The organism is Lysinibacillus sp. FW301-JW8 (assembly GCF_058788755.1).
The window spans coordinates 1-57,671 of record NZ_JBYTBB010000003.1 but is presented as its reverse complement, the minus strand read 5'-3'; the positions used below and the strand labels follow the sequence as shown (position 1 = coordinate 57,671).

Below are 57,671 nucleotides of genomic sequence, written 5' to 3'. Positions count from 1 at the left end.
ATTGAATCCATTACAGTTGGTCATACAGAGCAGCCTAACTTCTCAAAAATGACATTTGTTGTACATGTAGAAGATGAGAGTAAGATTGAACAGTTGGTGAAGCAGTTATCAAAACAAATTGATGTATTAAAGGTCAATGATATAACAGATAAATCAATCGTGTTACGTGAGTTAGCGCTTGTCAAAGTTATTTCACCACCAAATTTACGACTGGAAATGAATTCAATTGTTGAACCATTCCGTCCACAAATTATTGATACAGCGAAAAACGTTGTCACATATCAAGTTGTAGGACATCCAGAAAAGATTGATGCCTTTATAGAGCTCATTCGACCATATGGTATTAAAGAATTAACACGCACAGGAGCAACTGCCTCTGTTCGAGAAACACAAAAAATTTCAAATCCACAGCTCTCTATTTTAAAATAGTTTGCATATAAAATTGATCGCTTTAGATGCATAGAACAATCCAGTACTGTGCATTTAAAGTCAAAATTTAAACCCACAATTTAGGAGGAAACAAACAATGACTACTATGTACTATGAACAAAACATCAACGAGGAAGTATTAAAAGGAAAAAAAATCGCAATTATCGGATACGGCTCACAAGGACATGCACACGCTCTTAACCTAAAAGAATCAGGTTTTGATGTAGTAGTAGGTGTTCGTCCAGGTGGATCTTTCGATGCAGCTAAGGCTGATGGATTAGACGTTAAAACTGTTGCAGAGGCAGCACAAGAAGCAGATGTTATCCAAATCTTACTTCCAGATGAGCGCCAAAAAGCTGTCTATGAGGCTGAAATTGCTCCACATCTTGAAGCGGGTAAAGCACTTATGTTTGCACACGGCTTCAATATTCATTTCGGCCAAATTACACCACCAGCAGATGTCGATGTATTCTTAGTGGCACCAAAAGGTCCAGGACACTTAGTACGTCGTCAATACCAAGCAGGTGCAGGTGTACCAGGCTTATTCGCAATCCATCAAGATGCAACAGGTCAAGCAAAAGACTTAGCTCTAGCATACGGAAAAGGAATTGGCTCAGCTCGCGGTGGTCTGCTTGAAACTACATTCAAAGAGGAAACAGAAACAGACCTATTCGGTGAACAAGCAGTACTTTGTGGTGGTGCTACACAATTAGTAAGAGCAGGTTTTGAAACATTAGTTGAAGCTGGTTACCAACCAGAACTAGCATACTTTGAAACACTTCACGAATTAAAATTAATTGTTGACCTTATGTTTGAAGGCGGTATGGCAACAATGCGTTACTCAGTATCAGATACAGCTGAGTGGGGTGACTATGTTGCAGGACCACGTATTATTGACGAATCTGTAAAAGGTCGTATGAAAGAAGTATTAACAGATATCCAAGATGGTACGTTTGCTCGCCGTTGGATTCAAGAAAACGAAAACGGTCGTCCTGAATATACAAAATTCAAAGAAGCAGGTGCAAACCACCAAATCGAAGAAGTTGGTGCTAAATTACGTGCTATGATGCCATTCATCAACGAAGGGAAAGAAAAAGTTGTGAGAGAAGTGGCTACAAGTGCGAAAAATTGATATTTTCGATACAACTCTTCGCGACGGCGAACAATCTGCTGGTATTAATTTAAATACAGCAGAAAAGATTGAAATCGCCAAGCAACTAGAGCGTCTAGGGGTGACAATAATTGAAGCAGGTTTTCCTGCTTCGTCACCTGGTGACTTTGATGCGGTAAATCGCATTGCAGGCACCGTGAAAAACTCCATCGTTACAGGCTTAGCTCGCTGTGTCCAAAAGGATATCGACACAACATGGGATGCGATTAAAGTAGCCGAGCAGCCACATATCCATATTTTCCTTGCAACCTCACCAATTCATATGGAATATAAGCTAAAAAAATCACCAGATCAAGTGGTGGAACAAGCGGTTGAAGCTGTAAAATACGCAAAAAAATTCTTTCCGCTCGTACAGTGGTCTGCAGAAGATGCATTCCGCTCAGATCGTGAGTTTCTAGTCCGCATTATCAATGAGGTGGTTGCAGCGGGAGCGACAACAATTAACGTGCCTGACACAGTGGGGTATGCATCTCCACAAGAATATGGTGCATTATTTAAATTTCTCCTTGAAAATGTGAAAGGTGCTGAAACAGTAAAATTCTCTGCACATTGTCACGATGATTTAGGTATGGCGACTGCTAATACGATCGCTGCTATTGAAAATGGGGCCTCTCAGGTTGAGGGTACAATTAACGGTATAGGAGAGCGTGCTGGAAATGTCGCACTTGAAGAAATTGCAGTTGCTCTTCATATCCGTAAAGATATCTATCCCGTAGAAACAGGCATTCAATTACAAGAAATTAAACGCACATCTCAATTAGTCAGTAAATTGACGAATGTGGTTATTCAACCGAATAAAGCGATTGTAGGTAAAAATGCATTTGCACACGAATCTGGTATCCATCAAGATGGTGTGTTAAAGAATCCAGAAACGTATGAAATTATTTCACCTGCTCTTATTGGTGAAGGTGAGGTACCTCTTGTTTTAGGAAAGCACTCAGGTCGCGCGGCATTCCGTGATCGCGCAGAAACAATGGGCTTCAATCTTTCGGATGATAAATTAAACAAAGCGTTTACTGAATTTAAGAAACTTGCTGATCGTAAAAAAGAAATTACGGAAGAGGACTTATTAACTCTTTTAACAGAACAACAAGTTCAATTAGAAAATGTACCGCTCTTTGAATTAAAGATGGTACAGGTACAATATGGTACAGAAAATATTCCAACTGCAACAGCGATCGTGCACACACCTGAAGGGGTTGAAAAGACGGTTGTTGCAACAGGTTCAGGCTCGGTGGAAGCAATCTTCAATACGCTTGAGCAACTTGTACAGGGACATATTCATGTTATTGATTACCGTGTAAAATCTGTTGGCAAGGGGCGCGATGCACTAGGTGAAGCCGTCATTAATATTCGTTATGATGATGTGTCGACAACTGGCAGAAATTCCTCACAGGATGTATTAGAAGCTTCCGCAAAAGCTTATCTAAATGCTATTAATCGTCATTTAATTCAGGCAAGTTTACGTGCACAACCTGTTAGTTAAGCATTAAGCCTCTGGTGAATGTCACAGATCAGTAATAGTGAATGGACTTCGTAACATTCACAAACAAAAGGCAATTATGCCATGGTGTAATTTGATGGCTCTCATCTATACATGTAGGTGAGAGTCTTTACTAAAATAGTGTATCTACGCTATACAAAGAAAGGTGTTTTGACGATGGAGAAAAAGATTACAGTACTTCCTGGTGACGGAATTGGGCCAGAGGTTGTTGCTTCTGCTGTACGTGTATTGCAAGTAATTGGAAAACGTTTCAACCATAAATTCCATTTAGGTTATGCAACAATCGGAGGCGCTGCCATCGACCAACACAATAATCCACTACCAGATGAGACAATTGAAATGTGTGAAAACAGTGATGCTATTTTACTTGGGGCTGTAGGTGGTCCAAAATGGGATAATAATCCACCTGAATTACGTCCAGAAAAAGGTTTATTGCGTATTCGCAAGCATTTTGATTTATTTGCAAATCTACGTCCAGTAAAGGCGTTCCCGAGTTTACTTGATGCTTCACCATTAAAGCGTGAAGTTGCCGAAAACGTCGATTTAATGATTGTACGTGAATTAACAGGTGGCGTATACTTCGGGGAACCACGTATGCGTACTGAAAATGGCGCAATTGATACAACTGTTTATTCAACTGCTGAGGTTGAACGAATTGTTGAAAATGCCTTTGAATTAGCACGCTTACGTGGAGGCAAATTATGTTCTGTCGATAAAGCAAATGTGCTTGAAACTAGTCGACTGTGGCGAGAAGTAGTCGAAGCGAAGAAAAAAGAGTATCCAGACGTACAGGTTGAGCACAATTTAGTCGATTCGGTGGCGATGAAATTAATTACAAATCCAGGCCACTATGATGTGGTCGTTACTGAAAATATGTTTGGTGATATTTTAAGTGATGAAGCATCTGTTATTACAGGTTCTTTAGGAGTATTACCATCGGCATCCATTCGTGGCGATAATTTCGGTCTATATGAACCAGTACATGGCTCAGCACCAGAAATTGCCGGCCAAGGTGTAGCAAATCCAGCAGCAACTATTCTTTCTGTTGCGATGATGTTGCAATATTCATTTGGCTTAAAAGAAGAAGCTGCAGAAATTGAACGTGCAGTCAGTGCAGTATTTGATGATGGTTATTTCACAGCAGATCTTGCTCGTGATGGTGACCGTATTCTATCTACAAATGAATGGACAGATAAAGTAATTAACGAGATTGATACTAGCTTTGTTTCAGAAAGCATTATGACAACATACATTTAAGAAATAGGTGAAGACAATGGGCAAAAATATAATTGAAAAGATTTGGGATAAACATGTTGTTTATCAGGAAGAGGGCAAACCTGACCTGTTATATATTGATCTTCATTTAATTCATGAAGTTACTTCTCCGCAGGCTTTTGAAGGTCTACGTATGAACGGACGTAAGGTGCGTCGTCCAGATTTAAGCTTTGCAACAATGGATCATAACGTGCCAACTAAAAATCTACCGACAATCAATGACCCGATTGCGCGTAATCAAATAGAAACTTTGGCTAAAAATGCTGAAGAATTCGGTGTGGAGCTAGCTGGAATGGGGCATCCTGATCAGGGAATTGTTCATGTTATTGGACCAGAACTAGGCTTAACACAGCCTGGTAAAACAATAGTTTGTGGTGATTCCCATACGTCCACACATGGTGCCTTTGGAGCTATTGCCTTTGGTATTGGTACGTCTGAGGTAGAGCATGTACTTTCAACACAAACACTTTGGCAAAACAAACCAAGAACAATGGAAATTCGTGTAGAAGGCGAGTTGCCTGTAGGTGTAGCTGCAAAAGATATTATTCTAGCAATTATTGCTAAATTCGGTATCGGGGTTGGTACTGGACATATTGTGGAATTCACTGGAGAGGCTATCCACAAACTATCAATGGAAGAACGTATGACGATTTGTAACATGTCAATTGAAGCAGGTGCAAAGGCTGGTCTTATTTCACCTGACCAAATTACTGTGGACTATATTCGTGATCGTAAATATGCACCACAAGGCGAAAAATTTGATGAAGCAGCAGCCTATTGGGTAAGCCTTGCTTCTGATGAGGATGCAACATATGATACAGTTCGTATCATTAAAGCAGAGGAGATTGAGCCAATCATTACTTGGGGAACAAATCCTTCGATGGGTACAGGTGTCTCAGGAACTGTTCCAACACAAGCGGATTACGAGGATGAATCAGATAAAGCTGCACTTAGTAAAGCCCTTACCTACATGGGCTTAGAAGAAGGTCAACCATTAACATCCATCGATATCCAACATGTATTTATCGGCTCTTGTACAAACTCACGTATCAGTGATTTACGTGCAGCAGCAAGTGTCATCCAAGGACAAATGGTGCATGAAAATGTCACAGCAATCGTTGTGCCAGGCTCCCATTCTACGAAAAAACAAGCTGAGGCAGAGGGGTTAGATAAAATCTTTACAGAAGCAGGCTTTGAATGGCGTGAATCAGGTTGCTCCATGTGCTTAGCTATGAATGATGATGTCGTTCCTGCTGGTGAACGCTGTGCATCTACATCCAACCGTAACTTTGAAGGGCGCCAGGGAGCGGGTTCTCGTACACATCTTGTATCACCACCAATGGCAGCAGCCGCAGCTATAGCTGGACATTTTGTGGATGTACGTGAATTTGTAAAGGAAACGGTGTAAGTTTGTTTTACACGGAAGGGATGATTGAACATGGAACCAATTAATATCGTGAAGAGTGTCATAACACCACTAGATCGTAAAAACGTAGATACAGATCAAATTATTTCCAAAGAGTTTTTAAAACGAATTGAACGCACAGGCTTTGGAGAATTTTTATTTTACCATTGGCGTTTTGACGCACAGGGTAATGAAATTTCAGATTTTGTGTTAAATAAACCTGAATTTAAAAACTCTAAAATTTTAGTAGCACAAGATAACTTTGGATGTGGTTCTTCTCGTGAACATGCTCCATGGGCTATCCTAGATTATGGCTTCAATGTTGTTATCGCACCATCATTTGCAGATATTTTCCATAATAATTGCTTTAAAAATGGCATTTTACCAATTAAGCTAACAGAAGCAGAATGTGATGAAATTTTAGCAAAGGGCCTTAATAAACCTTACACGATGGAAGTCAATCTGGAAGCTCAAACAGTAACGGGTGAAGATGGAAACGTTTATAAGTTTAACATCGATTCTTATTATAAAGAAACTTTACTTAATGGCTGGGATGAAATTGCTCTAACGATTAAATACGAGGAACAAATCGCTGCTTACGAAGCAAAACGTATTGCATTTTAATAGATAAATACTTTTTCTAAGACTGAAGGCAAGGTTATAATTGTCTTCAGTTTTTTGTTGTACTTAAAAAAATTGTAAGCTCTCTTTAAATGGCGGATGCTGAATACTCGGGTAGGGGAGAAAATAGCTCAGGTAGCAGGAGGAACTGCTCGGGTAGTAGAAGAACTGCTCGGGTAGTAAAGAAAACCGCTCAGGTACCAAGAAGAACTGCTCGGGTAGTAGAGAAACCCGCTCAGATAACAGGAGAACTGCTCAGGTAGTAGAGGAACCCGCTCAGGTACCAGAAAGAACCGCTCAGGTTACGTTTATGTCAAATGATTAATTTATCCTTGTTCCAGTCATATTTTCTTCGATAGAATATAAGCAATGAAAGGTAGTGAAAAAGATGATTACAGTTATAGGAAGTTTAAATATGGATTTGATTGTACAAATGGATACTTTTCCAAAGCAAGGTGAAACAATTTTAGGTTCAGTGTTTCAAACTGCACCAGGAGGTAAGGGAGCCAACCAGGCAATTGCTGCTGCACGACTTGGAAGTGAGGTCACAATGATCGGCTGTGTGGGCGCAGATAGCTTTGGTGATACCTTACAAAAGGTTTTACAGCAAGAGTCTATTCAAACAGAGGCTATTATTAGCACAGCAGTGCCTACTGGAATTGCAAATATATTAATCTATAATCACGATAACCGCATTATTGTAGTGCCTGGTGCTAATTATGAATTAAAGCCTGCACAGATAGAAGCGTCAAAGGAAATCATTCAGCAAAGTCAAATGGTCATTATACAGCTCGAAATCCCCAAAGAAACGGTGGACTATGCTATAAGATTATGCAAGGAATTCCATATACCTGTACTATTAAATCCCGCACCAGCAACTAATTTTGATGTCCAATGGATGGAAGATATTACGTATATTACACCGAATGAAACAGAATGTGCAGAAATTTTTGGCGATGATTTTGACGCTATTTTAGAAAAATATCCAAATAAATTGATTGTTACCTTAGGAAGTGATGGAGCTCGTTATTTTGATGGGGAATACCCGATTCATGTGCCAGGTTATATGACGAAAGCGGTAGATACAACAGGTGCAGGTGATACGTTTAACGGAGCACTTTCCCATGCATTAGTTGAAGGACAATCATTAGATCAGGCTCTCTATTTTGCTAATATTGCAGCCTCTTTATCCGTAGAGAAATTTGGTGCTCAAGGAGGCATGCCGACACTTGGAGAGGTATATGCACGTATGGCTGGATTAGAAGAATAATAGATATGAAATTTATATTTTCAATAAAATTGGTAATAATATATGTAATTATTACTTGGATATGCATGAAATAATTACTAATTATGACGACTATTGGTGAGTATTTTGTCCTTTTTTGTCAATATTTCTTAGTACTATGTATTAGAAAGGGATTCGTATCATTTATAATGGATTTATAGATACATACGAAAAGAGGTTTTGAGGATGACAAACATTGACAAACTGCCAATCGAAAATACAGCCTCAGCGAATAATATTTTACCACAGCTTGTTGATCGTTTACGACAATTGCATGGCATCATCGTACAGAATACATATGTAAAGGACACAGCTAAGCATCTTAATCGAATTATACAGGATGCTAATAATCAAACGATGATTCTAATTGTGGGGAAAGAGCGTGTTGGCAAAACAACACTTGTGAACGGGCTTTTAGGGCGTCACGTTTTACCTGTGAGTGAACAGCATCCAACTGGTGTAAATACATTTTTGCGATATGGCGAACATGAAGAAATAAGAGCCTATTTTTTAGATGGTGTTGTGGCAATATTTGATATGAGTAAGCTTGAATTACTGACAACTGGTGATACTTTCGCGTCGGAAATATTACGAGAACATTTAGATTACTTGGAGGTATTTCTAAAAAATGATTTATTAAAGTCAGTAACAATTATTGATTCAGTGTCATTGGAAGCTGGCGGCGGGGAAAGAGCCTATTTCTCTGAATCATTGATTAACCGAGTAGATGAAATTTTTTGGATATTACGCTCAGGTTCTATGGCTATTGATGCAGAAATATTATTAATGGAAACATTAAAAAATAAAGGTGTTGAACCACTTTGTGTGATTAATGGTATTGATTCAAATGACGAAACGGAGGAATTTATTCTTTCGGAAAAGGAACGAATTGGTCATTTAGTCAGTGATTTTATTCCTATCTCGGCAACAAATGCATTGATGGCTAAACAAACTAATAATGATGAGTTATGGCAAAAGAGCCGATATGAGCATTTAATTACACAGATTCATCGAGTTGCACAAAATAGTGATAAAAAAACGTATGCAATTTTAATTCGCTTTTTGCAATGGTTAGAACGATTCCGCTTTGAATTAACTGTGATTCCTCAACGTGATCCATTCCAATCTGCTGTTGAGAACATTGAAAAATACGCAGGTGATACTCAATATGAGTTTTCTCGCTATCAACGTGATTTAACGATTGTCACTGAATATGAACAAGAATATGAAGATGTTGCCAATGTATTTAAAAACGTTCAGACATTATACCAGCTTTTACAAACCATTTCTCAACATGATTATTTGCAGGACAATATTGTAGAAGGCTTTACAGAAAAGGCTATACACTATCAGCAAGTGTTACGAGAATATCGCAATATGTATAGCGAATATAAACGTGAATATGATCGATTGGATGCACAGCATAAAAAAATTCATGGGAAAGGGCTGATGAAAGCAATTTTTGGTCAGCATACACAAAATGAATTTTTCAAGGAACGGGTTAATAAGCTAAATGAGCAGCAGGCTGTTTGTATTGAACAGTTTGAGAAAGTACAGGAAGCAGAGGCAATAATGCTTCAAGCTATTCAGCCTATCCAAGGTTATCTCATGAATTTAACAAAAAAGCGTTTGCTACGTATTGAGAAAAAGGTGCAAGAGCTCAATCAACAACGTTCAAAAGAAAAACGCCAATTAAAATTATATGCCAATAAATTAAATGAATTTTCTTGTTTAATCGAAGCACAGGGCTATATCAAAGATAACATTCAGCCATTTTTATTAAACGGACAAATGCCACTTAAAGCAAAAGACCTTGAAATGCTAAAAGAAACGATCCACAATATTATGAGCATTGATTTATCCTATAATGGTATTCTTGCACGTAGCCAGATGAATAATAAAATGGAAAGTATCGCAATTCCCTTTGATGTTCAAGACAAATATCCAATTTATACATTAAGCTTAATAGAAACAGATGTAAAATCAAATGATATTCCAGCTATACCGAAAAAATTAGATATTCATTATGAAGAGTAAGATGCTACAAAAAAGTTCTAAAAGTTGACAATACTTTTAGAACTTTTATTCATTTGAAACAAATGATGGTATTTTTACGTATAGTTAGGGAGGAGGGATTTTTATGATTACTGTTAACGGACGTTTTACAGAAGCAAAAATTTATGCTAAAACGGCACTGCCATCAGCCATTGATCAAATTCAAGAATTAACAGATCAGGCATTTATGGCAGGCACAAAAATACGGATTATGCCTGATTATCATGCAGGTAAGGGGTGTGTGATTGGCACAACGATTCAGCTTCAAGATCGTGTAGTCCCAAATCTTGTCGGTGTTGATGTCGGCTGTGGTGTTTTTGTAGCGGAATTGAATAAGTCGGCAATTGATTTTGCCAAGCTAGATGCAATTATCCGAGATTTTGTACCTAGTGGGCAGGACGTTCATTCTGAGGTTTCACCTAAACGCCAATTTGTGGAATTTGAAGGAAATCAATTTAGGGCGAGCGGTATAAAGGATGAGTATACCAATCTATCCTTAGGCACACTTGGAGGGGGAAATCATTTTATAGAATTGGAGAAAGATGGAAATGATGTACATTATTTACTAATTCATACTGGCTCCCGATATGTTGGCGCCAAAGTTGCTAGCTGGCACCAAAAGAGAGCCTACGAAACGTTGCGTCGAGAAGATTTAACAGTAAAGATTGAGGAGCTGAAATCACAGGGGCGTCAAAAAGAAATTCAAGCAATGATAAAGACCTTTAAAGAACAAAACCCTTTAGTTCCCAAAGACTTAGCTTATTTAGAAGGCGAGTATTTCCATGATTATATGCATGATATGAAAATCGCGCAGCAATATGCTCGAATGAATCGATGGATCATTGCTGAAACAATTGCTCAGCATATGGGCTGGGATTTTAACGAAACCTTCGATACTATTCACAACTATATTGATACCGATACTATGACGTTGCGAAAAGGAGCAGTTCGTGCCAATAAAGGAGAAAAATTGGTCATTCCTATGAATATGAGAGACGGCTCGTTGATTTGTGTGGGAAAAGGCAATGAAGATTGGAATTTCTCAGCGCCACATGGGGCAGGGCGAATGTACTCTAGAAGAGCTGCCAAGGCGGCATTAAATATGGATGATTTTAAAGAAACAATGCAAGGTATATGGACAACATCTGTAAATGAGGAAACATTAGATGAGGCTCCTGTGGCCTATAAACCAATGATAGAGATTACATCTGCCATTGAAGAAACGGTAGATATCATCAAAATTATTAAACCTGTTTATAATTTTAAAGCGAGTGAGGCAGCAATGCCTTATGACCGAAAAAAATAAATACCTTCCAAGATGTTAAATCACTCATTATACATCTATGACTGTCTATTAACATTATCCCTGTAATGGTATAAAATAGGCTTACAAAGATGAAATGGGTGGTTTTTTGGTATCTTCAAAAGATGTGGCAAAGTATGCAGGTGTTTCTCAAACAACTGTGTCTAGAGTATTAAATACGCCTGAGTTAGTTAAGCCTAAAACAATTGAAAAGGTAATGAAGGCGATCGAGGAATTAAATTACATTCCAAATGATATAGCAAGATCACTTGTTCAGCAAAAAACAGGGACAATCACATTGATTTCAGGACCTTTACACAATCCTTTTTTTGTAGATACAACAACAGCAATTGTTAACTATGTTAATGCTCAAGGCTATAAAGTTCATGTTTATTTTGGAACAGAGGATAACTTAGACACGATTTATAATTCCGTTTTAGAAACGAAGGCTGATGCGATTATTTTATCATCAATGCTGTATACAGATACTTTATTTTTTAAGCTAGAAAAATTGGGCATACCGTTTATCATGTTTAATCGCAAGCATCATGAAAATAGGCATTTTGTAGAGATCGATAATGTAAAAGCAGGATATATCGCAACAAATCATATTTTATCTTTAGATCATCGTGATATTTGCTGGATTGGTGGTCCCCATGAAATGAGTACTTTTTATGGAAGGTACAAGGGCTTTGAAAAGGCCTTAGAGGATCACGGAATTGATGCAAAAACAGTGCCGTCTTTTTTTACAAATACCAATAAAATTGATATTGAACGAGTATTTGAAGAGATTGTACAGCTTCCGAAGCGACCAACTGCTATTTGTGCAGCGACAGATGCTATAGCGATTGAAATATTAAATTTATGCTTAGCGCAGGGCTTTAGGGTGCCAGAGGAATTTAACGTAATAGGTATAGATAATGTTGAGCTTAGTAAACATCATTCTATTGCCTTAACAACGGTAGGCTTAGAGTCAGAAAAAAACCTTGGATTTATGGCAATTGAAAAATTATTTGAGGTTATGGAGAAAAAAAATACTTGCATCCAGCAAACCGAATCTGTTAAACTTTTCCCAAGAAATACAACGTGTAAGAAAATAAACTGATATACGTCAGTTTGTTTTTTTACACCGAAATGGTTACGTATTCATTTCTTTATATTCTGAAATGAATACGTAACCATTAAAAGAAAGGAGTGATTAAGTCTTGAAAAGGGGCTTATGGATGAATGGACAATGGCAAATGACAGATGAATTTATGGAGGTTCAAGCCCCCTATTCAAAAGAGGTAATTGCACAGTTTGCGATGGCAACTGAACAGGATGTACAGGATGCCATTGAAAGCGCACAAGCTGCAGCCACTGACATGGCAGCCTTAACTGCGTTCCAACGAGCAGAAATATTGGAGCATCTATCCAGATTGTTTTTGGAAAATCGTGAGGAAGCAGCTAGTATTATTTCACTAGAATCAGCAAAACCATTAAAGTATGCCTATGCTGAAATTGATCGGACGATTGAAACCTATAAATTTGCAGCAGAGGAAGCAAAACGCTTATCTGGCGAAATGATTCCGATGGACGCTTCTAAAAATGGGGAAGGGCGCTTTGCCTATACGATTCGGGAACCAATAGGCGTTATTGCAGCTATTACACCATTTAATTTTCCACAAAATTTAGTAGCTCATAAAGTAGGACCAGCTTTAGCTGCGGGCAATACGATTGTGTTAAAGCCAGCTACTCAAACAGCTTTATCAGCTCATTTTCTAGCAAAATTATTGGCACAAACTAATTTACCAGCAGGAGCTTTTAATCTAGTGACTGGGCAAGGGAAATTAGTAGGGGATGTATTTTTAGCACATCCTAATGTAAAAATGATAACGTTTACGGGAAGCCCTGCTGTAGGTATTTCACTACGAAATCGTGCTGGTTTAAAAAAGGTCACATTAGAATTAGGCTCAAATGCAGGGGTGATTGTTGACGAAGGGGTTCAACTTGATCAGATTATGGACCGAATTGTTATGGGGGCATTTTCAAATCAAGGTCAGGTATGTATCTCACTGCAGCGAATATATGTAATGGATAGTATGTTGAATGAGTTTTTAGAAAAGCTAAGTGCTAAAGTTGCACAGCTTATCATTGGCGATCCACTTGAGCAAACAACGGATATAGCCATGATGATTTCAGAATCAGAGCAACAGCGGGCCCTCCAATGGATTGAAGAAGCGGTTGCTGAGGGGGCAAAAATAATAACTGGTGGTCATATTGATAATAATGTTTTACTGCCAACTGTGTTATCCAACGTATCCTCACATAGCAGAGTGTCATGTGAAGAAATTTTTGCACCAGTTGTGATCGTGAATTCAGTGTCTACTATAGAGGAGGCAATAGAAGCTGTTAATGATTCTCATTATGGCTTACAGGCAGGTATTTTTACACCATCGATAGAGACTGCTTTTAAGGCTTCAAGGGCATTACAGGTAGGGGGTGTCCTTATCAATGATGTGCCAACTTATCGTGTAGATCATATGCCATATGGTGGCGTAAAAGAAAGTGGCACAGGTCGTGAGGGCATAAAATATGCAATAGAGGAAATGACAGAAATGAAGCTCGTTATTTGGAATAACCAATAATCACGAATGGAGATGGAAGAAATGAAGATTATCAAACAACACCCAAAATTGTATGTAATGGATAATGGTACGATGCGAATGGATAAAAACTATATGATTGCCATGCATAACCCAGCAACGATTGATCATCCAAACCAGCCAAATGAATTTGTAGAATTTCCCGTTTATACAGTTTTAATCGATCATCCAGAAGGGAAAATATTATTTGATACAGCATGTAATCCAAACTCTATGGGACCTGAGGGGCGTTGGGGAGAATTTACACAGAAAGCATTTCCTATTAACATGCCAGAAGAATGCTATTTACATCATCGATTAGAAGAGTTGAATGTGCGTCCTGAGGATATTAAATATGTTGTTGCCTCCCATTTACATTTAGATCATGCAGGCTGCTTAGAGCTGTTTACAAATGCTACGATTATCGTACAGGAAGATGAGTTCAATGGTACACTTCAAACCTATGCGAGAAATGTAAAAGAAGGTGCCTATATTTGGGGTGACATTGATATGTGGATTAAAAATAATTTACAATGGCGCCTCATTAAACGTGGTGAGGATAACGTGAAGCTTGCAGAAGGGATTCAAGTATTGAATTTTGGCAGTGGTCATGCCTGGGGTATGCTTGGTCTGCATATTAATATGCCAGAAACGGGTGGTATTATTTTAGCTTCAGATGCCATTTACACAGCCGAAAGCTATGGTCCACCTGTCAAGCCACCAGGCATTATTTATGATTCGGTTGGCTATAATTCTACAGTTGAACGAATTCGCCGACTTGCCAATGAAACGAACTCACAGGTTTGGTTTGGTCATGATCCTGTCCAATTTAAATCATTTAGAAAATCGACGGAAGGTCACTATGAATAGTTAGGAGTAGATCATTTATGCATAAATTAACCTTTACTCCTGTAAGTTATACAGGCTGGGGATGCTTAAATCAACTTCTACCTGAAGTAGAAAGATTTAAAGCTACCAATATATTAATTGTCACAGACCCATTTTTAAAAGAATTAGGGTTAACAGATAAAATCCAACAACCCTTGCTTTCAAAGGGATACGCGACTACAATTTATACAGATATTGCCCCAGAGCCACCACTTGCTATTGGAGAAAAGCTAGTTGACTTTACTAGAAAGCATCACTTTGATTTAGTCATCGGTTTAGGTGGCGGAAGTGCTCTAGATTTAGCCAAGCTTGCTGCCGTATTAGCAGTACATGATGGAAAAGTAGCGGATTACTTAAATTTAACAGGCACAAAAACACTAGAACAAAAAGGATTACCCAAAATTTTAATACCCACTACATCTGGAACTGGCTCAGAAGTGACAAATATTTCTGTGCTATCGCTCGAAACAACAAAAGACGTTGTGGCACATGACTACTTATTGGCGGATATTGCTATCGTAGACCCAGAGTTAACGATTTCATTACCACCAAAAATAACAGCTGCAACAGGCGTAGATGCCTTAACACATGCAATTGAGGCATATGTTTCAATCAATGCAAATGAAGTAACTGATGCCCTTGCATTACAGGCAATTCGCTTAATCAGTGGCTCGATTCGCACGGCTGTGCAGGACGGACAAAATAAGCAGGCTCGTTCAGATATGAGCTATGGTAGTTATTTAGCTGGCTTGGCCTTTTTCAATGCTGGAGTAGCAGGTGTCCATGCTCTAGCCTATCCATTGGGCGGTCAATTTCATATAGCTCATGGCGATTCCAACGCAGTGCTTTTACCATATGTCATGGGGTATATTCGTCAAAGCTGTGAAAAACGTATGAAAGATATTTTAGATGCAATAGGTATCTCATCTGCCTATTTATCACAAGAAGAAGCTTCCTATAAATGTGTAGATGCATTACAACAACTCGTTCAAGATGTTAATATTCCTTCAACATTAAAGGGATTTAATATACCAGAAGAAGCCTTGGAACAATTAACGTCTGATGCAACAAAGCAAACAAGAATTTTAGCCCGAAGTCCAATGCTACTAGAACGAGAAGATATTTATGCTATTTATAGAGCTGCATTTGATGGAGAAGTTCGAGAGCCTCATAGATCATAATGAAGATAAGAGAAACGTTGATTTAACGTTTCTCTTTTTTATGAAGAAATATAACATTAAAATGAACGATACTGTTATTTCAACGGTCTAATAAATAGAAAGGAGAGAGAAAGATGGATGAACAGGATTTTTTATATTTACTTAAACAATATGAACAGACCATGTATCGAATGGCTTTTGCCTATTTTAAAAATGAGCATGATGCTATTGAAGCTGTACAAGAAGCTACTTATCGAAGCTTAAAAAAGAAACATACTTTAAAAGAACCAGCTTATTTTGGTACTTGGCTTGTTCGAATTTTACTGAATGTTTGTCATGATATGCGTAATAAAAGTATGCGACTTCATTTACAGGAAGATATAGAAATTGGAGAAAACGTACATACCCACGACCGCTTTGAAATGACGGATATCATTATCAAACTACCTAAGGAGCAACAGGAGCTAATTTTTCTAAAATATTTTCATGACTATAGAAATCAAGATATTGCTGTCCTTCAAAATATACCAGAAGGTACTGTGAAATCTAGATTGCATTCGGCATTGAAAAAGCTAAAACTTTATTTTCAGGAGAAAGGGGAGTTGTAGGTGAAGAAGGAAGAAAAGTATGACTATGATACATTTATCCAAGAATTAGCACAAATTCATGTTCCACATGATCAATTAGCTGAAGCACATATGGAAAGTGTCCGTCGCTATCAAAAAGAAAAACGGAAACGACTGCAAATATGGAAAGGCATGGCTCTAACTTGTGCACTTCTAATAATTTTTGTGGGATCTATCTGTTTATCACCAGCTTTTGCTAGTGTCGTTAGTAATATTCCAGGGCTTTCACCACTTGTTCAGATGATTACGTATGATAAAGGTGTTGCTGATATCCTTGATAATCACTATTATGAGGAATTAGGGCAAACTCAAACCAAAAATGACTTATCGTTTACACTACAGGGGGTAATTGCCGATGAAACAGGAATGATTTTACCCTATAAATTTTCTGCACCAATGGATCTTCGAGGTTTAGATACTGAGAAAATAGAGCTTCGTTTAAACGGTGAAGTATTAAATGCTGAAGTAGATTTTTTCAGGTATCGTGAAGTAGAATTTTTTCAAATTGAAGATAATTTGATTGTTACATTCTTTGAACCAATAAATTATGAAAATGCCCAATTTGAATTATATATTCAATTTGCAGATGAGAAACAAACTGAATTTTCGTTTCCATTTACACTTAAAAGGGAAATTGCGCAAACAAAAACCTATGAATTGAATGAGAAAATGAGCTTCGAAGGACAAAATATTACGGTTAAGTCAGTCTCGATTTCACCAATTCGCACCGGTGTGACAATCGCACTCGACCCCAATAATGATAAAAGTATTTATGATTTTGATGATATACGTCTTTTGGATGAAAAAGGGGAGGAATGGTCTTCAATTCGTAGAGGTTTAGTAGCTACAGGATTAGCTACTGGAGAAACAACATACTTTATGCAAAGTAATTACTTTAGAGAGCCGGAGAAGCTAACTTTATCTATTGGTAAAGTACTAGTACTACGAAAAGAACAGGATTATATTGAAGTAGATTTTAATCAGAATAAAGTGTTATCTAAGCCATCTATTCCAGGTTTACAAGTAAAAGTAGAGAAACCAATGGTGACATTAAATATACCAACCTCAAGTTATATACAAGGATTTAATGGTAATGCAGCAGATGCAAATGATTATGGTGTAGACGCAGAAAGTGAAGTTATAAATAGTAATAATGACTATCTGTCTGAACAAATTGAAATATTAGACCTAAATGGAGTTACTAATCCAGTTCGCCTGTATTTTATAACAGATGAACTCTATTTAGAGGGAACGCAACAAGTAGATATTCCCTTGAAATAGAGTGGTATTTCCATATTTTAGAAAGAGAGAAACGTTCATTTTGAGCGTTTCTTTTTTATATCAAAATCAATCAAGGTTCCTGAAATATATAGTAAATAATGGGTAATTAGTATATAATATAATTTATTTTTCAATATGTGGAGGATGTGCTAATGAAACTGGTACTACAGATAACAAGTATGATTTTATTTGTTACAGCTTTAATCTTTAGTTTATCTCAAATATCAAGTTTAAAGGAAGAAAGAGAGAATATGAAGTACTGGGAAAAAGCAGCGAATGAACATTATGATAACAATCTTATAGAAGAAAGATATTTTATCTTTAAAGATAGTTATACCACTCATCTTACAACAACTTTGGTATCAACAATATCAATTGTGTTAACAGGAATATTCTTTCTAGCAATAGCTAAAATTATTTCATTACTTCAAGAAATAAGTTCAAAAGTTACTAATAAGCCTCAAGAAGAAGAATTCGAATTGTTGAATTAATAGGAGGAATAGAATGTTAGTTGATATAAATTGTCCAGTTGAATTGCTTGAGTATCAGCTATATAGAAGTAAAAAAACAGGCAAAATTTATTGTTCATTTAGATTTAATAATATATCAGAAGAAAGTATAAAAGGTTTTAATGCTACCGTCTATTGTTATGATCAATTTGGTGAGCCAGTAGGAATGGAATCAAATAGCTTTGAATATACACAGCAGTTTACTGAATCTATAAAGCCCAACAAGTTATTTGATAATGGTGAAAAAATTTCATTAGATAATTTTCGCAATACAAGGAAAATTGATATCGTTATTCATAAAGTACTATTTAGTGATGAAACTACATGGACTAAAAAGGAAACTGAACTAGAGTATGTAGAACTAAAAGAAATTAATCACCCCAAGCAATTATCTTATGTAAAAACACATGAAGGAAATGATGCAAAATACTATTCACAAATTGTAAATGATAAATGGTTATGTGTATGTGGACGTCTTAACTTGGAGGATACGAAAACATGTAAACGATGTAAAAGAGAAAAAGAGCGTGTTCTTTCAATGTATAGGAATGATGAAGCAATAAATGAAAATATTACATTATATGAAAAACAGATAGAGGATAATAAAAAGGAAGAACTAGCAGAAAAAGAACGTCAACATAAAATATATAAGAAAAAGGTAAAGAGAGTTGCTAAATATTGCTCAATCTTTATAAGCCTTTTATTGCTTATCAGTATAGCAGTTTATGGCTTTATCACCAAGTTTACATTTTCATGGGATAATTATCTTTTATTAAAAGATAAGAATAACTCTTTAATTGAGGCAGTTAAAATGGAGGATATAAAGAATATAGAATTTTTACTTAAAAATGGTGCAGATGTTACTTTTACAAATAAAGACGGTGAAAATTCGGTAAGTGAAGCTATAAAATTACCAAATAAAAAAATAGCTTTGTCATTAATGAATAAAGAAATAGGAAGTATAAAGGTTGGTAAAGAAAAAGATACTCTTGCACATATTGCGGCCATAAATAAACAATATGAAATACTAAAAGAGCTTCATCAATTTGGGGTTGATATGAACGTAAAAAATGAGCAAGGGCACACGGTGCTATATTATGCGATAAGAATAGGGAACAAAGATATGATTGACTATCTTGTTCATGAAATTAAAGTAAATCTTCAGGAAGTGGACAATGAGGGAAATAATATAGTGCAAGTAGCCCTATTACATCAGTTCAACAATATAGATTTAATAAAGGAATTATTGAACCTAGACCTTGATTTTAATAGAAAGAATGCAGCGGGTCAAAATACATATGAAACGGCTATTCTTACTCAAAATAAGGATATTGTTCAAATATTTATAGATAAAGGACTGAACCTCAATGGGGTTGATGATAATGGAAATAATGCTATCCATATCTTACTTACTCATAAAATAGATAATCTGACTTTCTTGTCTGAGCTAATAAAAAAAGGAACAGATTTAAATGGACTTAATAAGCAAGGTCAAACACCATTATATTTAGCAATATTAAATGGAGATAAAAATACTGTTGAGGTGCTACTTAAAAATAAGGTAAATCTAAATAGTGTAAATAGTAATGGGGAGTCAGCAGCGGAGATTGCTGAAAAGCATAACCAATCATTGGTGGAATTATTTGAACGGGGTAAATTTATCATTAAGATCGATAAACAAAAAAATGAATTTTTAGTAAATGGGATTGCTTTAGGTTCCTCGAGAAAAGATGTAGTAAATCGATTAGGTGCTCCAGATAAAAAGGATTTTAAATATTTTGATAATACTATAGCCTGTAATTATTATTACTTAAACGATAGTACGGGGAAAGGAAAGATAGAGACAGAATATTGCTTTTATGATGACGATACAATTGAATCTATTTCGTTTGATTTTTATTCTAAACATCTGAATGAAAAATGGTATAAAAATTTAGGAAAACCATTTGTTAATGAAGAAGCCCCTATCTTCTATTTAAAGGGTACTGAACAAACATTACTATTAAAACCGAATGAAGAGATAGGGTTTCTTTCATATGCGGATGGGAATTTTTATTATTATTACGATAAAAATTGAGCTGTTATTTAATTAGCAAAAATAAGCGACTAAGTTTCCGAGAAAAATTTCTTCAAAAACTTAGTCGCTTTTGCATTTTCCAAATTAAATTTTCATTTAAAATAGGCTAAATGAAATTCTATGCCTCAGCATCAGGCGTAAATGTACGTGTAGCTAATTCTGCATCTAGCATAAAGATAGCATTGGAGTCATTTTCAATACGTTCAATTTTACGGATTAGAGTATCGAATGTTGATTCTTCCTCTACCTGTTCATCAATAAACCATTTTAAGAATGCCATTGTCGCATGCTCACGTTCATCTAAAGCGATGTCTGACAAATTGTAAATACGACGTGTCACTTCTTTTTCATGAGAAAGCGCAGTTTTGAAGGCAGCTAAAATCGATTCGAAATGGTTACCTGGACTATCAAAGCCTTGGATGGTTGCACGGTAGCCCATATCACTTAGGAAATTATAAAATTTCATAGCATGGAAGCGTTCTTCCTCCGCCTGTACTAAAAAGAAATTAGCAAAGCCATCATAATCTTGATCTGTACAGTAGGCAGCCATCGCCATATAGGCATGTGCTGAGTAAAATTCAAAATTCATTTGATCATTTAGTGCTGTGTGTAGTTTTTCAGATAACATAAAAGTTCCTCCCTTTGCAGTAAATACCTTCTGCTCACTTCTAGTATACAGCGAAGAGAGGCAGACATACAAAAATTTAATTTTTCGCAGTAAATCCTACAAAACTTAATTGATATTAGTTCTCAATTAGAATTTTTAATCAAAATCATTTTGAAATACTGATGCTTTAGATAATGGATATAAAAAATCGCCTAGAATATTTCGAGGGCACTGAAAAACTAAAAAAATTCACTTTTTTATATTAGAAATTTGTCTTTTGTTAGATTTGAAAACTTAAAAAAGTCGATTTGCATCACAATTTTTGTGGCAAATCGACTTTTTCAGTGCCCTCGAATATTTCTAGGCAATTTTTTCAAAGTATATTATTTTGGATTTTTCGTTTGATTTTTGACACCCACTAAATAACCACCAAGGGCGATACCTACTAACACAATCCAGAAAGTCACTTTCCATAAAGTGGAGTGAGGGAATTCATGTGGAATTACACCTAGTTTTTCGTGTGCTAATGTTAATACCGCTAACTTTACACCAACCCATCCAACAATTAGGAAGGCAGCTGTTTCAAGAGATGGGAATTTATCGAGCACACGTACAAACCAACGTGCTGCAAATCGCATCATAATAACACCGATAATTCCACCTAGGAACATAACTGCAAATTGCCCTGCATTAATACCGCCAATATCAAAATCACCGATATGTGGTAATGTTACTGCAATAGCAACTGCTGCTAAAATTGAATCTACTGCAAAGGCGATGTCAGCTAGCTCTACTTTCACTACTGTCATCCAGAAGCCAGATTTCTTTTTAGGCTCTTCAATTTCTTCTGGATTTTGCGAGGCTTTCCGAGAATCATAAATATGCTTGATAGACATGAATAATAAATAGGCAGCACCTATAGCTTGAATTTGCCAGAAATTAACGAGTGTTGTGATAAGGAATAGCGCGGCGAAGCGGAAAATAAATGCACCCACTAAACCATATAATAATGCTTTTTGTTGCTGAGCCTTTGGTAAATGTTTAACCATTACAGCCATCACGACAGCGTTATCAGCAGCTAATAAACCCTCTAGTACAATTAATACAACGAGTACCCATGCGTATTCAAATAAAATTGCCTCCAAATTTGTTTCCTCCTTTAATTTTAAATAGAAGTGAATGACTGCTTTTAACTTAGTCTTTCCCTATTTTAGGCAAAAGAAAAAGACCTATGCCTAAAAAATAGGCAAAGGTCTTGCTAAGCGATTAACTGTATGTATACAGAAAAAATATCTTATCATTTAAGATATGCCTTCACACCCGATGGTCAAAAACCATGTAATGACGAATGTGAAATCAGATGGATTACTCGCATCTGCTAGCTACTCCCCTTTGACAATAATGTCAAAAGCTATTCAATTCTTTATATACGAATTATAACACTTTAAAAATTAAATGCAAATAGAAATATGTAAATATGGCGAAAAAATACTAGATTGGATGAATGAAAACAATCAGCATTATTAATTTAAAAGGCTGGGTAGCTAAAACAATTTCGGCTATCAATATCGCTTTCACACTGGTAGTGGTGCATGGGAAACGTGTATTGCTCATTGATAACGACAAACAAGGTAACACATCTAATTTTTTCAGGCTGTACGACCCCAATAGTAATGGATTATCAGAGTTATTAACAAGTCATTAGAAAAACAGGTTATGAAGAGCTAGACATTATCACTGCCATATGAATTTGTTAAGAGCCAATAAAGAAATCTTGGTGAATGTGTCACGCCCTTAGCAAACGAAAAACGATTGGATTTTTAAGAGATTAGAAGCTGTAGAAATAGAGCACAGATTACATGTTGGAGAATTACAAATAAGAACTAAACGTTTTTTGTTGTAGAAAAAGAAGCAGAATTCGAAGAGATCTTTCCAAATATCGAACGTTGCTACGAATTTATAACACAAAATTATCACATTAAGGGGTGAATCGCGGTGGAAACTTGTTGGAGTTCTAAACACGGTGGTTATATAAAGTGCCCTGTAAAGGATTGCAACTTACTAAAGCTCACTGTCGATTAGAGCATAGTATGAGTCGTGAAGAAGTAAGAGAAAAATATGGTTTACCCAAAAATGTTTTAAAACTTAATAATAAGCAAATTCAAACCTGCTTAAGAACAGGAAATAAAAGGGGCTAAATCACAATGATCGATATTAGAAATTAACGACTGGAAAAGAGCATACATCTTTTGGGTGCACTGAAACAATAGATAAGGGTAAAAAGGCGGTATCTTGTAGGTAAGTAAGACGAGAAATCTATGAGCTTTCACTTACATAAGGAATGTAACAAGGTTATTGCAAAGGATAAATGGTTTTCTGGAAGCAGTCTTGATTCCTTTTCAGTGGGTGTCAAAACACCTACTGAAATAGAGGAACTCAGGCTAAGAACTTCACATCCTGTGAAAACGCCTGAGTGACCAACATCATGTTGCTGCCGCTGCGTTAGCACTACGCTTTCGCGCAAAAAACATCTGTTGGCCCAAAGTCTCCAGTGGATGTCACGGATTTTCAAAGGAATGAGCCTAAAACCTTCGCATCCTGCAAAAACGGCTAACCGACCTGCATCGGTAAAAACGCCACGTCCTGTGGCATTACAGAAATGATCGACATCGTATCGACCCTCGTGCAGGCCTGGGCACAATTTAAAATTGTTTATCTGTGCAAAGCGAAGCGTCAGCAACAAATGTTTTTTGTAGCGAAAACAAAGCGGCTGCTACAATTACGCCAAGGCGAAATTGATTAATTAATGAAATCTTGAGGAACACATTCACGAACACCAGAATTTCTTAATGAGTTAAATAAAGCTGCACTGATTCTTAATAAAACATTGTTATCAGTGCCATTTTCTAAATCATAGATTACAAAGTATGAATTATTGACTGTAAAAATACATTTCCGTTCTAATTTAAATCCAGGTGGTACAGGAGGAAGGTTAAAACGTGGTACAACTACAGGTGTATCTCCTTCATCTCTGATAAAATTGAAAGTTTGTTGGTCAATCTCATAGATATTAACTGGATCAATCTCCACACCTTTAGCTGGAATTGTAATTTCATCTTCAACTAATAGGAAAAAGCGTTCGTTTCGAAAATTGAAAAGACTTCTCGCTCCAATTTCAAATGATGCCATTTTATATTCACCTCCTTTTCATATAATATTTTATTCATATCGAATACAGTTGTTTGGACAATAAGGAAGGCGAAGTGAAGAATAATAAAAATAACCATTTATAGTAATTGTTCTAGCATGCTACTAAAAGGCAGATGGATAAATGGTTGTGGTTACAGCATGGTTTGAAAGATATGATTGGTATGGGAGAAAAACAGTTCTATGAACAGATCGTTCAGTTAATTTTCATTTTTAACATTCTTTAAGATTGGCGTAAGATTTTTGTATGAGTCATATCTAACCAAGTGTGGCTTTTTATTATGCCCTGAGAGGTTGAGTGCAAAATTGAAAAAGGAAAAATATTAAGAGGGTCACTTGGGATGGAGTGACCCTCAGTAACGAAATTCGGAGGTGTAAGACTAAATTAGCTTACATTACTATTAATATGACGTAATAGCAATTTTTGTATAGTTCATAGCCTGAGCAATAGACTTAAAAAGCTCAGCGTCGTCACATGCTATAGAAAAAAATATTAAAAGGGTCACACGGAGGATAGTGACCCTTACTAATGATTTGAATGTGTAAAAGGATAAGTTTCTAATAGTTATGAGCATAGAGGTGGTGGTATTGAATATTAATAACTGATGAAACTAACGCCAACAATAATTAGAAGAATGAATAGAACAACAATTAGAGCAAATGATGAACCAGAACCACTACTATAAGACATAATATTTTCCCTCCTTTCTATGTCTATAATATGCATAGTTGTAGAAAGTGAGGAGGTATTTATCCAACTAAGAGTTCCTTGAATAAAAAATTTTGGAAAATAATCAATAAGTTTTCGGGTCACGTTCAGCTAACCAAGTATGATAAGAAATGAATTCAATTTCTTTAATGCTGTTTGCGTTCTCCAAAGGGCTTCCCACCGCAAAACTTTATTGCACAGTCGGTTAAAGAAAATATTATTCAGGAATCACACTTCAAGGATATCCAGAACGGAACAATGATCATTGATCGTTTGGTTGGGCTTTATATTACGTTTCAGCAAAGACTTAGTAAAAGCTAATTTAATATACTAATTAAATCATTAACTTTCTGTGAATAACGTTGGTTCCCAGATTGTTGAGTGATAAAAAAACTACATCTATGAAAGAACTTTGAATAATGAAAAAAACGCATTTAAGAGGGTAACTCTTGAATACGATTTTTGTTTATAATACTATATCAATTTACGTAAGAAAAATTTAAAAAGGTCACACGGAGGATAGTGACCCTTTGATATATTAGAAGGAAAGGTAATTTTTTATTCTATTAATAATAGCATTAGAGGCTCTAATGGGTATTATTAATAACGGATGAAACTAGTACCAACAATAATCAGTAGAATGAAAAGAACAACAATTAGTGCAAATCCTGCACCAGAACCATAGCCACCGCCGCCATTACATTCTGACATAATATCTTCCCCCCTTTCTATTATCTATCATATGAACGGTTGTTAAAATGAACTGCGATAATTATCTACTTAATATAAATTAATTTTAAAATTTTATATCTTAGATATATATCAAGAGGTTTAATGAAAAAAAGAGGCTGGGACAAAAAGAAAAAATGTTAGATCGATTGTATCTCGGTCTAACATTTTTTGATTTAAGAAGAATCAATCAACTCAGTGAAACGGAAAATTTATTATCCATTTTCGTTATTTTTCAAAATAATTAAGTTCTGTCCCAGCCTCATGTAATGAGATGATGTAAAGCTTGATAAACTTTACATCATTAAATTTCGATTTTGTAATAGTTAGCAACGGAGGTTTTTTAGATTAAAATACATGAAAGATTAATTATATTAATACATGAAAGTTGCGCCGACAATAATCAGAAGAATAAATAACACAACAATTAGGACGAATGATGAGCCACTATTGCCGCCATAATAGCAATTGTTATTAATGCCTCCTACATTACCGTAGTATCCCATAAAATATCCCTCCTTTTATGATCTATAATATGTATAGTTGTAGAAAATTAAAAGGTATTCATCTATAAAACAACATTTAGTAATAAAATGTATTGTTTCCTTCAAGGGAATAAATATGGTGATCTCTAAAGGTCATATCCAATGGGGTATGGCTTTTAATTTTGCAATGGTGGGACGTATAAAACTTTGGGGAGGTGAGAGTTTGCTATCCCAAGTCCACTTTTTGTAAGGATACAAGTATAAGTTACAAGGAATAAAATGTGGGGAGAAAAGATTGATTTGGTTAGGAAGGGAGACTCAAAAATGTACTATCTATTCTTTGAGTTTTCCAGTTAGAGAATATAACTAAACAATTAAAACCAGACGCACATTAAAGGTGAGTATCCAGCATTTTAATGTTCATTCTTATCTTTAATTCTAAAATTCCCTTTTTTAAAATCAGAAAAAACTAGTATACACATCCATACATAGATTTAATCGCTACATATTCTAGCAATATAGAGAGCGCACTCTAATACTAAAAAAATGAAAAGAGGGATTTTTTTTGAGTGATCAATTAAATAATCAAATGCTACCTTGCCCAGTAACGTCAACTGAACAAATACCATTAAATAGTGAGGCTACTCCACTAGCCGTTACATCGATTACGGCTCCAACTATTAAAGTTCCAGTTGCGCTTGCAGAACCAACACTTCAAATAGTTGTGGAATCAGATATTACGCTTGATCCTGCAGCAACTGAAATCAAAAGAGTGAAGAAAAATGTTTTCCTAAATCAAGTTAAACTAGTACCAGTTAGGTTTGCACGTATTGACAACACTGACTTTTTTAGAGTAACAAGAGCAAAATTATTTGTAGCAGGGCATATTCGCAAAAATATAGAATATGCATCAGCTGCATGTAATGGAGCACTACAAGATAGAATTGCTGATGTTCCGTTTTCTGGCTTTACAGACCTAACTTTCCCGCAAACACCTGGAGGTCCTACTCCAATCTTAGGAATTTCTGAGTTTGCAGAAGCGAACTTCCTGAATGAAAGAACTCAATTGGATGCTCGATTGGATAAGGCTTTCTTCCAAAATCTCGTTAAGTACAATGAACAACCATTTGGCGAGTTAGTCGCTGCTAACTTCTTTGAACTTGATTTTTCACCAGTTATGGCATCACCTGAAGGTGCTTTCCGCACATTGCGTGAAAAAATCGTGCTTGAATTAACTGTAAAAGTACTACAAGTTCAACAAGTCCGCCTTGGAGCTGGTAGTGCTGTAATAACTCCTGTTCTTTTCGGACTTACTCCTCCTACTAGTCCTTGATAATCTCTAGTTTTTAGAGGAGCAGAGCAAATAAAAAAGGCAGTGCACTGTAACAAAATGTAATTGAAAAAACACCCCATATAATATTTAAAGGGCACTATTAAAAAATCTAATATTTGAGTCGGCAGTTGAAAGTTCGGTTGAATCTGATTTTCAACTGCCTTTTAGTGCATGGTGAACCATCATTAGATAATTGGCTTGAATGTGTGTTGAAGGATTTTTTTGATTCTTTCTTCTATGTTGTTGTCTCTCCATTGTTTGTTTTAATAAAATCAAGTTCTACAGCTTCTTATTATAATTTTATAACTAATAAATCTCGGTAATTCCAAAAAAAGAGTTCCTATTTATCTAGGGAAACGGGGAAACATTTGATTTCCAAAGCCGGGGGAAAATGGTCTCATACCTGGGAAAAACGGAGTTCCGACTGGGAAAAATGGGTTCCCAAAAAACGGACTCTCAATCTCAATTGGGAAAAACTCGATCTCTGTTGGAAAAAACGGGCTCATACCTGGGAAGAATTGTCTGCCACCTGGAAAAAACGGACTCATACCTGGGAAGAACTGTCTTCCAACTGGAGAAAACGGACTCATACCTGGAAAAAATGGTCTCATACCTGGGGAAAATTGGCTCCCTTGGTTAAAACGCATTGGATTTACCATTTTTTAACTCCCTTCAATTGATATAGTATAGGCTATGTTCAATCAATGTAGTTGCTTAGACTAAGACACAAGTTGTTTGCAAATTGCCTCCTATAGACAGAATGTTTTCTACAATTGCCAATAAGAAAAAAACTAAATGTTCTCATAAGGAGGGTTATATTGGCGGAGATAATTATTTAAAAAGACCACTTTTTTAGGGTCTTCAAAAAGTCTACTAAGTGCTATTATCGTTAATTCTTTATAGCTAAATCACTAAACGAAATGGGACCAACTATGTTTGCTTGTGTCAACAGTAGATCGATAGAAGTTGGCACCAGCTATTTATTTGGAATCAATGGCTTGAAATGTAAAGGTATAGGTTTTCTGAACCAGTTGATTTTACTCCATCTTGAGTATTATAGATTACTTTCCTGTTACGGAAGATTCTAAATACAATTTGGTAAGTATAAGGCATGGGGAATTTAGTAATTGCTTTCCTATAATGCATAGTTATAAAAACCTTTTAAGGATAGATAAAATTTCTAAGTTTTAATTTTAGAAAAATAGCCAAGCAACAATTGGACAAAGTATTGAACCTACTTGTGATTGCCCATCTATTAGCAACTATTCGCAATGCTGATCGGGTTCTTGTTGTTACGCCAAATGGAATTGAAAAAGATGGCACTTATGATGAGCTAGTGGCGCAAAATGGACTATTCGCTAAGCTACATCTTATTCAATTCCGCAAAGGTCAAGGCGAATTATCTATACAACATTTTGTAGAAATAAACACATAAATAAATAAAATCTCCCCTCATCAATAATTAAAAGGGGAGATTTATTTTATTATCAAGCATCAACTAAGAAATGCTCAAACTAATAGAAGCTTTACTTTGTTTTCTTTTGCTTATTTGAAGAAGTTCGTGTGTAATCTTGTGGAGCTAGCGCTTTATTACGTTCTGTATAGCCCTTTGGTGAGAGTCGGAAGATGGATTTTTTAATGGTAGACCAATTTAAATCTGTGGCAAGATTCATGTAAGAATAACCATAGATTCGAATGTTGCATAAGTATAAAAGTGTCACGTATAAAGAGACGAAAAATCCAAATAAACCCAAAAATCCGCTTGCAAGAATAAAAACAATACGTAATAAGCTGATTGTAGTGACTAGAGATTGGTTCACTAATGTAAATGATGCAATTGTAGAGATGGCAATGATTACAATCATTTCTGGACTTGTTACACCAGCGCGAATGGCTGCATCTCCAATAATCAATCCACCTACAACACTTATCGTTCCTCCAATAACAGAGGGGAGCCGTAAACCAGCTTCACGGAATAATTCGAACATCAGCAGCATGAGCAGCATTTCGAGTGAGGAGGGGAGTGGCAACCCTGTTTTCGCTTGGACTACTGTTGCTAAAAGCTGCAATGGTAGCTGGTTTTGATGGTAGGTGGTCAAGGCTAACCAAAATGCAGGTAGCAATAAACCAATTAAAATACCCGATATCCTTAATAAGCGTTCAACGGAACTAAATATAATAGGATATTCGTTATCCTCAGCAGATTTTAATAATAAAAATAAGTTGACAGGTGTGATGACTCCATAAGCTACACCATCGACAAAAATAAGAAAACGCCCTCTGATTAAAGCCTGTATGGCATAATCAGGACGTCCAGTATAATCGAATTTTGGGAAAAGCTTAGAGTTTTTATTAATACGTTCCATTAATAAATCCCCACTAAACACTATATCTGTATCAACAGATGCCAATTGCTTCTTAATGCCATGTAAAATATCCATATCGACAATATCATCAAAATATAGAATGGCTACAGTCGTTTTCGAGCGTTTACCTAGTTCTACTTTTTCAACACAAAAAGAGTTAGTTGGTAATCTTTTTCGCAAAAGAGCTATATTGACACGTATATCCTCAATAAAATTATCTCGGGGTCCCTTAACAAGAACCTCCATTCTCGTTTCTTCAGGATTTCGATTAGGCTTTTTCGCAATATTACTTGCATATAATAATTCCTCTTCCTCAAAATACAGCAGAAGAAACCCCGTATAGACAAATGTAATGGCCTCTTCTTTGTCTTTAACTTTTTGCAGTGTAGGGACATGGAGTTCGTTTTCAATATTTTCTTCCAGCGGTGCATCCGTTAAATGGTCGAAGAGATACTGAACGCGCTTTATAATGACTTCATTGAGTAACCGCTGGTCAATCATTGAATCACAGGTAACGAAATGTACTTTCTGTTGATTAAATGTATATTCCTGAAACTGTATATCGGCAGATTTTTGAAACAATTTTTTTAAGGTGCTTAGGTCAATAGCCTTCTCCTGCTGAGGCATTATGATTCACCACTTTCCATTTCTTGTTTGTCAGACTTACCCTTTTTAGAGGATTTATCTGAAAAGAATGCTGCTAGGACGAGTAGAATGGAGATTACAAAAAAGAAAATAACAGTAGTTGTTAATATATAGTTCCCTTTCACCTTTAAAAATATGTTTTCATTTAAAATAATTAATGGTAAACAAATAATGAAAAATGGTGGAGCGAGCATTCTCCAAATTTGCTTTGGATTACTAGTCATTTTTAATAAATCAGCCACTATATATAAAAGGAAGCTGACTCTGATAAATGTTCCAGTAAGCCACTGATAAATTGAGAAAAAGTCTAAATGCTCTATATAGCGACCGATGGAAACTAAGCCCCATTCCTCATAGGCAGGGTATCTTTGTTTAGCGGCTTCCACCGGGCCAAATTCTGTAATTGCGCCAATAAGAGGTCCTAAAGTAAGCCCCATTAATATGAAAAGCATGATGCCAAAATGATACCAGCGGATGCGTTCTTTATATTGATGCTGTAGAAATAACAACATCAATAGCTCAATAAATCCTGATGTAGGATAGATCATTCCCTTTAGAACAGGTGAAAAGCCATGCTCAAAAAGGGGAAGTAATAAATGGTATTCCTTCACCTGTATATTCGTAAATGCTACAAAGAAACCAAAGACTACTACCCCAAACAATACAAAAACATTTAAAATAACGATCGTTTGTAGACTTGTTGTGACAAGTAAAATACAAAGAATTGTATAAATAAATAACAAAATGATAACTGGTGTTTGCGGTAAAAATGTAGTGTTCACCCATTGTAGTGTTTCAACCATTGTAAAAGCTGCTAAAATAATCAAATATATAGCGATACAATAAATAACAATTGTTGAGCCTGTTTTTCCAAAAACTCCATCTAACCAATCTCTAATAGATTCTTGTTTTGACTTTGATTGAATATAAACTAACAAAAATAGCCAGAAGAATATAATTACAGCGGCTATTATCACGGAAGCCCAGCCATCTCTTTTTGCTACGTCAAGAAGCGGTGGAATAATAGTCACATGGTTTTTTAAGCCAATAACAGTCATAGATAAGAAAATAACATGTAAAATACTGATTGATCCTACACCCTTCATATGAATACCCTCTAACGTTAATTGATACCATTTAGTTTTGACAAAAAGTGAGCGGTTTATAAGTACGTTGACTCTCTCAAATGGAGAATTGTTGAATGGTTCAAGCTATTGAAAAAGCGAGGAACTTGACGTATATACATCAAATTCCTCGCTTTTTAAATTTTATATGTTTAATGAATGTATTGCATACTTACAAGATCAGTTTTTAACACATCGGTTGGGATTTCGAATTCAACAACACCCATATAACCAGGAGCAACTTCATATTTATCGAAGGAAATTACAAGCTTCCCTTTATCTGAAATATAGAATTGCTGCTCAGTGTTAATTGTTTTAAATTCTTCCATAAGCTCTTCATCAGAGAGACCTGCACCTTTTATCCAATATACTTTTTCTTGGTTGGATGCAGCAATCTGTGCCCGCATCTGTTCCTTAATATTATCACTTATAGTTTGAATATAATGATCGTCTTTAAAGAGCATTGGTAGTGTAATTAAAATTTCATTTTCTTTATCAATCGTATCATAGTGCATAACTGTAGAAGACGATCCGACTGTATTTACGATATAACGTCCAATTGATAGGATTTGGTCATTGTCAGTTTTAATGTCATAGCCACTATCTACTCCTAAATGGCCACCTCCATTTGCCTTCAAATCTCCGACCTCGGTGATAAAGTTATCGTAGAGGGCTTTACCTTCTGCACGGTATTTTTCGTTTAAAGTATTAGCAAGCTTTTGATTTTCAAGGTTTTCAATAGAGGGCACCTTAATGTTCGCATCGTATGTGTCCTCAGCTACTTCATATTCCGTCCATGTTAAAACCTTCACAACACTACCAACTAAAGGGATTTCAGAAAGTGTACGTGCCATTGCAGGACTGACATTTAAACCTGCTGTAAAAAGCATAGCGGCCGCTGCTGAACCAAGTAACCATTGAGGCGCTCGTTTTTTTCTCTTCTTTTTACCTTGTTGTAATGCACGTTCAACTACAAAATCAAGCTCCTTTGGAATGGGGACTTTATTATATTGTTTTTCTAGTTCTTTTAATTTTTCATCCATGTGCTGTTTCTCCCTTCACATCTTGCAATTGGATTTTCAAAAGTTTTAGCGCTTTATATAGACGCGATTTGACTGTACTCAGCTTTATGTTAAGGATAGTGGCAACATCAGCGAGCTTTAAATCTTCAAAATAGTGTAAAATAACAACTTCACGATACATTTGAGGTAACTCATCTAATGCATGTTCTAAGTCAACATTTTCATAGACGTCCTCCTGAGCAGGTGTTAAATATTGCAATGTATCATCGTCTGTCACTTGTAAGCGTTTATGCTTACGTAAAAAATCTATGGCTGTCCGTACGACAATCTTATAAAACCAGCTTTTCATATACTCGACATTTTCGAGGCGGTGAAGTGAAAGCATGGCTTTTTGGATACTGTCCTGTACGACATCTAGTGCGTCCTGTTCATTTTTTGTATAGCTATATGCGAGCAAATAAAACCGCTCTTTTTGTTCACGAATGAATTGGACAAACACCTCTTCATGTTGAAATGCATTTCTTGTTTTCATGTCCAAAGAAGCTCCTTTTTAACATTTTCAAATTGTATACACCTACTAGACGTATGGGGAAACAAAAAAAGTTGATGACATTCAAAAACTTATCCTAATATGAGATAAGTTTTATCATTTCAGTGTAGCTACATACTAATTTAGGCAATCTTCATATTTCGGGCTATTACGTAAATCTTACATATAAAGAGGACATCATAGTCATAATTTAAATGTTCAAAGTATATAAACATAAGGAGGGCATATTATTGCCTGGCTTAATTACTTTCTTTGCTGATTTATCGTAGCGAAATGAAAGTTAGCTGTAAATATCCGTCGACTAATTGAAATTGTATGTGAGCATTATGTATCTATTACATTTCTATAAAAAACGAAAATATTCTATTTTAAGTACTCATTTTAATGTATTATGTAGATAATGGTGTTTTTTACGTAAAGGGGATGTGATGACATTTGAGTTTAACAAATCATCTCAGAGTGTTTATTTGTGTAGTGTTTATGGGTGTATTGGTGGGGTATGTTTTTAATGCCAAAAAGGATATAACAGACAATGAATATATTGAAGTAGTGAAAGAGGGGTATTTGTCCAATTTTTCAGATGTAACGGTTCGCAATGCATTTAATTATGCGTTTTTTGAACCTTATTGGCGATATTATGAGGCAAAAACAGGGGAGCATGTTGTCGAATTATCAGGTGATATTACGTTTCAAGGGAAAAAAGGACATGTCATATTACAATTTGTTGTAGACGAACAAAACATGGTGTTTTCTGCTCATGCGATGAAGTTTAATGATGATGTGCTAAGTGTTGAGCAAAAAAACAATTTGATTGGCATGGTCTATAAGACTTGGCAGATGAAGCAGCTTGCTTATCAATAAGCTTTTTTATTTTATAAAAAATGCATCCTATATTACAGTAGAAAGGGGAGCCTACAGAGAGAGAGGATGTTTTCAATGAAGTTAAGTATTTTAGATCAAATGCCCATACCTAAAGGTCACACGGCTGAGGAGGCATTTCAACGTACAGAACAATTGGCACTTTTAGGTGAAACGCTTGGTTATCATCGTATGTGGCTGGCGGAGCATCATAACAGTAACTCGTTGGCAAGCTCTGCTCCAGAAGTTACAGCTGCTTTTTTAGCTGCGAAAACAAAGCGGCTTCGTATTGGTACTGGTGGAGTAATGATGATGCACTATTCACCCTATAAGCTAGCAGAGGTCTTTAAAACATTGAGTGGCTTGGCACCAAATCGTATTGACTTTGGCGTTGGCAGAGCTCCTGGTGGCGATCATGCCGCTATTTATGCTTTAGCAGAAGGGCGAAGACAGCGTTTTACAGAGCAATATGACAAGCTTGAAATTATATTAAAATTGATGAATAATCAAAAAACGGGAGAGTATGTCTATGATCAGGTTATAGCAGCACCCGTTGATATTCAGTTACCTGAGGCATGGTTGCTTGGTTCTAGCGGACAAAGTGCTATGCAGGCAGGACAGCTTGGTGTGGGCTATTCATATGCTCAATTTTTTACAGGTGATATGTCAAAGGATATTTTCGATTCTTATAGATCTCACTTTACGCCTTCCTATTACATGGAAAAATCTCAAATTATCGTTACCTATGCTGCAACTGTTGCAGATACTTTGGAGGAAGCAGAATATTTGGCTAAGCCTATTGATATTACACGTCTGCACTTGATGAAAGGGCAAATCATTCAAGGGATGTCACCCGAGGAGGCAAAGGATTTCCCGCTGACAGAAATGGATAAAATGGCAATTGCGAATAATCGCAAGGCTAATCTTGTAGGAACGCCTAAGGAAATCGCGGACTTTTTAGTTGCAGAGAAAGAGCATTATGGCTTTGACGAAGTTATGCTGAATTGCAATCAATATGCACAAGAAAGCCGCATGAATAGCTATAAGCTTCTTGCAAAAGAGTTATTATAGAAACATAAAATGTCCAATGCTTGTTGATTTACGCATTGGACATTTTTTTATATTTTAGCAGAGCCACTAACAAACTCCGATCCTTTATAATACATATTTTTAACAAGTACATTTGGACCTAAGCATTTGACTGCTGGACAATGACAGTTAAGTGACTTTGCTAAATCCGTGCCCATCCATTTGTCAAAAATAGCTGGCAATTCGTCATTTACAATATTGCCAAGTGCTGGTGTATCGCCAAAGTCTGTGACAATAACATCACCTGTGAAAATATTGATATTTAAGCGAGAGCGACCATCGGGATCATTACGCATTGTTACATTTTTTGCTGCTCTTAATCGTTTTAAAAGCAGTTGATCTTCTTCATTCTTACTGCATGGATAAAAAGGTAGGGTACCAAATAGCATCCATGTGTTTTCATCTCGAACATCCAGCAGATGATGAATCGCATCACGAGTTTCTTCTAATGATAAAGAGGTGAGGGAACTGGCGAAATCAGAAGGGTACATTGGATGCACCTCATGACGTGCACATTTCATTTCATGGATAATTTGGTGATGAATATGTTCTAGGTATGGTAGCGTTTTTTTGTTTAACATTGTTTCAGCAGATACCATGACACCGTGCTCAGCAAGCATTTTTGAGTTATCAATCATACGTTCGAATAATGCTGCACGCTGTTCATACGTCGGTTTTCTCTCCATCATCGCAAAGCCTGTTTCGACGAATTCATCAATTGTACCCCAGTTATGTGAAATATGTAGTACATCTAAATAGGGGGCAATTAGTAAATAACGCTCTGGCTCCAACGTTAAGTTTGAGTTGATTTGTGTGCGGACTCCTCGAGCATGTGCATACTTTAATAGTGGTAGTACGTAGTTTTGTACAGATTTTTTGCTCATCATAGGTTCGCCGCCAGTCATGCTGAGTGTTTTTAAGTGTGGAATCTCATCAAGGCGTTTCGTGATTAAGTTTATTGGCAGTGCCTCAGGGTCTTTAGTTTGTAATGTATAGCCGACTGCACAGTGAGCACAGCGCATATTACAAATGGTTGTTGTTGTAAATTCAATATTTGATAGGGTCATGTGCCCATGTTGCTGAACATCTAAATACGCTTCCCAAGGATCAAATGCAGGCGTAATTTTTTGTAGGGTCGTCATAATTCGTACATCTTCCTTTCTAGCAATCTATTGTCTCATATTCATTGCTATTTTCAAATATGAAATTATCAAACTAGCTATTTTTAGGATAATTTTCACCATCATTTAGTGAATAATCTGCTTGTTCAAACCAAATATTGGATAAAGAAAAATGATTTAGCTGTTATTTTTTTAGAAAAACGTTATGATAGAAAGAGCGAAATGGTATCATAGCACCAAAGAAAGTAGGAAATAACATGACAAAGTATGAAACATTATTGTTTGATGTAGATGACACTTTATTAGATTTTGATGTTGCTGAAAATACAGCACTTGATTATTTATTTAAGCAGGAAAACATCACAGCAACCCCAACATTGGTTGCACGTTATAAAGAAATAAATGAATCTATGTGGCGTGCTTTTGAACTCGGTGAAATGGCTAAAGATACGCTACATAATACGAGATTTTCCACTGCATTAAAGGAATTCGGCTATGATGTTGATGGTGCTTATTTTGAAGCAATCTTTCAAAAATATTTGCAGGAGGCACACCATTATGTTGACGGTGCCTATGAAGTCATTGAGCAGCTAGCTAACCACTATGATTTATATGTTGTATCTAATGGCAAAACAGGCACTCAAAATAAACGATTACAGGATGCACAGCTAGCTCAATTTTTTAAAGGCATCTTTATTTCAGAGCAAACTGGCTTTCAGAAACCTATGCCAGCCTTTTTTGACTACGTTTTTGAACGTATTGATGGTTTACAAAAGAATAGAACATTAATCATTGGAGATTCATTAACCTCTGATATAAAAGGCGGATTACAAGCAGGCATTGATACATGCTGGTTTAATATACGCCATATTGACAATACAAGTACGATTCAACCGCATTACGAGATAAAAAAACTACACGAGCTACATGTCTTATTAGACAATAAAATAACAATACTATAGAAACATACTTACTACACTTCGCAAATTGAGGTGTAGTTTTTTGTTGGAAAATTTCTAGGACTAGAGAGCTTGATGGAGTATATGCTAAAAATACTATATTTTTACAAAGTGTATTCCAGTATGATAGTTTTAGATGAAAAGAAAGGAGCAGCAACATGAAAGGAAAAATTCGAGTGGGAGTACTAGTAGGAATACTAAGTATTTCATTGGTAACTCCTTTGCAAGCGCATGCCTATCAAGAGCCCACGGATTATGTACATATGAAAACATCAAATATGATCGTTTACTCTGCCTATGGTGCCAAAATTAATGCCTCTGAAAAGGGTGATACGTTTAGTATAAAAGCTACTATCGTCAATAACCGCCAGCCTCTAGAAATTGAAATTTTCAAAAATGGACGGGATGGAATTTTAAAACAAGTGGCTAAAAAAGGGGTAATGGAGCCTGTTGCGTATCGAGACTTAGGAGATCGTGTGATTGCCACAATTCATAATAATGCAGAATTAAAATTTGTCAATCCACAGCCAATTTACTTTCGAGATACAGATCATTCAGTGTATAGTACGTATATTTCTACATTAGCGGAACGGGGGATTGTTCAAGGCAGAACAGCAGATCGTTTTGGTGTCAATGATTCTTTAACACGTGCTCAATTTAGTGCATTACTAGTTCGTGCCTTCAGCTTTCAACCAGTTCAAGCAACTCAATTTAAAGATATTAATGCCAAGAAATCCTGGTATGGAGGCTATGTTGGTGCATTACATTCTTTAGGAATTATCAAAGGAAAATCTCAAAATTTATTTGATCCTAATGGGGAAATAACACGACAGCAGGCAATATTAATGCTTGGTAGAACATTGGATGCAGTGGATTTTGTTCAAGAAGGATTTGTGGCTTTACCTTATCAAGATAGCTTCAATCTACACGAGGAAGCATTGCACCATACGCAAACATTATATGCCATTGGAGCTTTAAACAACAATATAAATTTATTACCAAATCAAACGATTACACGAGGAGAGTTTGCTAAAATGCTAGCGGTCTCATTACAAGCTGCCGGAAGATTATAATAGCAACAGTAAGTCGAGGACATTATGTCTCTCGACTTTTTTTTTATTGTTTTTATCAGTAAATTTGTTTAATTACATTGCAAAAAGTACAGAATCAATTTGAATTTGCTCCTATGTGGTTGAAGTATATGCTGATTGCTTTTCAAAGATATGTTTTCAAAATTTGTTATTTCATCTATTGACAACCGTGAAAAATATGGTAAATTAAAAAACATGAATGATAATAGTAATCATTACGATTAACGTTATTTTTCTAAATATGGGTGAAATATTAAGAAGGAGTTTTCAATGTTACAGGAAGTTGAATTTATAAAAATGAACCCTACAGAAAATATGACCGTACTAATAAAAACACCTCATGCTATCGCAGATTACACAAAAATTGCGACAAAAATAATGTCCTATAGCAATGTCCATGCTGAACAAGTTGGCTTTATATGTGAATCAGCACTTGATGATGTACATGCAAGACTCTGCATGTCAGGTGGCGAATTTTGTGGAAATGCTTGTATGGCTCTTGCTTGTTTACTCGCTTCGGAACAGCCAAGTATAAAAAATGTTGTACTGGAGTCCTCAGGGATGGAGGATTTAGTTATTTGTACTGTTGAAAAAAATGCTCAGCAATTTGAGTGCCAAGTAACTATGCCTGTGCCTCATAAAGTTTGGAGAAGAGAGCTTCCTTTTGGAGCAATCAAACTTGAAACAATCTTTATCAAATATGACCGTTTTCTTCACATTATTGTAAAAGTGAATGCTTTTGACAATGCTGTAAAGGAAAATGCGGAGAGTCTTGCTAGATTATTGGGAAGCGCAATGGATGAACAGCTAATCGGTATATTATTGTACAAAGAAGAAAGTGCCGAGTTAGAGCCTCTTATCTTTGTACCAGCTTTAGATAGCATGGTATGGGAAAGTGGATGTGGCTCAGGAACAGCATCTATTGGTTATTTTTTAGCATGGAAAAACAGGGCAGAGGTTATGGCCAATGTGAAGCAGTCCGGAGGCATTATCCAAGTTTTTGCTAACTACACAGAGACATCAAAGTATGCACACATTAAGGGTGTCGTTGAAATAGTAGCAAAGGGAACAGCATATATTGAACTTTAATTCCAAGGCATAGGAGTGAAGTATGTGAAGGTTGCACAATCATTTTTAGGAAAACTACATGACTTCGATAAAAAATTTCAGCTCTTGATAGACCAAAGCAATCAGCATCAAACGGTGAATGAAAATCTAGAGCTACGAGAAATAATTGATGACTATTCTTCATTTATTACGAACCCTGATCATGAAAAATATTGGCTTCATTTAGAGACATCAATTGAAATAGTACCGTTAATGGAGAATTTAAGAGCAAATTCCTCTATTTGCGTCAAACTTATGGAAAAATATCGAGCTTTAAAATTATTACATGAAAATGAGGAGATTGCTAACTATTTTCGTAATATTGAAGACTGTATTGAAAAGGAATTTGGAGGATTTCAAATTACCAATCAATCAAAGGTGTTATTAGTGGGATCTGGTGCTTTTCCTATGACCTTATTATTGATTGCAGAACGAACAGGTGCCGAAGTCTTTGGCATTGATATTGATGATGAAGCGATTGAATTGGGAAGACGGGTAGTACATAAATTAGGAAAGCATTTACCGATTCAAATTGACAATAAGCCGGTAGAGAAACTCGCAACTATTCAACAAATTAGCCATATTATATTTAGCTCAACCGTTAGCTGTAAATATGACATATTAGAGCAATTATATGATGTCACAAATCAGGATGTAATTGTTGCGATGCGATATGGAAATGGATTAAAGTCTCTTTTTAATTATCCTATGAGAACGGTGGATGCAACAAAATGGCGATTAGTGGAGCAAATTATACACCCTCAAAGTGTATTCGATATTGCTCTGTATCAAAAAGTACAATCAATTTGATAGATAGGAGAAGGGTATGACTTATTTTAAAAGGGTTTTACTGTTAGGAACAGGACCGACAGCTATTCAATTAGCTGTCAATCTTAAGAATTATTTTAATAGTAAAGTAGCTATTGCTGGTCGAGAATCTTTACGCTCCAAAATGTTCTATGAAGCTGTAATCCAACAACAGCTTGCATTTAAAGTACATATACAAAACCCACAGCATCAATCTGTCGCGGGAGAATGTATGATCGATGAACTTTTTAAGGGTTATCATACAATCTCAGGAGATTGGGATACAGCTGTCCTAAGTGTCACTACAGATGCTTATCTGGACGTATTATCACAAATTGATAGCCAAGTATTGAAGAAGGTCAAGTGTTTTCTTTTAATTTCACCTACATTTGGCTCTAATCATTTAATTAGGAACTATTTAAAGCAAATTTCATCTTGTGCTGAGGTGATTAGCTTCTCTACCTATTATGGGGATACAAGATGGCTTCAGGATGTACCTTCAAATGAGGTGATAACAACTGGGGTAAAGAAAACCATTTACATTGGCTCTAATGGGGCAAAAATGGATCGATTGGCAAAGCTAAGTGAACTACTTTATCAGTTAGGCATTCAATTGAAAGTTTTAGCAACACCGTTAGAGGCAGAAACAAGAAATATCTCTTTATATGTACATCCTGCCTTATTTATGAATGATTTTTCATTAAAGGCTATATTTGATGAGCAAACGATAACAAAGTATGTTTATAAGCTTTATCCAGAGGGGCCTATTACATATACAATGATTCGACATTTATTAAATTATTGGAAAGAAATGATGGAAATCACGAAGCGGGTCAATATACAACCTCTGAATCTATTAAAGTTCATGGTAGATGATAACTATCCATTACAACCTGCTAGTATTGCCCGACAAGATATAGAGAATTTCAACAAGCTCGAATCTATTCATCAAGAGTATCTACTCTATATTCGATATGCTTCCTTATTAATAGATCCATTTTCTAAACCTACTCAAGAGGGAAAATATTTTGATTTTTCTGCGGTTCCTATTAGAAGGATTTTTATGAATCATGAGGGAGAATGGGATATTCCTAGAATGCCAAAAGAGGACTATTATCGTGTGAAAATTATTCAGGGAATTGCTAAGGCATTAAGGTTAAAATGCCCAACAATTGATTTATTCATACAAACCTATGAAAAAAAGCTCCAACAAATGGTAGCTTCATCTCAGAACAAATCATACTCAGAGGCATTCCAAGTTAAATCTTTTTCACAGGATATCGAAATGATATGTAATAATTTAATATAAAAAGTTAATAATACAAAATCACTGCATTATAAGGAGCGAACAGCGTTGATTAAAAGAATACAAACAACTATAGCAATGATTTTTGCACTATTCATACTAGTGGCATGTTCAACAACTACAGAAGAAAGTGAGTTGAAAAAAGATGGGCTAGTGTATGCCACTGTAAAGGACATCAATGACATGAATCCTCATTTATACCCAGGCTCTATGTCGGCCCAAGGCATGGTTTATGAATCATTAGTAGAAAATACGGAAGAGGGTATTCAACCATTGCTTGCTGAATCCTGGGATATTTCGGAGGATGGGACAATCTATACTTTCCATTTAAGAAAAGACGTTGTTTTTCAAGATGGAGAACCGTTTAATGCGGATGCTGTCAAACAAAATATTGAGGCAGTTCAACGAAATAAGGAAAAGCATGCATGGATTAAATTATCAACAAAAATTTTGAATGTAGAGCCTGTTGATGAATGGACTGTTAGATTAACGCTTTCTGAGGCATATTATCCAACATTAGTGGAGTTATCTATGACGCGACCATATGTGTTCCTTTCACCTAAAGATTTTAAAAATGGGGATACAAAAGATGGTATCCAAGGCTTTCATGGCACAGGACCTTATCAGCTAGCGGAGCATAAGGTAGATCAATATGCTGTATTTGAGGCAAATGAAAAATATTGGGCAGGATCACCAAAAATTAAAAAAATTACAGCTAAGGTTTTGCCTGCGGGAGAAACAACACTGCTAGCCTTGCAAAAAGGAGAAGTAAATTTTGTCTTTACGGATGATCGGGGGGCAGACAGTATTCATATCGAAGGCATGAACAAGCTAGTACAGTCAGGTGAGTATCAACTTGCTAGAAGTAAACAAATGAATACAAAAATGATTGTGGCTAACAGCAGTAAAATGGATAATCCCTCTAGTGATAAGAGTGTACGGGAGGCTATATGGTACGCCATCGATCGCGAAACAATTAGCCGTGATATTTTCCAAGAAGCTGAAACACCAGCAAATTCACTTTTTTCCACAAATGTTAATTATGCAGCTATTCCATTACAACAGCGAAAATACGATACTGCAAAAGCGAATGATTTATTAGAAAAAGCTGGATGGACAAGAAGTACTGAGGGAGCAGTACGAGAAAAAAATGGCAAGAAATTAATGATGCAGCTTTTTTATGATAGTAATTCATCGTCTCAAAAGGCACAGGGTGAGTATATTCAACATGCATTAAAAAACATTGGCATTGATTTAGATTTAATTGGGGAGGAATCCACTTCCATTGCCAATCGAAGAACAACAGGAGAGTATGATTTATTATTCAATCAAACATGGGGCTTAGCATATGATCCGCAAAGTACTGTGGCTGCTTTTACGGCTTCCTATAAACATGCAACACAGGGAATTGCAAATGCCAACCAATTCTATCAAAAAATTGAGGATGTTTTAGTTTCTAGAGAGGAAGAACAGCGCAAGGCATTATACAAGGATATTTTGACAATTATACATGAGGAGGCAATCTTTATTCCTCTTACGCATGGCAATGTAACGGTAGTGGCTCCTAAGCAATTACAGGGTATTTCGTTTAAGCAGACGCAATACGAATTACCATTTGAACAAATGTATTTTCAATAGTTTAGCAAATGGTCTCAAACTAAGTTCATTGCTAAATTTACAGGAGGTTTTCGATGGGAGCTTATATTTTTAAGAGGATGCTTATTACGATTCCCATGCTTATTGCTGTATCATTTATAACCTTTCTATTAGTTAGTTTTTCCCCCATAGAGCCTGCTGAGATTGTGTTACAGGCTCAAGAGGTGCCTGTTATTACGGAAGAATTACTGCATCAAACGAATGAAGAGCTTGGATTTAATAAGCCATTTCTTACGCAATATTTGAATTGGCTGATGGCAAGCCTGCATTTTGATTTTGGTGATTCCTATGTGAAAAATGAATCGGTTAAGAATCTTATCCAGCCCGCCTTTAGTAATACATTAAAATTGACGATCGCCTCCTCGACTATCATTGTGATTTTTTCTATAGTATTTGGCGTAATTTGTGCTCTCCATGAAAGACAGGTTGTTGATCGAGCATTAAGTGCGATTTTGATGTTATTGACGGCTATACCAACCTATGGGTTAGGTGCTTTATTTATAATTCTGTTTTCCGTCAAACTTAATCTTCTACCAACTAGTGGAATGGAGGATGGACTCAAAAGCTATGTTTTACCTGTTATCGTATTAGCTCTGGGGTATATTGGCATTTATTTCAGAACAATTCGTAGTGCGATGCTTAATCAGGTACAGGAGAATTATGTACTTTATGAGCGGGCATGTGGCCTATCAGAAGGAAAAATTACTTGGCATATTTTACGTAATTCACTACAGGTAGCGGTATCAATATTTTGTATGGCAATTCCGTTAATTTTAGGTGGAACAGTAGTGATTGAAAATATTTTTGCCTGGCCTGGCTTGGGGAGCTTAAGTTTAAATGCCATTCTAAGCAGAGATTATCCAGTTATCCAAGCATACGTTTTGATTGTAGCTGCTGCATTTGTTGTTTTTAACATGCTTGCAGATATGATAAATGTTGCGTTGAATCCTCGTTTAAGGAGTGGTAGTAGATGATATCTATAAAAAATTTAAGCAAAGATAGAGTCGGTTTATTTTCCTTGCTTTTTATAGTGCTTGTCATGGTAGTCGGTTTGTTTGTACCAATGCTAGCACCACATGATCCACTGGCTGTAAGGATGGAGCTTCGTTATGCACCACCTTCCTGGAAGTACTTACTTGGAAACGATCATTTAGGTAGAGATATTTTTTCAAGAATTCTATACGGCATTCGACCTAGTGTACTCTGGGTGTTTGTTGCTTTGATTATTTCTACTTCATTAGGGGCATTGCTCGGCTTTTTATCAGGGTATTATAGAGGGAATGTAGATGCGTTAATTATGAGAATCTGTGATGTGATGCTTTCTTTTCCTACATATGTTATTACCATTGCTATTGTAGCTATTTTAGGTGTGGGCTTAGAAAATATTCTAATTGCTTTTATCATCATAAAATGGGCGTGGTTTACTCGTATTATTAGAACATCTGTATTGCAGTATGTGGAGATGGATTATGTAAAATATGCCCGTACTATTGGTATGTCCCCAGTCCATATCATCCATAAACATATTCTACCATTAAGTTTTTCAGATATAGCAGTTGTAGCAAGCAGCTCAATGAGTTCAATGATGCTGCAAATATCGGGTCTATCTTTTTTAGGGTTAGGTATGAAAGCACCTCATGCAGAATGGGGAATGATGCTAAGTGAAGCAAGGGAGGTTATGTTTACCCGTCCAGAATCAATGATTGCTCCAGGTGTTGCTATAGTAAGTGTAGTATTAGCTTTTAATTTTTTCTCAGATTCTTTACAGGTTGCACTTAATCCAAAACTGCGACAGCCAGCAAAACGGAAAAGAAACAATTTTCAATTCATGCTACATAAAAGAGAGGTGGCGAAATAGGAGATGGTTGTATTAGAGGTCAAACAGTTAAAAGTTTGGGATGAACATACAGGGCTTGTCATTGTTCGTAATACCTCTTTTAAGCTAAACAGAGGGAAATGCCTTGCCATTGTTGGTGAGAGTGGTAGTGGCAAATCACTTACTTGTCAAGCTATTATGCGCCTTACAAAAAAAACGTTCAAACAAGCAGGTGAAATTTATTTAACTCATGTTCCTTTACATGAGTTATCTGAGCAAGAAATGCGGAAAAAAAGAGGTAAACATATATATATGATCCTTCAAAATGGAATGACAGCATTTGATCCTTCTTGCAAGATAAAGGTGCAGTTAATGGAAATATTAAAAACTCATTTTGATTGGAATGAGCAGGCAATGGAGCAAAAATTGACGCAAGCTATGGAGAGTATCAATTTAAGGAATGCCAAAAAAAGTTTAAATTGTTATCCATATCAGCTATCAGGTGGAATGCTTCAGCGAATAATGATTGCATTAGCATTAGTGCTAGAGCCAGATGTAATCATTGCAGATGAACCCACTACTGGGCTGGACACCATTTCACAATTTGAGGTAATAAATCAGCTATTGAAGCTTCGCCAAACAATGAAAAGTGCTATTATTTTTGTTTCCCATGATCTAGGAATTGTTCGCAAAATTGCTGATGAGGTGATAGTGATGAAGGGTGGAGAGGTTGTCGAAAAGGGGAGTGTGGAGAGGATTTTTACGAATCCATCCCATGACTATACAAAATTTTTAATGTTCACTAGGGAGGCTTTAGGTATCAAATTTAAAGAAATAATGGAGAAAAGCTATGCTGCTAAAAGTTGAAGATGTCTATAAGTCATATGGGGCAAAGGGTTTTTTCAAAGGTTACCAACAAACCATACTTGAAAATATTAATTTAACATGTGTACAGGGAGAATGCTTGGGGATTATTGGTGAAAGTGGTAGTGGCAAATCAACACTTGGGCGATTATTAACGGGTATTGAAAAGCCTGATAGCGGTACTATTACAATCGCTGGAAGGGATATTTTAAATAGGCAGCAGCGTTTTGGCAATATAAGTGTTGTTTTTCAAGATTACCGTTCCTCTATCAATCCGTTTTTTTCTGTAGAAGCAGCTATTTTAGAGTCCTTAAAAGTAGCTAAAAGAAAGAGAATAAAGAAAGAGAATCTAGATATCCTTATTGATGAATTGCTTTTAAAGGTCGGACTGTCACCGCAATACAGAAGTAAATACCCTCATGAATTATCAGGTGGAGAGGTTCAACGAGTATGTATAGCAAGAGCAATTTCTACTGAGCCAAACTTTATAGTATTAGACGAAGCAATTAGTTCATTGGATGCCACAATACAACTACAAATTTTAGATTTACTGATAGCTTTAAAAAATGATTATGGTATGGGCTATATCTTTATTACGCATGATCTCCAAGCGGCAGCCTATATTTGCGATCGAATGATTATTTTTAAGGATGGGCAAATACAAGAAACACTCGATATAAAAGACTTATGTCATGTAAAATCCGTTTATGCTAAAAAGCTATTGCAACATCATATATCCTTTTAAGAAAATTTTAAGAATAAGGGGGGGAGCATGTTGAAGGGTGCTATGTCATGGCCATTTATACGACTTTATGTACTCGTATTGCTTTATTTCAGTGCAAACTCTATTTTAAATATATTTATTCCATTACAGGGGGAGGCACTTGGTGCTAGCAATACGACAATTGGTATTGTGATGGGTGCCTATTTATTTACAACAATGCTTTTTCGCCCCTGGGCTGGGCAATTAATCGATCAATATGGTCCAATAAAGGTCTTACATATTATTTTACTGGTCAATGGCTTGGCTTTAATCTTGTATACGGTGACGGGTTTAGGTGGATACCTGTTAGCTCGGATTATGCAGGGAATATCAACTGCCTTCTTTTCAATGGCTTTACAAATTGGTATTATAGATGCTTTACCTGAGAAAGATCGATCTCAGGGAATTTCATTATATTCATTATTTTCGTATATACCGGGTATAATAGGACCTCTTTTGGCGTTGGGAATTTGGCAACAGGGAATGAATACATTTACGATCGTTATGGTCACAATTGCCATTGTTACAGGAATTGTTGGCTACAGCTCTAAAATAGGGGGAAAAGAACCGCTCGCACCCAAAAAAAATCAAAAAAAGATAACCGTTTTTTACTCATTTAAAGAATTAATTAAAAATCGAATTTTCTTGAAATGTAGCATCATTATGCTTGTGTCTTCCATTGTATTTGGGGCAGTTACGACATTTATTCCATTATATGCACAGCAAATAAACAAGGGTAGTGCGGGAATTTATTTGATGCTACAGGCAGCAGTAGTGGTATTGGCACGCCTAACCTTAAAAAAATTTATTCCTTCAGATGGAAAATGGCATAATCCTTTTATGATGACTGCTATGATTATTTTAGCTTGTGCTGCATGGGCTGTAAGCTTTGCTTTAGAGGGCGGTATTCTTTTCTTTTATGTAGGCTCAATTTTAATGGGTCTTGCACAGGCAATTGTTTATCCAACACTGACCACCTATTTAAGCTTTGTTTTAGACAAGGATAATCGGAATATGCTATTAGGTTTATTTATTGCCATGGCAGACTTAGGTGTTTCGCTCGGTAGTATGATGATGGGACCAATTGCAGATGCTTTATCTTTTTCCTATATGTATGGTATATGTGCATGTTTAGGCTTGCTCATGGTATTGTTTTCATTTGAAAAAAGAGCAAGTTATTGAAAATAGTAATTATCACTATTTTCAGTGATATGTTTTTTCCTATTCTGTGAACTTACAAACTCCCGCTGAATCTAGATAACCCCGACGTATGGAAACGGATATTGGAGGGGAGCTTTTTTGCGAGCTCAATAAAATCCGGAGGCAATGACACTGAGGCGTAATTGATATCTCTAAAGGTATAAAAATCATTACAACAGGCAAACCTTTTATGAGACTAGTTTCCATGAAAGGGGAAATTGAAGATGACTACGATTTTAACAGCAAATAAACGTGAAAAAGGGCGTCGCTCATCATTAACACAGCTTAGACAGAACGGTGCTATTCCAGGTGTTGTCTATGGCTATCAAATGGAGTCAACGGCCATCACAGTGGATGCTAGAGCGTTTGCTAAAATACTAGCTACGTTCGGAAATAAAAGTGTCTTTCAATTAGATATGGATGGCAGACAGATTAATGCAGTATTAACAGAGGTGCAACGCTGTGCGCTTAAGGGCAATGTAAAGCATGTGGATTTTAAATCCATCAATATGTCTGAGGAGCTAGAGGTAGATATTCCAGTGACAGTGGTTGGACGTGCAGCAGGAGTCGCTGATGGAGGATTTCTTTTACAGCCTAATCGTGAGGTACGCATAAAGGTGAAGCCGACAGAAATTCCTGAATCAATAGAGGTAGATGTCAATAATTTAGCTATTGGGACTTCTCTCTATGTTGGAGATATCCGCCAGCAGTTTTCCTTTGATATTTTACAGGAGGATGATTATACATTAGTGACAATCACACCACCTGCTGCTGAAAATATACAGGAAGATGATACAGTGGACGATACACCTGAAGTGATAGAAGCGACAGGACAAAATACTGCTGAGCCAAAAGAATAGAGTAAAAGAGGAGCCATCTTACACGCGGTAAGTGGCTCCTTGCTGCTTATTGGATAAACTGCTGTATAGATTTACGATAACGGAAATACATGGTTAGGTACATAGCGAAAGCTGCTAAAAATAGCCATGGTGGGATAAAACGCATAAGTGCAAAGGGTGTTTCAAATAAAAAAGCAAAAAGGAAAGCAGAACCTTCTTTATCCCATAAACCTGGCGTAAAATAAGCATCTTTTATATATAGAAACCTAGAAAAGTTGTCATTATTATAAAAAATCATAAACCATATAAAAGAGATGATCGCCCAATTGCTGGAATGCTTCATTAATCGTTTATATTTTGCAATTTGGGAATCATTATCCGAAAATAATTGATCGTTGCCATTTTTTCTTTTTAACCAATAATAAGTACTATCATATGATTTTTCTTTTAATTCTTGCCATCCAAAATCCTCATATAACTGCTTATAGCTAGTTCGGTCTTCTTTCCGAAGATTTTGCTGACAATCGATGCGGATAACCTGCTCAAAATCAGTCGTATTTTTAAATGTATAAAACCCAGCAGAATTTATTTTTGTACAAACCCATCCTTTGGACAGCATATGATTTAACCATTGCTCTTCCTTATCGATATCAAAAAAGATTTTAAACTTTTTCATATCCATCAGCTCCCTCATATAAAGATAAAATTCGCTGCAATCTTTGTTGCTCGGCTGCCAATATTTCTAGTCCCTCAGCTGTTGTTTGGTAAACCTTGCGTCTCGTGTCCTGAGTCTCAACGGGCGAAATCCAATGATATTTCAATAAATTTTCAATTGCTCCGTACATAGTGCCAGCAGCAATTCTTACACTACCAGCACTCATTTCCTCGATTTTTTGCATCATTGCATAGCCATGTAACGGTTCCCGTAAGGCGAGTAGAATATAATGCATGGTTTCAGATAAAGGCAGTAATTTATGCTTTTTCACAAGTTCACCTCATATACAGTTCAACTATATAGTTTGATTATATATAGTTGAACTGTATATTGCAACTGAATAAAAAAAGACAATGCACTTTTTTGCATTGTCTTGAAAGCTTATACTACGGCACTTTTCACGCCAGTCCATCTCATAAATAATTTTTCATTAAAAGTTAAAGCAAATTGTACGATTGGTCCGAGTCCAAAAGCCATCAGCATAGTACCAATACCGATGGGACCACCAAGTAAAAAGCCAATCACAGCAACCGTTACTTCCATAGTTGTTCGGGAGCGTGTGACACTCCAGCCTAGTTTATGAACCATAAGTAACATTAGTGTATCTCGCGGGCCAATGCCTAAATTTGCTACCATATACATACCGCAGCCCCAGCCCAATAAGACTAATCCTGTTAGGTAGGAAACGAGCTGCATCCAAAAACCATCGATGTCAGGCAGCCAGTAGTTAAAAACATCAATAAAAATACCTGCTAAAAACATATCGATAAAAGTGCCTGGTAATGGGAATTTTTTCGTAATAACCATATCAAAGGCTAAGATTGTAAGTCCCAATAAGATAGACCAAGTACCAATCGTTAATCCAATTGATTTCGTTAAGCCGATATGCAGTACATCCCATGAGCCTACACCAAAGAGTTGGCCTTTAATGGTTAATGTAATACCAAAAGAAAGCACAATAATGCCTGTTATGAAAAACAAACAGCGCGTAAAAAAAGCTTGTTTCATTTTTTAACCCTCATTCATCCGTAAATTCCTGTTGTCTATCAAGTTATTATAGCAATGGATTTTCAATATGCCCGAAGATTGTCATTTCACATTTTTCAAAAAAAAAGGTTTAGCTTTTTTGTGAGAGGGCAAAATAGATAATGTAGATGAAAGGATGGGATGAAATGACTTCTGTACGTGATGAAATTTTAGAAGTTTTGAATCGTGAAAAAATAGGAACGATGGCAACAGTAGAAGATGGTAAACCATACTCACGTTACATGACGTTCCAACATGAAGATTTTGTGTTATATACAGTGACAAATAAACATTCTGAGAAAATGGAAGAGCTTCGAAAAAATCCATATACCCATATATTATATGGCTATGAAAATGGAGGCTTTGGTGATACGTATGTCGAAATAGAGGGCAAACTCACAGAAGTACACGAAGAAGGCATTAAAAATAAAATAGCAGAATTTTTTACGAGTATTTTCGTTGGCAATCAGGATGAAATGGTAACACTTAAAATTGAACCAATTCGTATGCGCTTAATGAATAGAAAAGGACAGCCTCCAAAAGAGCTTGAATTTACAAACGACCATGAATAGATGGTCGTTTTTTATGAGCATAAAAATAGCAAAAGCAATAAAATTTACGCATTAGACCGTTGAGTGAACGAAAGTTAAAATATAAGTGGAACAGGGAAAATAATTTAACATATAACATCCGAAAGGAAATAATAATTAATTCATAAACAATTTTACATAAAGACACTTTCGAATAATAGTTAAGTATAGTTAACGGATTTTCAAAGAAATGAATTGTGCGGGCATTCCATTGTTGTCATGGAATATTGACGTAAATCAATTCCATCAAGTAATGAATCGATATATTTTGGCTTTCTTTGATCACTATGTGAAAGATGAAGAGCCTGATCTATTGCTTAGGAAAGAGGAAAAAGAAGACAAGTTCTACTATTTTAAAACTAATATTAAAAATGAATAATAAGTTAATTAAATTGACGAATATCTCTATAATGGGAAGGTCGCTAAGAAAGAGGAAAAAACAAAAAAATGAGAACATGATGAGCTAAATCATTTCACTAGATTTGATTAACAGGGTATTTATTGTAAAAGCCCAAATAATTTTTACAGTAGAAGCATACTAAAAAAAAACGACCTAAAGGCAAGGGAGCTTTTAGGTTGTTTTTCATATTATTAAGCACGAGTCTTTAACTTCTCGTTCAATATTTTTGCTTGGGCTATAGCCTGTGCATCGTTTGCGATTTCTCCAGGCTTATTGCCATTTCCGATAATATAGGAGGAAAAAGGCATTTGTAGGAATTCGAAAATATATTGGAATTGCTGAATCATTGGAAGCCCCTTAATATAGGGATCGTCGCCACCAACAGCAAGGACGATTGCCTCTGTTGTCTGAAGCTTTTCCTTGAGCTGTGGGAAACGCTCGTCACGAATGGCATGACTTAAGCGATCTATCATATTTTTCATGATGCCTGACATGCTGTACCAATAAATTGGTGTTACGAAAATTACAATATCACTTGTCAGAAATGCTTGAATAATTTGATCATAGTTGTCATCTACAAACTGAAAGCCGTTGTCGTCATGACGTAAATCGTGAATTGGCTTTATCATTATATTTTTTAAATCTATTTTTTTATGCGGAATATCTGCTAATACATAATCAGCTAGCTGTTCGCTATTACTCGCGGTTCTGGAGCTTCCGATAAATGCAGTAATGTTCATATGAATCCTCCTCTATCTTTCAGGTTATAACTAGTGTAAACTTAATTTTATTATCGATAAAGCTGAATGTTTCGATGAAATATATCGAAAAAAACGATTTATAGGGGTGGAAATAATGGATTTAAAACAGCTACAAACGTTTTTAACGGCATCAGAAACATTGAGCTTTACACAGACAGCACAGTTGCTTGATTATGCACAGTCCAGTATCACAGCCCAAATTAAATCGCTTGAAGAGGAGCTCGGAGTAATTCTTTTTGAGAGGCTTGGAAAGCGTGTCACTCTTACGGATGAGGGCAAGCGATTACAACAGTATGCCCAAAAAATGCTAGAGTTAGATAACGAAATGAAAAAAGCACTGTCCAATGAACAAGCACAAGTGGTGCTAAAAATTGGCGCACAAGAAAGTCAATGTGTTTACCGTCTACCAAGTATTTTGCAGCAATATCAGAAAGCTTATCCACATGTAAAAATCATTTTTAAGCCCGTCCATACAACTGAAATTGCAAAAGATCTATTACAGTCTGGAATTCTTGATGTAGCCTTTATTTCGGATGCATATAAGGAAACACCTATGTTATATCGTGAGAGACTTATCCAGGAACAATTAATCTTTGTAAGCGCACCAACTAGTATAAAAAGCCATTCCTTATCTGCGCATCAATTATCAGCAGAGACAATGCTTCTGACTGAAAATGGGTGCTCTTATCGCAATCAATTAGAAGCACAGCTAAAGCAAGAGGGGGTGCTATCATTACAAATGATTGAATTTGCAAGTATTGAAGCTATAAAACAATGTGTGATGGCAGGCTTAGGTATTACATTTTTACCGAAAATGGTAGTGGAAAGAGACATAGAGAGTGGACAGCTAGTCGAATTACAGTCTTCGTTCAAGGTCAAGCCTATCTATACAGATATTGCATGGCATAAGGATAAGCATATTCAGCCGTATCTTAGTGATTTCATAGAGATTGCAAAGGATTGGTATCGTGCACTGTAAAAGCAAATGTGCCTATATTTATATGATTTAGGCACCTTTGCTCATGTTGTTGAAATACTATTATGTCAATGAAATCAAGGTGACAAATTAAAAAGTATAGCCCTTTTTCAAAACGAGGGGTTGATCTCCGTTCCGACTGAGTGCTTTCCTGGGGGCGTCCGATGAGCCGCTTGGGGCAACAGGAGGTTGGTCACGAAGGCGTTGTCACAGGACGTGACGCCTTTAGCCTTCGTTCCCCTTATATGCTCGCTCCAGGGTCTCATCTGTGGGCTGAATCCCCGAGGAGTCACTCAGTCTACACTCCAATCAACCTTTGCTCATCGTATTTTCTTCTGGCAATTCACACAAATATATAGTGATAAATTTGAAGTCTTAGCCATCACTATATTGTGCAAAAATGGAGCTTTGATAACATTTTTCTATGCGAAAACAGAGCAGTACTTTATGTAAAGTTACAAAGTAGTTTTATGCATAAAATGTAGGTTAATAGCTGTAGAATTGTACCAATATTCTATCCATTTAATGTTGGTGAGTAACATGCTTTTACTTTACTTTTGAGGGAAGAATATATTTAAAGTTCTACACTATTGCTGATTGGAGTGCAAGGCTACTCGACTCCCGTGGGATAGCGAGACAGACGAGACCCTGCACGGAGCGTCAGCGCAGGAAGCGGCTCGTCGCTCGCCCACAGGAAAGCGAGTAGCCTGGAACGGAAATCACCTTCATTTTGACTAATTATTCACAAAGAGTCCCTTGACTATTTTATTTTTCAACACTATGAGCAAAGGTGCCTATATGATTTAGGCACATTTGCTTTTAATTTGGTGGTCAGATAGCCTTGTTTGTGTTATTCTACTGTTTTTTTAAAGTTCCAGAAAAATTAGTGTCTTCATCATGTGCGGCCCGACAATCCACTTCGGTTATTTTTAAAGCGTTATCAAGTCGCTCGAATTCGATAGCACAGCGATTGCCAGCAGAGGATTTGTTCATTACCGCTTTATTACTTGTAGTAATTGTAGCGGTTCCATCAACACTTCCAGCAGCAGTGCCATCATTTGAAGTGATGAAAATGTTAAAGCTGTTGCTGGTTGCATTAGAAATAATGGCTTCACGGCGGTTAAAATCAGTCGCACCTTTTCCCCATTTATAGCTATAGAAATAGGTACCTTCCCAGGCGCTTTTCGTAGGTGTTGTAAGCCGCAATGTTGGATCAAGCTGATTTTGACCGTTTTTAGCAAGTACATTTAACGACGCATTATTCGTATTTTCATAAATAGCTTGTGCATCTTGAGAAATTTCATAAAAATTTCTTTCATCCATTCGATGAAGTATTGTAACGACTTGAGCACGTGTCATTTTGTTTGTCACGCCAAAAAACTTCTGTAAATTACGATTTTCATACTGTGGATTTTGGCCAGTGGAAATGTAATAATCAAGTAAAAACTGGATGGATTGATCTAATCCACTTTTGCCCTTAGCTAAATGTGTAATCGCTTGAGCAACCACGCCACGCTTGATGGAAGCCGCCCGAATATTATTATCTAGATAGCCGTTTAATGGCACACCATAGCTTGCCAGGCGATTGTAATATTCATCTGACCAGTTGGCAGCAGGGGTTTGTTTTTTTAATTCATCATAGGGTGTTTCCAATTCATAAAAATTTGACAATAATTTCGCGAATTGTTGCTCAGTAATTGTTTCATTAGGTTTAAAAGAGCCATCTGAATAGCCATTTACAATATCGTACTCCTCAGCCCATAAAATAGCTTCATAGGCATAATGATCCTCAGGCACATCTTTAAAGCCTGCAGCCTGTCCCCTGTCCCCACCTGCAATAACAAGCAGTGAAAATAGTAAGGTATACACTAATTTTTTCATTAGTTTTATTCATCCCTTCTAGCTAGTTATACTAATAGTTTGCAGGAAATGGATAAAAACTGCAAATTTTTCTAGTCTCAATTAACAAGTGGTAGAGGAGACTGAGATTTTCAATATGGAAGGGGAGCTGTTAAATGTTACAATGTTTCAATCAATACTTACAAAAATGGATGCCTATTTTAACGCCACTTAGCTTAATCATAGGCGTGCTATTTGAAAATATCGGGCACCAGCTGTTATTTTTAGTGCCATGGATATTTGCCTTTATGACATTTGCGGGTAGCTTAAGTATGAATATAGAAGGAATGAAAAGCTTAAAAAAATATCCAACAGTCATTTTTATAGCCATTACATTTCTACATATTCTCATGCCAATTTGGGCTTATATTGTGTCCACAATCATTTTTCATGAGCATTTTCTAACTATAGGCTTTGTCTTAGCTGTTGCGATTCCAACAGGGGTTACAAGCTTTATTTGGGTGAGCATGTGTAGAGGGAATCTTGCGTTATGTCTTGCTATTATTTTAATTGATACAGTTCTATCACCAATCATCATTCCTGCATTATTACATATCGTTGTGGGGCAAACAATTGAAATCAATACAGCTGGGCTGATGCTAGATTTACTTTGGATGATTGTTGTGCCATCGCTTGCTGGTGTTGTGTGTAATGAGTTAACTAAGGGGAAAATTGCTGTGACACTAGGGAAAAACTTAGCTCCTTTTTCGAAACTATGCTTATTTAGCATTGTCATGATTAATAGTAGTGCGATTGCTCCTTATATGAAAACAATTAGCTGGGAGCTTTTCAGTATTATTTTGGTTGTCTTTCTATTGGCTGTTTCAGGGTATGTCCTATGTTTAGTGCTGGGGCATTATCTTTGGAAAGATAGTAGTATAATCACGATGTTTGTTTTCACAGGTGGGATGCGTAATATTGCTGTTGGGGTGGTTATTGCTACTACCTATTTTCCCGCTAAAACGGTAATGCCCGTTGTATTTGGTATGCTCTTCCAACAAGTATTAGCTTCATTCTTTAGTCGTGTTATGGAAAGATATCAATTAAAATATGGGGGAGCATAATGCAAAAAATATTCGCTATCCTATGAAGGGTAGCGAATATTGATGCTGTGGCTTATTGGGCTGTATAACCACCATCGACTGTTAACGTATTACCTGTCATAAATGTAGAGTCATCACAAGCCATAAACAGGACAGCTTTCGCCATTTCCTCCGGCTGACCTAATCTTTGCATAGGTGTTATTTGACGTAATGGCTCCTTACTTTCCTCAGGAATAATCGGTGTATCAATGAAACCTGGACACAGTGCATTAATACGGATGCCACGAGTCGCAAATTCGAGTGCTAATGAACGTGTCAAGTTTATGACGCCACCTTTTGCCGCATTATAGGCAGCTGAGCCGGGAGAACCAACCCAACCATACATGGAAGCTGTATTGACGATTGTCCCACCATGTCCTTTTAACATTTCTTTAATAGCTGCCTGGGCCATTAAAAATACACCATCTAAATCTACGTTTACCGTATTGCGCCATTCACTGTAGGCCAGTTTCTCTGTAGGTGTAACTCGACCGATTCCCGCATTATTGAACAGGACATTCACTTGTCCAAAAGTATCAATTGTTGTTTGATAAATTTTCGCAACCTCTTCCTCATTCGTCACGTTTGCCTTTACGAAAATAGCCTCTGAACCTGTAGACTGTAATTGTGCCACAAATTCGTTTCCTTTTTCCTCATTTAGATCTACGAGTACGACTTTTGCTCCTTCTGCTACAAACAATTTAGCAGTTGCTGCACCAATACCAGATGCTCCTCCAGTAATGATGGCTACTTTATCTTGTAATTTTCCCATAGTAAACACCCCTAATAAATAATTTCTTACACACTTTGCAAATCGCTGTGTACTTTTATTGTAAAACGCTACAATAAGGAAACAATCATTAAAGTAACTACAACTGTCTAGCTAGTAGACAAAATAGAGAGAAGTGTCTAAAAAAGGAGACGATATTTTGACAAAATGGACACAAAGACAGGAACGAACACGACGTCATTTTTATGAGGCTTTGATTGAATTAATTCAAAAACATGGCTTTCAATCTATAACTGTAAAAGATATTGTTGAGCGTGCTGGCTATAATCGTAGTACGTTTTATATACATTTTCAGGATAAATTTGAGCTTGCCGACAATTTATTGGAAATGATGCTTGATGGACTTGAGGTAGCAGTTGGCAAACCCTATCTATTTGGAGAAAAAGTTTATACAACTAAGCTTAAGGCACCTTCTTTTAATATTATTCATTATATCTATCAAAATCGTACATTTTTTGAATTATTAACTCTAGATGATACAATTCCAAGTTTGCATACAAGAATGCCTCTAACCATTACAAAAATTTATATGGAGCAATTTAAATTTGAAACAATTAACAATCAACCAGTAAATATGGAAATGTTTAAGCACTATACGTCTTATGGATTTTATGGATTGCTGCTGCAATGGATTAACAGTGGCTTTGAAAAACAAGAAGAGGCACTTATTCAAGATATTATCGAGTTAACCAGAACTCATATTTATGCATATGAATTTATCGGCAAACCAAAAATAGAGTGAGTATGCTAAGTATAATGGCTGTTGATGCAATAGAGCTTTTGTTTTGATAGGGGCTTGCTGAATTGATGAGAAAATGTGCAGTATTGACTAGTACTTGTGCTAAATAGAAGGCTACTTGTACTGAATAGAATAACTTGATTTCATTGACATCAAGGTGACAAATTAAAAAGTATAGCCCTTTTTCAAAACGAGGGGTTGATCTCCGTTCCGACTGAGTGCTT

General features: G+C 36.2%; 55 protein-coding genes and 1 pseudogene (1 of these 56 running past the window's edge). 38 read left to right on the top strand and 18 right to left on the bottom strand.

The window, feature by feature from the left end:
- The 17 genes from ilvN to AC3WOM_RS01930 form a co-directional block, all read left to right on the top strand.
- Positions 1 to 429 carry the 3' portion of an acetolactate synthase small subunit gene (gene ilvN, locus AC3WOM_RS02010; protein WP_427542719.1) on the top strand. Its footprint begins 87 nt before the window's first position, so the window shows 429 of its 516 coding nt (coding positions 88–516); its start codon lies beyond the left edge, outside the window; it ends in the stop codon at positions 427 to 429.
- A gap of 97 nt (positions 430 to 526) precedes the next feature.
- On the top strand, positions 527 to 1,561 hold the full coding sequence (gene ilvC, locus AC3WOM_RS02005; protein WP_427542722.1) for a ketol-acid reductoisomerase: 1,035 nt from the start codon (positions 527 to 529) through the stop codon (positions 1,559 to 1,561).
- A complete protein-coding gene (locus AC3WOM_RS02000; RefSeq protein ID WP_492444652.1) occupies positions 1,548 to 3,086 on the top strand; it encodes a 2-isopropylmalate synthase in 1,539 nt (512 codons plus the stop codon). The genes ilvC and AC3WOM_RS02000 overlap by 14 nt, the downstream gene beginning before the upstream one ends.
- Before the next feature lie 174 nt (positions 3,087 to 3,260).
- Positions 3,261 to 4,361 carry a 3-isopropylmalate dehydrogenase gene (gene leuB / locus AC3WOM_RS01995; protein ID WP_427542728.1) on the top strand — a complete coding sequence of 367 codons (1,101 nt, stop codon included), beginning with the start codon at positions 3,261 to 3,263 and terminating at the stop codon, positions 4,359 to 4,361.
- 16 nt (positions 4,362 to 4,377) lie between these two features.
- Positions 4,378 to 5,787, top strand: a complete 1,410-nt coding sequence (gene leuC, locus AC3WOM_RS01990) for a 3-isopropylmalate dehydratase large subunit (RefSeq protein ID WP_492444650.1) — start codon at positions 4,378 to 4,380, stop codon at positions 5,785 to 5,787.
- Between the two features lie 30 nt (positions 5,788 to 5,817).
- Complete coding sequence (gene leuD, locus AC3WOM_RS01985; RefSeq protein WP_492444649.1) at positions 5,818 to 6,408, top strand: 3-isopropylmalate dehydratase small subunit; 591 nt, start codon at positions 5,818 to 5,820, stop codon at positions 6,406 to 6,408.
- A gap of 385 nt (positions 6,409 to 6,793) precedes the next feature.
- Positions 6,794 to 7,675 carry a ribokinase gene (gene rbsK, locus AC3WOM_RS01980; protein ID WP_492444647.1) on the top strand — a complete coding sequence of 294 codons (882 nt, stop codon included), beginning with the start codon at positions 6,794 to 6,796 and terminating at the stop codon, positions 7,673 to 7,675.
- A gap of 204 nt (positions 7,676 to 7,879) precedes the next feature.
- A complete protein-coding gene (locus AC3WOM_RS01975) occupies positions 7,880 to 9,730 on the top strand; it encodes a dynamin family protein (protein ID WP_492444645.1) in 1,851 nt (616 codons plus the stop codon).
- A 103-nt stretch (positions 9,731 to 9,833) separates the two neighbouring features.
- Positions 9,834 to 11,054, top strand: a complete 1,221-nt coding sequence (locus tag AC3WOM_RS01970; protein ID WP_492444643.1) for an RtcB family protein — start codon at positions 9,834 to 9,836, stop codon at positions 11,052 to 11,054.
- Between the two features lie 106 nt (positions 11,055 to 11,160).
- Positions 11,161 to 12,156 (top strand): LacI family DNA-binding transcriptional regulator, encoded by a 996-nt coding sequence (locus AC3WOM_RS01965; RefSeq protein WP_492444641.1) that lies wholly within the window; start codon positions 11,161 to 11,163, stop codon positions 12,154 to 12,156.
- A gap of 100 nt (positions 12,157 to 12,256) precedes the next feature.
- A complete protein-coding gene (locus tag AC3WOM_RS01960; RefSeq protein ID WP_492444640.1) occupies positions 12,257 to 13,678 on the top strand; it encodes an aldehyde dehydrogenase family protein in 1,422 nt (473 codons plus the stop codon).
- 21 nt (positions 13,679 to 13,699) lie between these two features.
- Complete coding sequence (gene ahlS / locus AC3WOM_RS01955; protein ID WP_427542751.1) at positions 13,700 to 14,545, top strand: AhlS family quorum-quenching N-acyl homoserine lactonase; 846 nt, start codon at positions 13,700 to 13,702, stop codon at positions 14,543 to 14,545.
- Positions 14,546 to 14,562: 17 nt separating this feature from the next.
- Positions 14,563 to 15,744, top strand: coding sequence for an iron-containing alcohol dehydrogenase (locus tag AC3WOM_RS01950; RefSeq protein ID WP_492444638.1), 1,182 nt, complete (start codon positions 14,563 to 14,565; stop codon positions 15,742 to 15,744).
- A 113-nt stretch (positions 15,745 to 15,857) separates the two neighbouring features.
- The gene (locus AC3WOM_RS01945) at positions 15,858 to 16,331 is read left to right on the top strand and encodes a sigma-70 family RNA polymerase sigma factor (protein WP_492444636.1); all 474 of its coding nucleotides are present in this window, start codon (positions 15,858 to 15,860) and stop codon (positions 16,329 to 16,331) included.
- Positions 16,332 to 17,630: a DUF4179 domain-containing protein gene (locus AC3WOM_RS01940; RefSeq protein ID WP_492444635.1), complete on the top strand. Its 1,299-nt coding sequence runs from the start codon at positions 16,332 to 16,334 to the stop codon at positions 17,628 to 17,630.
- 152 nt (positions 17,631 to 17,782) lie between these two features.
- Positions 17,783 to 18,121, top strand: coding sequence for a hypothetical protein (locus AC3WOM_RS01935; protein WP_492444634.1), 339 nt, complete (start codon positions 17,783 to 17,785; stop codon positions 18,119 to 18,121).
- Positions 18,122 to 18,134: 13 nt separating this feature from the next.
- Positions 18,135 to 20,216 (top strand): ankyrin repeat domain-containing protein, encoded by a 2,082-nt coding sequence (locus AC3WOM_RS01930; protein WP_492444632.1) that lies wholly within the window; start codon positions 18,135 to 18,137, stop codon positions 20,214 to 20,216.
- A gap of 118 nt (positions 20,217 to 20,334) precedes the next feature.
- Here AC3WOM_RS01930 and AC3WOM_RS01925 read toward each other — a convergent pair whose 3' ends face one another.
- Together AC3WOM_RS01925 and AC3WOM_RS01920 are read right to left on the bottom strand one after the other, a co-directional pair.
- Positions 20,335 to 20,844, bottom strand: coding sequence for a ferritin (locus tag AC3WOM_RS01925; protein ID WP_427542768.1), 510 nt, complete (start codon positions 20,842 to 20,844; stop codon positions 20,335 to 20,337).
- 362 nt (positions 20,845 to 21,206) lie between these two features.
- Complete coding sequence (locus AC3WOM_RS01920; RefSeq protein ID WP_427542771.1) at positions 21,207 to 21,968, bottom strand: TerC family protein; 762 nt, start codon at positions 21,966 to 21,968, stop codon at positions 21,207 to 21,209.
- A gap of 359 nt (positions 21,969 to 22,327) precedes the next feature.
- On the opposite strand from AC3WOM_RS01920, the gene AC3WOM_RS01915 reads away from it, so the two are divergent.
- A complete protein-coding gene (locus AC3WOM_RS01915; protein ID WP_427542774.1) occupies positions 22,328 to 22,528 on the top strand; it encodes a ParA family protein in 201 nt (66 codons plus the stop codon).
- Positions 22,529 to 23,622: 1,094 nt separating this feature from the next.
- Here the strand turns inward: AC3WOM_RS01915 and AC3WOM_RS01910 are convergent.
- The 4 genes from AC3WOM_RS01910 to AC3WOM_RS01895 form a co-directional block, all read right to left on the bottom strand.
- A complete protein-coding gene (locus tag AC3WOM_RS01910; RefSeq protein WP_492444629.1) occupies positions 23,623 to 24,012 on the bottom strand; it encodes a spore coat protein in 390 nt (129 codons plus the stop codon).
- A 613-nt stretch (positions 24,013 to 24,625) separates the two neighbouring features.
- Positions 24,626 to 24,721, bottom strand: coding sequence for a YjcZ family sporulation protein (locus AC3WOM_RS01905; protein WP_427542780.1), 96 nt, complete (start codon positions 24,719 to 24,721; stop codon positions 24,626 to 24,628).
- Positions 24,722 to 25,339: 618 nt separating this feature from the next.
- Positions 25,340 to 25,450 (bottom strand): YjcZ family sporulation protein, encoded by a 111-nt coding sequence (locus AC3WOM_RS01900; RefSeq protein ID WP_427542783.1) that lies wholly within the window; start codon positions 25,448 to 25,450, stop codon positions 25,340 to 25,342.
- Positions 25,451 to 25,842: 392 nt separating this feature from the next.
- Positions 25,843 to 25,974 carry a YjcZ family sporulation protein gene (locus AC3WOM_RS01895; protein WP_427542786.1) on the bottom strand — a complete coding sequence of 44 codons (132 nt, stop codon included), beginning with the start codon at positions 25,972 to 25,974 and terminating at the stop codon, positions 25,843 to 25,845.
- Between the two features lie 568 nt (positions 25,975 to 26,542).
- On the opposite strand from AC3WOM_RS01895, the gene AC3WOM_RS01890 reads away from it, so the two are divergent.
- Positions 26,543 to 27,286, top strand: a complete 744-nt coding sequence (locus AC3WOM_RS01890) for a CsxC family protein (protein WP_492444765.1) — start codon at positions 26,543 to 26,545, stop codon at positions 27,284 to 27,286.
- Positions 27,287 to 27,630: 344 nt separating this feature from the next.
- Here the strand turns inward: AC3WOM_RS01890 and AC3WOM_RS01885 are convergent, their stop codons facing one another.
- A complete protein-coding gene (locus tag AC3WOM_RS01885; RefSeq protein ID WP_492444627.1) occupies positions 27,631 to 27,945 on the bottom strand; it encodes a hypothetical protein in 315 nt (104 codons plus the stop codon).
- Between the two features lie 578 nt (positions 27,946 to 28,523).
- On the opposite strand from AC3WOM_RS01885, the pseudogene AC3WOM_RS01880 reads away from it, so the two are divergent.
- Positions 28,524 to 28,721 (top strand): annotated as a pseudogene (locus AC3WOM_RS01880) (multidrug ABC transporter ATP-binding protein); the annotation flags it as partial.
- Between the two features lie 91 nt (positions 28,722 to 28,812).
- On the opposite strand, the gene AC3WOM_RS01875 reads toward AC3WOM_RS01880, so the two are convergent.
- From AC3WOM_RS01875 to sigV, 4 genes are all read right to left on the bottom strand, one after another.
- A complete protein-coding gene (locus tag AC3WOM_RS01875; RefSeq protein WP_427542792.1) occupies positions 28,813 to 30,279 on the bottom strand; it encodes a spore germination protein in 1,467 nt (488 codons plus the stop codon).
- Complete coding sequence (locus tag AC3WOM_RS01870) at positions 30,279 to 31,403, bottom strand: endospore germination permease (RefSeq protein ID WP_427542795.1); 1,125 nt, start codon at positions 31,401 to 31,403, stop codon at positions 30,279 to 30,281. Before AC3WOM_RS01870 ends, AC3WOM_RS01875 begins: the two co-directional genes overlap by 1 nt.
- Before the next feature lie 170 nt (positions 31,404 to 31,573).
- Positions 31,574 to 32,464, bottom strand: coding sequence for an anti-sigma-V factor RsiV (gene rsiV / locus AC3WOM_RS01865; protein ID WP_427542798.1), 891 nt, complete (start codon positions 32,462 to 32,464; stop codon positions 31,574 to 31,576).
- Positions 32,457 to 32,975, bottom strand: coding sequence for an RNA polymerase sigma factor SigV (sigV, locus tag AC3WOM_RS01860; protein WP_427542801.1), 519 nt, complete (start codon positions 32,973 to 32,975; stop codon positions 32,457 to 32,459). Before sigV ends, rsiV begins: the two co-directional genes overlap by 8 nt.
- A gap of 453 nt (positions 32,976 to 33,428) precedes the next feature.
- Between sigV and AC3WOM_RS01855 the strand changes: the two genes are divergently transcribed.
- Positions 33,429 to 33,854 carry a hypothetical protein gene (locus AC3WOM_RS01855; protein ID WP_492444625.1) on the top strand — a complete coding sequence of 142 codons (426 nt, stop codon included), beginning with the start codon at positions 33,429 to 33,431 and terminating at the stop codon, positions 33,852 to 33,854.
- Between the two features lie 75 nt (positions 33,855 to 33,929).
- Positions 33,930 to 34,922, top strand: coding sequence for an LLM class flavin-dependent oxidoreductase (locus AC3WOM_RS01850; RefSeq protein WP_492444623.1), 993 nt, complete (start codon positions 33,930 to 33,932; stop codon positions 34,920 to 34,922).
- A 47-nt stretch (positions 34,923 to 34,969) separates the two neighbouring features.
- On the opposite strand, the gene yfkAB is transcribed toward AC3WOM_RS01850, so the two are convergent.
- Positions 34,970 to 36,082 (bottom strand): radical SAM/CxCxxxxC motif protein YfkAB, encoded by a 1,113-nt coding sequence (gene yfkAB, locus AC3WOM_RS01845; RefSeq protein ID WP_492444622.1) that lies wholly within the window; start codon positions 36,080 to 36,082, stop codon positions 34,970 to 34,972.
- A 236-nt stretch (positions 36,083 to 36,318) separates the two neighbouring features.
- On the opposite strand from yfkAB, the gene AC3WOM_RS01840 reads away from it, so the two are divergent.
- The 12 genes from AC3WOM_RS01840 to AC3WOM_RS01785 all read left to right on the top strand — a co-directional run bounded on the left by AC3WOM_RS01840 (position 36,319) and on the right by AC3WOM_RS01785 (position 48,490).
- Entirely contained in the window at positions 36,319 to 37,023 is a 705-nt protein-coding gene (locus AC3WOM_RS01840; protein WP_427542813.1) for a YjjG family noncanonical pyrimidine nucleotidase, read from the top strand.
- A gap of 155 nt (positions 37,024 to 37,178) precedes the next feature.
- Positions 37,179 to 38,093, top strand: a complete 915-nt coding sequence (locus AC3WOM_RS01835) for an S-layer homology domain-containing protein (RefSeq protein WP_427542816.1) — start codon at positions 37,179 to 37,181, stop codon at positions 38,091 to 38,093.
- Between the two features lie 288 nt (positions 38,094 to 38,381).
- Entirely contained in the window at positions 38,382 to 39,200 is an 819-nt protein-coding gene (locus tag AC3WOM_RS01830) for a histidine racemase CntK family protein (protein WP_492444620.1), read from the top strand.
- A gap of 24 nt (positions 39,201 to 39,224) precedes the next feature.
- Entirely contained in the window at positions 39,225 to 40,028 is an 804-nt protein-coding gene (locus AC3WOM_RS01825; RefSeq protein WP_492444619.1) for an SAM-dependent methyltransferase, read from the top strand.
- Positions 40,029 to 40,044: 16 nt separating this feature from the next.
- Positions 40,045 to 41,334, top strand: coding sequence for an opine metallophore biosynthesis dehydrogenase (locus AC3WOM_RS01820; RefSeq protein WP_492444617.1), 1,290 nt, complete (start codon positions 40,045 to 40,047; stop codon positions 41,332 to 41,334).
- A gap of 48 nt (positions 41,335 to 41,382) precedes the next feature.
- Positions 41,383 to 42,969 carry a staphylopine-dependent metal ABC transporter substrate-binding lipoprotein gene (gene cntA / locus AC3WOM_RS01815; RefSeq protein WP_492444763.1) on the top strand — a complete coding sequence of 529 codons (1,587 nt, stop codon included), beginning with the start codon at positions 41,383 to 41,385 and terminating at the stop codon, positions 42,967 to 42,969.
- A 53-nt stretch (positions 42,970 to 43,022) separates the two neighbouring features.
- Complete coding sequence (gene opp1B / locus AC3WOM_RS01810; RefSeq protein ID WP_492444616.1) at positions 43,023 to 43,961, top strand: nickel/cobalt ABC transporter permease; 939 nt, start codon at positions 43,023 to 43,025, stop codon at positions 43,959 to 43,961.
- Positions 43,958 to 44,845, top strand: a complete 888-nt coding sequence (cntC, locus tag AC3WOM_RS01805) for a staphylopine uptake ABC transporter permease subunit CntC (RefSeq protein ID WP_492444614.1) — start codon at positions 43,958 to 43,960, stop codon at positions 44,843 to 44,845. Before opp1B ends, cntC begins: the two co-directional genes overlap by 4 nt.
- Before the next feature lie 3 nt (positions 44,846 to 44,848).
- The gene (gene cntD / locus AC3WOM_RS01800; RefSeq protein ID WP_492444612.1) at positions 44,849 to 45,670 is read left to right on the top strand and encodes a staphylopine uptake ABC transporter ATP-binding protein CntD; all 822 of its coding nucleotides are present in this window, start codon (positions 44,849 to 44,851) and stop codon (positions 45,668 to 45,670) included.
- Positions 45,657 to 46,412, top strand: a complete 756-nt coding sequence (locus AC3WOM_RS01795; protein ID WP_492444762.1) for an ABC transporter ATP-binding protein — start codon at positions 45,657 to 45,659, stop codon at positions 46,410 to 46,412. Before cntD ends, AC3WOM_RS01795 begins: the two co-directional genes overlap by 14 nt.
- Before the next feature lie 30 nt (positions 46,413 to 46,442).
- Positions 46,443 to 47,612, top strand: coding sequence for a staphylopine family metallophore export MFS transporter CntE (gene cntE, locus AC3WOM_RS01790; RefSeq protein ID WP_492444760.1), 1,170 nt, complete (start codon positions 46,443 to 46,445; stop codon positions 47,610 to 47,612).
- A 242-nt stretch (positions 47,613 to 47,854) separates the two neighbouring features.
- On the top strand, positions 47,855 to 48,490 hold the full coding sequence (locus tag AC3WOM_RS01785) for a 50S ribosomal protein L25/general stress protein Ctc (protein WP_492444610.1): 636 nt from the start codon (positions 47,855 to 47,857) through the stop codon (positions 48,488 to 48,490).
- A gap of 46 nt (positions 48,491 to 48,536) precedes the next feature.
- On the opposite strand, the gene AC3WOM_RS01780 is transcribed toward AC3WOM_RS01785, so the two are convergent.
- The 3 genes from AC3WOM_RS01780 to AC3WOM_RS01770 form a co-directional block, all read right to left on the bottom strand.
- A complete protein-coding gene (locus AC3WOM_RS01780) occupies positions 48,537 to 49,145 on the bottom strand; it encodes a DUF2812 domain-containing protein (RefSeq protein WP_492444608.1) in 609 nt (202 codons plus the stop codon).
- Positions 49,132 to 49,419 (bottom strand): PadR family transcriptional regulator, encoded by a 288-nt coding sequence (locus tag AC3WOM_RS01775; protein ID WP_427542893.1) that lies wholly within the window; start codon positions 49,417 to 49,419, stop codon positions 49,132 to 49,134. Before AC3WOM_RS01775 ends, AC3WOM_RS01780 begins: the two co-directional genes overlap by 14 nt.
- Positions 49,420 to 49,565: 146 nt before the next feature.
- Positions 49,566 to 50,192: a YczE/YyaS/YitT family protein gene (locus AC3WOM_RS01770; RefSeq protein ID WP_492444606.1), complete on the bottom strand. Its 627-nt coding sequence runs from the start codon at positions 50,190 to 50,192 to the stop codon at positions 49,566 to 49,568.
- A gap of 164 nt (positions 50,193 to 50,356) precedes the next feature.
- Between AC3WOM_RS01770 and AC3WOM_RS01765 the strand changes: the two genes are divergently transcribed.
- Entirely contained in the window at positions 50,357 to 50,782 is a 426-nt protein-coding gene (locus AC3WOM_RS01765; RefSeq protein WP_427542848.1) for a pyridoxamine 5'-phosphate oxidase family protein, read from the top strand.
- A gap of 609 nt (positions 50,783 to 51,391) precedes the next feature.
- On the opposite strand, the gene AC3WOM_RS01760 is transcribed toward AC3WOM_RS01765, so the two are convergent.
- A complete protein-coding gene (locus tag AC3WOM_RS01760; protein ID WP_492444604.1) occupies positions 51,392 to 51,940 on the bottom strand; it encodes a flavodoxin family protein in 549 nt (182 codons plus the stop codon).
- A 115-nt stretch (positions 51,941 to 52,055) separates the two neighbouring features.
- Here AC3WOM_RS01760 and AC3WOM_RS01755 point away from each other — a divergent pair, with 115 nt between their 5' ends.
- Positions 52,056 to 52,940 carry a LysR family transcriptional regulator gene (locus AC3WOM_RS01755; RefSeq protein ID WP_492444602.1) on the top strand — a complete coding sequence of 295 codons (885 nt, stop codon included), beginning with the start codon at positions 52,056 to 52,058 and terminating at the stop codon, positions 52,938 to 52,940.
- 852 nt (positions 52,941 to 53,792) lie between these two features.
- On the opposite strand, the gene AC3WOM_RS01750 is transcribed toward AC3WOM_RS01755, so the two are convergent.
- Positions 53,793 to 54,818: an S-layer homology domain-containing protein gene (locus tag AC3WOM_RS01750; RefSeq protein ID WP_492444600.1), complete on the bottom strand. Its 1,026-nt coding sequence runs from the start codon at positions 54,816 to 54,818 to the stop codon at positions 53,793 to 53,795.
- Positions 54,819 to 54,952: 134 nt separating this feature from the next.
- On the opposite strand from AC3WOM_RS01750, the gene AC3WOM_RS01745 reads away from it, so the two are divergent.
- Positions 54,953 to 55,900 carry a bile acid:sodium symporter family protein gene (locus tag AC3WOM_RS01745; protein ID WP_492444599.1) on the top strand — a complete coding sequence of 316 codons (948 nt, stop codon included), beginning with the start codon at positions 54,953 to 54,955 and terminating at the stop codon, positions 55,898 to 55,900.
- A gap of 52 nt (positions 55,901 to 55,952) precedes the next feature.
- Here the strand turns inward: AC3WOM_RS01745 and AC3WOM_RS01740 are convergent, their stop codons facing one another.
- Positions 55,953 to 56,690, bottom strand: a complete 738-nt coding sequence (locus AC3WOM_RS01740) for an SDR family NAD(P)-dependent oxidoreductase (protein ID WP_492444597.1) — start codon at positions 56,688 to 56,690, stop codon at positions 55,953 to 55,955.
- A gap of 157 nt (positions 56,691 to 56,847) precedes the next feature.
- On the opposite strand from AC3WOM_RS01740, the gene AC3WOM_RS01735 reads away from it, so the two are divergent.
- A complete protein-coding gene (locus AC3WOM_RS01735; RefSeq protein ID WP_492444595.1) occupies positions 56,848 to 57,450 on the top strand; it encodes a TetR family transcriptional regulator in 603 nt (200 codons plus the stop codon).
- Positions 57,451 to 57,671 lie beyond the last annotated feature (221 nt).

What these genes read in the sequence shown, in the direction of transcription:
- ilvC (WP_427542722.1), top strand. Translation starts at nt 527, where the DNA reads ATGACTACTATGTACTATGAACAAAACATCAACGAGGAAGTATTAAAA.
- leuB (WP_427542728.1), top strand. Translation starts at nt 3,261, where the DNA reads ATGGAGAAAAAGATTACAGTACTTCCTGGTGACGGAATTGGGCCAGAG.
- leuC (WP_492444650.1), top strand. Translation starts at nt 4,378, where the DNA reads ATGGGCAAAAATATAATTGAAAAGATTTGGGATAAACATGTTGTTTAT.
- leuD (WP_492444649.1), top strand. Translation starts at nt 5,818, where the DNA reads ATGGAACCAATTAATATCGTGAAGAGTGTCATAACACCACTAGATCGT.
- rbsK (WP_492444647.1), top strand. Translation starts at nt 6,794, where the DNA reads ATGATTACAGTTATAGGAAGTTTAAATATGGATTTGATTGTACAAATG.
- AC3WOM_RS01975 (WP_492444645.1), top strand. Translation starts at nt 7,880, where the DNA reads ATGACAAACATTGACAAACTGCCAATCGAAAATACAGCCTCAGCGAAT.
- AC3WOM_RS01970 (WP_492444643.1), top strand. Translation starts at nt 9,834, where the DNA reads ATGATTACTGTTAACGGACGTTTTACAGAAGCAAAAATTTATGCTAAA.
- ahlS (WP_427542751.1), top strand. Translation starts at nt 13,700, where the DNA reads ATGAAGATTATCAAACAACACCCAAAATTGTATGTAATGGATAATGGT.
- AC3WOM_RS01950 (WP_492444638.1), top strand. Translation starts at nt 14,563, where the DNA reads ATGCATAAATTAACCTTTACTCCTGTAAGTTATACAGGCTGGGGATGC.
- AC3WOM_RS01945 (WP_492444636.1), top strand. Translation starts at nt 15,858, where the DNA reads ATGGATGAACAGGATTTTTTATATTTACTTAAACAATATGAACAGACC.
- AC3WOM_RS01935 (WP_492444634.1), top strand. Translation starts at nt 17,783, where the DNA reads ATGAAACTGGTACTACAGATAACAAGTATGATTTTATTTGTTACAGCT.
- AC3WOM_RS01930 (WP_492444632.1), top strand. Translation starts at nt 18,135, where the DNA reads ATGTTAGTTGATATAAATTGTCCAGTTGAATTGCTTGAGTATCAGCTA.
- AC3WOM_RS01925 (WP_427542768.1), bottom strand. Translation starts at nt 20,844, where the DNA reads ATGTTATCTGAAAAACTACACACAGCACTAAATGATCAAATGAATTTT.
- AC3WOM_RS01915 (WP_427542774.1), top strand. Translation starts at nt 22,328, where the DNA reads ATGAAAACAATCAGCATTATTAATTTAAAAGGCTGGGTAGCTAAAACA.
- AC3WOM_RS01910 (WP_492444629.1), bottom strand. Translation starts at nt 24,012, where the DNA reads ATGGCATCATTTGAAATTGGAGCGAGAAGTCTTTTCAATTTTCGAAAC.
- AC3WOM_RS01905 (WP_427542780.1), bottom strand. Translation starts at nt 24,721, where the DNA reads ATGTCTTATAGTAGTGGTTCTGGTTCATCATTTGCTCTAATTGTTGTT.
- AC3WOM_RS01900 (WP_427542783.1), bottom strand. Translation starts at nt 25,450, where the DNA reads ATGTCAGAATGTAATGGCGGCGGTGGCTATGGTTCTGGTGCAGGATTT.
- AC3WOM_RS01895 (WP_427542786.1), bottom strand. Translation starts at nt 25,974, where the DNA reads ATGGGATACTACGGTAATGTAGGAGGCATTAATAACAATTGCTATTAT.
- AC3WOM_RS01890 (WP_492444765.1), top strand. Translation starts at nt 26,543, where the DNA reads ATGCTACCTTGCCCAGTAACGTCAACTGAACAAATACCATTAAATAGT.
- AC3WOM_RS01885 (WP_492444627.1), bottom strand. Translation starts at nt 27,945, where the DNA reads ATGGTAAATCCAATGCGTTTTAACCAAGGGAGCCAATTTTCCCCAGGT.
- AC3WOM_RS01875 (WP_427542792.1), bottom strand. Translation starts at nt 30,279, where the DNA reads ATGCCTCAGCAGGAGAAGGCTATTGACCTAAGCACCTTAAAAAAATTG.
- AC3WOM_RS01870 (WP_427542795.1), bottom strand. Translation starts at nt 31,403, where the DNA reads ATGAAGGGTGTAGGATCAATCAGTATTTTACATGTTATTTTCTTATCT.
- rsiV (WP_427542798.1), bottom strand. Translation starts at nt 32,464, where the DNA reads ATGGATGAAAAATTAAAAGAACTAGAAAAACAATATAATAAAGTCCCC.
- sigV (WP_427542801.1), bottom strand. Translation starts at nt 32,975, where the DNA reads ATGAAAACAAGAAATGCATTTCAACATGAAGAGGTGTTTGTCCAATTC.
- AC3WOM_RS01850 (WP_492444623.1), top strand. Translation starts at nt 33,930, where the DNA reads ATGAAGTTAAGTATTTTAGATCAAATGCCCATACCTAAAGGTCACACG.
- yfkAB (WP_492444622.1), bottom strand. Translation starts at nt 36,082, where the DNA reads ATGACGACCCTACAAAAAATTACGCCTGCATTTGATCCTTGGGAAGCG.
- AC3WOM_RS01840 (WP_427542813.1), top strand. Translation starts at nt 36,319, where the DNA reads ATGACAAAGTATGAAACATTATTGTTTGATGTAGATGACACTTTATTA.
- AC3WOM_RS01835 (WP_427542816.1), top strand. Translation starts at nt 37,179, where the DNA reads ATGAAAGGAAAAATTCGAGTGGGAGTACTAGTAGGAATACTAAGTATT.
- AC3WOM_RS01830 (WP_492444620.1), top strand. Translation starts at nt 38,382, where the DNA reads ATGTTACAGGAAGTTGAATTTATAAAAATGAACCCTACAGAAAATATG.
- AC3WOM_RS01820 (WP_492444617.1), top strand. Translation starts at nt 40,045, where the DNA reads ATGACTTATTTTAAAAGGGTTTTACTGTTAGGAACAGGACCGACAGCT.
- opp1B (WP_492444616.1), top strand. Translation starts at nt 43,023, where the DNA reads ATGGGAGCTTATATTTTTAAGAGGATGCTTATTACGATTCCCATGCTT.
- cntC (WP_492444614.1), top strand. Translation starts at nt 43,958, where the DNA reads ATGATATCTATAAAAAATTTAAGCAAAGATAGAGTCGGTTTATTTTCC.
- cntD (WP_492444612.1), top strand. Translation starts at nt 44,849, where the DNA reads ATGGTTGTATTAGAGGTCAAACAGTTAAAAGTTTGGGATGAACATACA.
- AC3WOM_RS01785 (WP_492444610.1), top strand. Translation starts at nt 47,855, where the DNA reads ATGACTACGATTTTAACAGCAAATAAACGTGAAAAAGGGCGTCGCTCA.
- AC3WOM_RS01780 (WP_492444608.1), bottom strand. Translation starts at nt 49,145, where the DNA reads ATGAAAAAGTTTAAAATCTTTTTTGATATCGATAAGGAAGAGCAATGG.
- AC3WOM_RS01775 (WP_427542893.1), bottom strand. Translation starts at nt 49,419, where the DNA reads ATGCATTATATTCTACTCGCCTTACGGGAACCGTTACATGGCTATGCA.
- AC3WOM_RS01770 (WP_492444606.1), bottom strand. Translation starts at nt 50,192, where the DNA reads ATGAAACAAGCTTTTTTTACGCGCTGTTTGTTTTTCATAACAGGCATT.
- AC3WOM_RS01765 (WP_427542848.1), top strand. Translation starts at nt 50,357, where the DNA reads ATGACTTCTGTACGTGATGAAATTTTAGAAGTTTTGAATCGTGAAAAA.
- AC3WOM_RS01760 (WP_492444604.1), bottom strand. Translation starts at nt 51,940, where the DNA reads ATGAACATTACTGCATTTATCGGAAGCTCCAGAACCGCGAGTAATAGC.
- AC3WOM_RS01755 (WP_492444602.1), top strand. Translation starts at nt 52,056, where the DNA reads ATGGATTTAAAACAGCTACAAACGTTTTTAACGGCATCAGAAACATTG.
- AC3WOM_RS01750 (WP_492444600.1), bottom strand. Translation starts at nt 54,818, where the DNA reads ATGAAAAAATTAGTGTATACCTTACTATTTTCACTGCTTGTTATTGCA.
- AC3WOM_RS01745 (WP_492444599.1), top strand. Translation starts at nt 54,953, where the DNA reads ATGTTACAATGTTTCAATCAATACTTACAAAAATGGATGCCTATTTTA.
- AC3WOM_RS01740 (WP_492444597.1), bottom strand. Translation starts at nt 56,690, where the DNA reads ATGGGAAAATTACAAGATAAAGTAGCCATCATTACTGGAGGAGCATCT.